This window comes from Weizmannia sp. WK01, from assembly GCF_025905465.1.
Lineage (GTDB): Bacteria > Bacillota > Bacilli > Bacillales > Bacillaceae_C > Weizmannia > Weizmannia faecalis.
The window spans coordinates 1,211,100-1,268,770 of record NZ_CP109616.1; the positions used below are offsets into that span (position 1 = coordinate 1,211,100).

Here is a 57,671-nt window from a genome sequence, read left to right on the forward strand (position 1 = left end):
GCCAGTAGTATGATAAATCTCCAAATACAATGCTTTTTGCTCCTGCAGATAATGTAGGCATATATGGAGAGGTAACTACAGGCTTTCCGAAGATGGTGTTATCTGAAGGATTCCACAGATAACTGCCATTTGTATTTTTAAGGGTTCTAAGAAGCATGGCAGTATTATCGTGCATGATAAACACAGCGTTATTTCGGTATTCATCTTTTAATGAAAAATACTGCGAAATAATCTCGTCAAAAGAGATAATAGCACTATCTGCTGTAGTTACATCTGCATCTGCCGTAAGTATACCTGTTGGCTGAGTTGTGCCATTTCCATTAAGCAATGCATTTTCCTCAGCCTTGCCAAAACGCTTCGCAAAATCACCAATCAGATATTTTTCAAGATTAAAGTTCATATCGGTGACGAATGAGCAGTTTAGCTTGACAAGAGATGCCAGCTTGTATGATTTCACCAGAAACTGTGTAAATGTATCGGTACTTTCGGGGATTGGATCTCCGTCTTCAACCCAATCTGCTGTACCCGTTGAGGATACAGCTTGAATTTTACCTTCTGCAGAAGATAGATTGATAACAGTAGCAAATCTGCGGAATATATTCTCCTTTGCCAAAGCAGTGTTAAAGCCTTCTCTGAACTCATCTGGTGCGACATAGGCTCCTGCATTATCAAAGCCCTCTCTTAGATTTTGATTATTTTCTTCTTTTCCTTTCATAACATTCCAAAACGCTCTATTATAAGTTGTTGATGTTGCCATAATCGTTTACCTCCTAAATTAAAATGGATTGTGGGGTATATACCCCGTTTGAAACCGCGTTTTTTTACGCGTTGCCCCACGCCCGTTATCCAGATGAAAAGGTGTGGAGATTTGACCTCCCCTAGGGCAGGTATTAACACATGAAGTTGTATCCAGTGGTTTTAGTGGTTTTAAGCTTTGTAGCAAGATGTAGCAGGTAAAAACTAAACTCTCTATACGAGAGCGATTTTTTAAATAACCTGTTTTTCTTGCTACAAGCTGCTACACTGTGTTTAAATAAGAAAAAATTCTTCTTCTGTCAGCTTATATCCGATAAGCATTGTGGTCATTCCACCACCAGAACGTGGTCGTTTCCGTTCTACACGGGCGATAGCTGTTAATGCTTGTTTGAAGTTTCTTGCATTCTCCGAATAACATCCATTGGCACTACACCAACGCTGATACCGGGCATACACTTCGGATGTCCGCACCTCACTGTTATGACTTTCCTCCAAGGCATCCTCGAAAAATAATGCTATTTTGTCGCTGTCACGCTTATAAGCTTCCGTTGCTGTCTTAACGGAATCAGGTAAAGTCAAGCCTTCCTTTTTTAACAGCTGATAGCCTTCAATTAGCCAGTTAAGGATAGCACTCTGATTCTTCGGTTTGGCGAATTCACGTTTTAGGTTTTTATCCTGCTCGCTTTCATCAAAGTGTCGTTCAAAAGGGATAATTACCACTCTGCCACTGGAAAACAGCGTCATATCCGTAATAACAGGCAGATAATTGGTGTTGATATACAGCTTAAACTTTGGCGAAAAGTCAAAAGAATTCTCATGTAGAAACCTTGCGTTGATGGTGTCACCACCCGTCATGCTTTTTACCTGTGCAGCATTTAGGACAAGTCCTCTGCTAGGTTCGGAGATATTCACAAAGCGTACTCCTGCAAGCCTGGCAATATCTTCACTTGGACTTGAACTGTTATTGTTCTTTTTCAGACTGATAGTCTCTGGCCTTGCGGTACAGCCATAACTGCCCAATACCTTAAGAACGCTCTCACATAGCGTCGTACCTTTACCGTTTCGAGTTGTAGCACCATAGAGAACAAACAGGCATTCATACTGAGTGTCTCCACTGATACTGCCAGATATCTTTGTAAGTCTGTCCTCGCTGTTGTGGGGACGAAAATCCATGGATGTTAAAAACAATGTTCCATTGGCACAGTTGAGCATAAGCAAGTCTTGGTCAAATTCAGCCATTGATATGGGATATACGCTCTGTGCATCCTTAAGCACCGTTTCCCTGTATCTTCTTGACTGCCACTTTCGGCAATAGTCAATGTACGCCTTTCTTTGATGTTCATCCTGAATATTCAAAGCATAGGTTAGCAGTTGGTTAGCCAATGATTTACACATTTCCATCACTTTGAGATTACCTACATCGGGAATCCAAATGCCATTCTCGTAGCAAAACCACATTTTTCTTTCGGGAACAAATCGGGCAAAAGATTTATAATAATCAGCAAACAGCCTGCTTGCCCCAATATCCGTCCAAGGGTAGCGATCGTTACTCTCAGGCTTAAAGCCAGTAAGAGAACATTCACCAAAATCCTCTGTAGCTGATGAACGCTTACCACCTGGTTTATATATTTCAGCAACATTTGCGATAGCTTTTTCTATGGTTATCATTCCATAAGTACTGCCGGACTGCGGTCTATTCCATTTATTCCGCATTAAGCCGCTTTTTCGGAATAGTCTGTCCATCTGTCCAATATCTCTGCCACACCAAAATGCCAGCATACCGCAAAGTGCCAAATCAGCTTCACTGGCAGAAGCATAGCCAGATTTATCACCCTCCCATAATGCTTTGAACCTTTCTCCGTTTACCGATTTTAAAGCCTTCTCAATAACAGACTTGTCAGACAGATAGGATTGACTTTCTGTATCCAGTAGTTGCCTCACAGGAGTAGGACGTAGCATATACTTGTCTAGTATCATCTGTAATTCATACGATTTCTCCGGTATATCACCATCTACAAATACATTGCCTGTTACGGTAACAAAGCGGTTTGTTGCTCCAGCCACATAGACCTCAACTCCCAGCTTTCTGTTGTTGATATAGTATTTTGTTTTGTCAAAGTCAAAGCCAGTGGCCTTAAAGAAAATATGAAGCCCTTTCCCAGATGGACTGTGTTCCATATAGCAACCACTAAAAGCCTCTACAACAATTTGGGCAACAGGCTTAAGCTTACCGCTGCTATCAAAGCAATCATCTAAGTCGATAACACATATGTCATTACCCACCAAAAATCCGATACCATCATAATTACTTACAGCAGCTACAGCCGAACTAAAATCTTTAAAAGTACCCTGTTTATCTGCTTTTGCCCTTTTTCCTGTTACTGGGTTATAGGGAACTTTGGTTTTTCTACCACTTCGTTCTTCATATTTCCAACAGCAAAACTGTGGCTTATCTTTAAGCTTCTGTGGCAAGTTATCATATTTTGTTTTCAGTTATTTCACCTCCTTGCCTTTTATAAATGACCCGAAACGCTACTGTTCCAGAGGGTTTGCCTTGTTTGACACAACCTCGTTATCTTACAAGGATTACGCTCGGAATTATCGTCATGGCATATTCTGCTTGAAATATCTCTTGCATTTCGGGGTATTCAGTTGTCAAGGAGCAGTGAGAGAAAAACTATGCTTTCATTGGAGGATTTTTTTCCTCTCACCTTATAGCCACGGTAGGGCACATTAGTTGAGGATTTTAGAAAAATAATTTTCTTCCTCATTCATAAGCGAAGAATTCTATTGATTCGAACCCCTTAAAATAAAAAAACAGCCTGTCTATTTGCCAGAAAAGACGGCTGTAATGCATATGCTTTTGCTCAAATTTGAGCGGAAGTGATATTTAGTTTAAGAAAGATTAATGTTATAACTTTGCCTTTGGTTTTACAAATAGACTTACAGACTTTTTTGTCTAAAAGTCTTGATTTGAACCCCTTTGATTAAATGCATAAATAGAAAATTGTGATTGAAATAGACGAAAAATAATGTGAGATTAAAAATTTATACTGTTTATAGCGTGTTTTTGTGATATAATTATTAATATTTGTGGGAGGTGCAAAAAATGGCAATACATTATAACAAGCTATGGAAGCTGCTAATTGATAAGAATATGAAAAAGAAAGATTTGCAACGCCTTTCCGGTGTTAGCTCGGCAACTATCACAAAGCTTGGCAGAAACGAAAATGTAAATACAGAAATACTTCAAAAAATATGCACAGCTTTAGAATGTGACATTTGTGATATTTTAGAGTTTGTACCTGATAAAATTGAGAAAGGCAAGGTGAATGATAACAATGATTAAGGATATTATGAATGCCAATGATAGTGCAACACCGAACAGTCGAGAAATGGCTGTATTAAAAGAAAATTTCCCCTCATGTTTTAAGGCAGATGGGTCCTTTGATATTGAGCGGTTTAAGGAATTTTTAAGTGATAAGATTGCTGTAACGGGAGAGGGTTATGAACTTAAGTTTTTGGGTAAAAACTATGCCCGATTGCTGGCTTCAATTGATACTACAACAGTTGTTGTGCCGGACGAGGAACATAACTCAAAACCAGAAAATATGAACAGTGAAAATATCTACATAAGTGGCGACAATCTTGATGGGTTAAAGCATCTCTTGAAGTCCTATTCACGTCAAGTTAAATGCATTTATATTGATCCACCTTATAACACTGGAACAGATGGATTTGTGTATAATGACCAGTTCAATTTTACTGTGGAAGAACTTTCGGAAAAACTAAGTATTAGCGAAGAACAGGCACAACGTATTTTAGACTTAACAAAACGTGGTTCGGCTTCTCATTCTGCTTGGTTGATGTTTATGTACCCGCGCCTTTTACTTGCTCGAGATTTACTTAAAGATAATGGTGTAATCTATATTAGTATTGATGACAATGAATGTCATAACTTAAAATTACTATGTGATGATGTTTTTGGCGAAGAAAATTTTGTTGGAAATTTTGTCATTAATTCAACACCAAATGCACGTGACTACGGACATATAGGTAAAATGCATGAATACTGTCTTTTCTATGTAAAGAATAATGAAGAAACAGAAACTAACATGTTACCGGATACAGATAAGAATTTTAAATACATAGATGACAAAGGGGGATTTAATATTCATCCTCTATATAATAGTAATGAAGCTTTTCATAAAGGAAACCGTCCTAACTTATTTTATCCATTTTATTTATACCTTGATGAACCTTGTGAGGATGGATTCTTTAAAATTGGATTAGAAGAAAGAGATAATTCTATTGAAATATATCCACCGAAGTCGTTAAGAAACAATGTTCAGTTTGTTTGGAGATGGGGAAAAGAAAAAGCAAGAAGGTATATGAATCAAGAGATTATCGGCTACCGAACAAATTCAGACGAATATCGCATAGTACAAAAGATGCGTCATAATGAAAAATTAATTCGTAGCATTTTATCTGACACAAAGTATTCCAGTAGACGTGGAACCGCTGAAGTCGAGGAGCTGTTGGGAGGTAAAATTTTCTCCTTTCCTAAGCCACTTTCATTAATTTCCGATTTAATTAAAGTTGGAATGAATGAGGATGATATAATTGTTGACTTTTTTTCAGGATCTGCTACAACAGCACATTCTGTAATGCAGTTAAATGCTGAGGATAGTGGCCGTAGGAAGTTTATTATGGTGCAAATCCCCGAACCTGTTCTTCCAAACAGTGATGCTGAAAAAGCTGGTTATAAAACTATCGATGAAATTGGCATGGAACGAATAAGACGTGCAGCAACTGAAATAAAGGAAGATTATCCAGATACAACAGCGGATCTTGGCTTTAAGCACTATACATTGGTTGAGCCTGAGCAAAACACTCTAGACAAGCTTGAAAAGTTTGACCCTACTGAAAATAAATTATTTGCTGACAAAGACATTCTTAGTGATTTTGGAAAACCTACCGTCCTTGCAACGTGGCTTGTTAGAGATGGATATGGACTTACAGCAGATGCTGAGGAGTTAAATTTTGCTGGATACAATGGCTATTATATAGGAAAACATCTTTACCTAATTGACCCGGAATTGTCTAATAAGGCGATTGAAGCCATTGTAGTAAAATATGAAACTGACGGCAGCTTTAATCCTGAGAACGTGGTGTTATTCGGTTATAGTTTTACATGGACGGAAATGGAAGCTTTAAAAATTAATTTGAAACGGTTGAAGGATACAGAGAAAAACTTGCGTATCAACTTCGATATCCGTTATTGATTGGAGGGTATGTTATGGAACTTATCCTACAACGAGGATTACCACACCAACAAAAAGCTGTAGATGCAATAAGTGCTGCTTTGAATGGGGTACAGATAACTCCTCCTGTGCAATTTTATGAAAACCCAAGTATTTCTCTTTCTGACCCTAAACTAGCTGAAAATATTAGAGAAATTCAAAAAAATATACCTGCAGAATATAGAAGCAGTATGCCTATTGGTGACTATTTGAATATTGATATTAAAATGGAAACTGGTACAGGAAAGACTTACGTTTATACTCATACTATATATGAACTTCATAAACGTTACGGACTTAATAAGTTTATTATCGCTGTACCTTCACTTGCGATTAAAGCAGGAACTGCACAGTTTTTGCGTGATGAATATGTAAAGCGACATTTTTCCGATGTTTGTGGTTATGGTACAGAAATTGAGGTTGGAGTACTAGAAGCACCAAAAAACAAGAAAAAGGGGCGCTCCTATTTCCCGAGTGTTGTGAGCGACTTTGTAAAAGGTTCTTGCCAGAACACGAAGAAGATTTATGTATTATTAGTTAATATGCAACTACTTGTTGTCCGATCAAATGGTATGCTTAGCCGTGACGACTATGATTATGGAGTAGAAGGTTTTTATAGACCACTTGATGCTATTCGTGCAACAAACCCTGTTGTTATTATTGATGAGCCACACAGATTTTCTCGTGACCAGAAGGCATTTAAGGTTATCGTTGATGAAATAAAACCACAGTGTATTATACGCTTTGGTGCTACCTTCCCTGAAACTACAAGTGGACGTGGAAAAAACAAAATAACCGTAAAAGACTACCAAAACCTGCTCTATGATTTAAATGCCTGTGAAGCCTTTAATCAGAATTTGATTAAGGGAGTAACGAAGGAACATTTTGAACCGGTATCTAAGCGTGAAGAAAAGGTGAAAATCACTTCCATCACAAGCAAGGATTCTGTTACCTTTCAGTATAAAAAGCGTGATGAATCGACTAAAACATTTACTCTTAAAACTGGAGATTCACTATCTATCATTAATGAAGCTTTTGAGGGAATTACGATTCATGCTATTGGCAAATCAACAGTTGAGTTTTCTAATGGCATTCAAAAGTCATCTGGTGAGGAATTGGATGTGGATATCTATATGACCTCTTATCAAGAGCAGATGATACGCCTTGCCCTCGAACGTCATTTTGAAACAGAAAAAGCAAACTTCTGTGGACGCAATTTCAAGATCAAGACATTGGCATTATTCTTTATCGATGATATATCATCATACAGACCAAACGAGGAAGGTAAAACCCCTTATCTATTACAAGCTTTTGAGAGATTGCTTAAGGAACGAATAGAATCGGTGCTATCTACCCTCAGTGAGCATGATACAGAATATCGGGCATATCTGGAGGCAAGTCTTGCAGATATTTCTGCTTGCCATGCTGGCTATTTTTCACAGGACAATAGCGATTCGGATGAAGATATAGCAAAAGAAGTAGAAACCATCCTTCATGGAAAGAAGCAGCTTCTCTCGTTTAAGAATAAAGACGGTAGCTACAATACTTTACGTTTTCTATTTTCAAAATGGACACTTAAAGAGGGCTGGGATAACCCTAATGTATTTACGATAGCTAAGCTTCGTTCTAGCGGAAGCGAAAATAGTAAACTGCAAGAGGTTGGACGAGGTTTACGACTACCTGTAGATGAGAATGGTAATCGAATCTCCAATGAAGAATTCCAGCTTAATTATATTGTCGACTTCACAGAGGCAGACTTTGCTAAACGATTAATAGACCAAATAAACGGAGAAATTCCACAAGCTTCTTCTATTAGCGAAGAAAGATTGGAACAAGTGGCCAAGAAGCTTGGCATGACTTCTGATGAGCTTTTTGATGCACTATATGATAAACATTACATAGACAGGCGATTAAATATAAAACCTGATACAAGGGACGCTTTCTTTGCAGAATACCCGGACTTTGCTACAGGATTGTCTTCAGGTAAGGTAAAAGACCGAAATGTAGCAAAACCAAGACCTGTAAAAATCCGCAAAGCTGTTTACAGTGAAATACGCGAATTATGGGAAGCAATCAATCAACGATACCTACTTTTCTATGATGATGATCTGGATGCTGATATGGCTAAAGTTGTTTTATCCTTGCTGGAAAAACCCGGTGTTTTTACAGACGTTGTCATGACTAGCTCCAGAGATATCGTTAAGAGCGATGGCTCACAGATGATGATTGTTTCAGATACAGGCGCCCAATATATAGTATCCAAACCTATTCCCTACAATGAATTTCTTAAGAGGATCACAAATGCTACAAACATTCCAATTAAAGTATTGCATGAGGCATTGTGTGAGTATGTTAAGAGGAATGGAACTATAAATCCAGAACGTATTAATGAAAATTCTGTCAGCATGTTTATCCAACAATTTCATGACTGGAGAAGCAATAATTTGCAAGGTCGATTCCATTATGCAAAAAGCAATACGCCTGTTGGTGCAACAGCACTTACCTATTCAGACGGTTCTCCACGTGAAGATATTGCACAGGGACGTATCGGCACAAAGATAGCTCCGGGAACACCAAGCGAGAAGTATTTATATGATGCTTTCGCTTATGACTCACCGTTGGAACAAAAGAATATTATGTCGGACATCGAAGAAGTCATTGTATATGGAAAAATTCCACGTAGCAGCATTGCCATACCGACTATTACCGGTGGAATGTACAGTCCAGACTTCATGTATGTTGTAAGAAAGGCTTCCGGTGAGAAAGAGCTTAACATTGTAGTCGAAACAAAAGACGTAGAAAATAAATCCGACTTACGTGGTACAGAAAAAGCAAAAATTGATTGTGCTCGTGTTTTCTTTGATATGCTCTCGAAAGATGGATACACTGTTTATTTCCGTGATCAGTTAAACAACAAACAGATGGCTCAGATTATTAAAGAAGTATTGGCAGAGTAATTTAATTTAGGGGGATGAAAGGTTGAGGTTAGAAGCAATTGTAATTAAACATTATCGATCGATAGAAAAAGTGGCTCTTAAACTTCCTCAAAATAAGCCACTTGTCCTATTTGGACCGAATAACGCAGGAAAATCTAATATATTATCAGCTATAAATAGATTACTTGGTGAAAGGTATCCAACAAATATTGAGATGTTGGAAAGTGATTACTTTAAACGTAATCAAAGTGAATATCCTACCGCACAGATAACTGCTAAATTTTCTGAGCCTTTACATTATGATAGTAGAGGGAATGGACATGATGTGATAACTATAAGTTATAATTATAATGGACAGGCTAATAATAATCTTTTTCACGATGTTAATGGAAATAGGTTATATATAAAAAATGAAGAGCGTTCCGCTTGTCAATCTTACTTGATTCATGCTGAAAGAAATATCCAGAGCGCTTTTAATTATAGTAGTAGCTACTCCCTGTTAAGCAAATTTTCAAAGAAAATACATGAAGCCTTAAGTACAGAACACAAAGATGAATTATCACAAGCCTTTAATCAAATTACAGCATCCTTTGAACAGACTGATGAATTCTCTGGTTTTTTTAATCGATTTTCTGAAGCTCTAAAGGGGGCAGTAAAAGGGTTTGTTCATTCATTGGCTGTGGATTTTTCAGCCTATGATCCAAACAATTATGCAAAGTCACTTCGGATCTATGCAAAAGAGGGAGATAATATTCGTGGATTTGAAGAATTCGGCACTGGTGAACAGCAAGTCTTATTAATGGCTTTTGTTAAAGCATATATGGAAGTATTCACAGGTGAAAATTTTGTGTTGATTATTGAAGAACCAGAAGCTCATCTCCATTCCTTAGCTCAAAGATGGTTAAAGGAATATGTTGTAGATATGTGTTCATGTGGTATTCAAGTAATCATTTCAACACATTCCACAGAATTCATAGATGCAGAATACTTAGACGGACTTGTTCGAGTACATAAAGAGGGTGGAGTTACTAAAGCAATACAACTATCCGCTCAACAACTTTGCGATTTTTGTATAGGGTCAGGTGTTCCAGAGAATTGTGTGTCACCAGAAAACATAGTTGATTTTTACTCAACAAAACTATTTTCAGACCAGTTAAAAGGAATGTTTGCCGAAACAATCATTTTAGTGGAGGGAGCTACTGAATATTTTGCTCTGCCAGTGTATTTAAAACGTAGTGGATATTCTTTAGCTGAACATGGAACCGAAATTGTTAATTGTCGCGGTAAGGATGCAATCCCCTTGTACTGGAGGTTATTTAAAGCATACGGTTACAATTGTTATGCCATATTTGATTGTGACAGGAATGCATCAAAGACTAGGGATGTGTTTAATGGCATCTTTTGCGAAGAAGAATGGGATACAGAAACTGAAAATTGTATTGTTAGAGCCGATTATGCATACTTCGGTAAAGACTTTGAATCCTATTTACGTATAGCAATAGATGATTATACTTCAATGGAACAAACCATATCTGAAAAATATCATATTTCTTCAAAACCAGGAAAAGCTAAAGCTATTGCACAACATATAGAGGAAATTCCTCATTTTATTAAGGATATTGCAGATAAACTATTGATTATAGAACTATTGGGACAAAATTAGCTGAATGTAAAAAAAAAGACCACACAGGAGTATAAAAACTCTTATGTGGTCTTTTTTGCCCCGCTTGAAGCTGTTCATTTAAGTTTTTCTTCAATCCCTAAGTGAACGCTTCTTTCCCGGCACTTTTTATTTTTTATTGTTTTGCGATCCGCCCGTCACATTGTTGACTGCATTTGAAGTTGCATCCACAGCGTTCATCGCCACATCTTCTGTCGTTTCCAGCCCTTTATGGACAGCATGAAAAGCGGCACCTGCCGTATTTTTTACATCTTCCGCAATATTATTTTTGTTTTGCTGGCTGTTGTTCTTTTGGTTGTTATTCTTCTGGTTTCCCACAAAATCACCTCCTCGTACAGCCAATAGCATATGTATCCGGGAAAGTTTTATACGGCCGCCTGCCCAAATGATGGTTCTGCAACGGAACTGGAGAAACATAACGGGACGAAAAAAGCGCCAAGAACATAGCTGCTATTTGACATTTTGTATGATCCAAGAAGAGGCAAGAAGCGTGCAGGGCCTTTCCCCATTTTCCATGAAACGCCTTTTCATTCGTTGACGAAATATTTCATGTCTTGGTAAAATAGTAAAAGACAACGCTTACAAAATATATCACGCAGATGGGGAGGAAACCGAGTGAAGGCGGTCACAGAAGGGGCATTATTATGGCAGCCGTCAGGGGAGCGGATTGAAAAAGCAGGGGTTACCCGTTACCGTAAATGGCTGGAAAAAGAATACGGCTTGGCATTTCAGCGCCACCAGGATCTTTGGAAATGGTCCGTGGATCAGCTGGAAACGTTTTGGAAAAGCATTTGGGAATACTGCGGTGTCATTTCCCATACGCCGTATGAACAAGTCCTGAAATCAAGGACAATGCCCGGTGCCGAATGGTTCGCCGGGTCCACGCTGAACTACGCCGAGCACGTTTTCCGAAACAGCAGAAAGCACAAGCCTGCGCTCATTTTCCAATCGGAAACCGTCCGGCAAAGGGAAGTCAGCTGGCAGGAACTGAAGGAAAAAACAGCAAAAACGGCACAGTACCTGAAAAATCTTGGCGTCCAAAAAGGAGACCGGGTAGTGGCCTATATGCCAAGCATGCCGGAAACGGTGATTGCTTTCCTGGCATGTGCCTCCATTGGCGCGGTCTGGTCGTCGTGTTCCCCGGACTTCGGCAACGAGAGCGTCATTGAGCGGTTTAAACAAATCGAACCGGCTGTTTTATTTGCTGTTGACGGCTATTCCTATAACGGCAGGATTTTTGACAAACGAAAAAACATCACGGAACTGCAGGCGTCACTTCCAACATTAAAGAAAACCATCGTGGTGCCTTATATGGATTTTGGAGAGATAAAACCGGACAGCAGCACGGTCTCCTTTAAGGAAGTGCTGAAAGAAGAAGCTAAACTCGCGTTTGAACCTGTACCGTTTGATCACCCGCTGTGGATTTTATTTTCATCCGGCACAACCGGCCTGCCGAAACCGATCGTCCAGGGACAGGGCGGCATCCTTTTGGAACACTTGAAAATTTTAAAAGTCGAACAAGGGGTGGAGCCGGATGATGTGTATTTTTGGTTCACCACAACCGGCTGGATGATGTGGAATCTTTTAATCGGCAACCTGCTGGCCGGGGCGACGGTCGTCCTGTACGATGGCAGCCCGGCATATCCGGATATGGATGCATTATGGGATTTGGCGGAAAAAACCGGCATGACCCACTTCGGCACAAGTGCGGGGTACATTAGTGGATGCATGAAATCCGGCGTCAAGCCGAAGGAAAAACATGATTTATCCCGTCTGAAAGCAATTTTGTCAACGGGATCCCCGCTTACGGCAGAAGGTTTCATTTGGTGTTACGAAAATGTCAAAGCGGATTTATGGGTGGTTTCGACAAGCGGGGGGACGGACCTTTGCACTGCATTTGTCGGCGGGTCGCCTGTTTTGCCGGTTCATGCCGGCGAAATCCAGACGCGCGGGCTGGGCGCAAATATTCAGGCATTTGACGAGGAAGGCAAGCCGGTTGTGAATGAAGTCGGGGAACTGGTAATTTGTGATCCGATGCCGTCAATGCCGCTGTATTTTTGGGGGGATGAAGGCAACAAACGTTACTTCGAAAATTATTTTGATGTCTATCCGGGGGTATGGCGGCACGGGGACTGGATCAAGATTGATGAAAAAGGCAGCTGTGTCATTTATGGCCGCTCCGATTCCACGATCAACCGCCAGGGCGTTCGCATGGGCACGAGCGAAATTTACCGGGCGGTCGAAGGCATTGATGAAATTATCGAGAGCCTTGTCATCGACCTTGAACATCTCGGCAGGCAATCGTTCATGCCGCTATTTGTCGCCCTGAAGCAAGGCCGGCATATGGATGAGACGTTAAAAAACCGCATCAAAACCGAAATCCGGGCGAAAGTTTCGCCACGCTTTGTCCCGGATGAAATTTATGAAGTTGAACAAATCCCAAAAACATTGAGCGGAAAGAAACTGGAAGTCCCGATCCGTAAAATTTTGCTCGGCTTTCCGGTTGATAAAGTCGTGAACAGGGGTTCAATGGCCAATCCGGAAGCACTTGACTTCTTTATTGAACTCGCCCAAACGCTAAACGATCAGAAAACTGAAACAGAGTAAAAAACCTGGATGCCTGCTTCATCAGGCATCCAGGTTTTTTGGTGCGCCGTGCATGGCGATTCGCTAGGCGGTGTAAGTCCGCTATGGGGGTAGATAGCGACCAACCATTAGCCAAGAGCAAGGGTGTCCATCGTGAGATGGAATCTGAAGGAAGCTGGAGGCAAAATTCTGACCCGAGGAACACGAACATCATTAGGCGTACTCTCACAGGGTAAGGCTGCTGAACAAGTCAAAGCCCAAAAGCTATCCGGATGTGGAAACGTAAATGGTGCGGGTACATGGAATGAAAGTGAATCACCTTACCACGGGAGGTCTCACGGACAGGTGGAAACAGAGTATGAAACCTGGTTGAAACAAGATTTGCCGTGAGAAGTCAGCAGAAGCCATAGTACGGAGATGCCTGGGGCATCGAAGGAAGGGCTGAACTAAAGGAAGTGGAAGTCAATGAAAGTTACCGAAGAAACGAACAAATGCAGAAAACAGGAAGAAACCTGCTGTCAAAAAGATACTGCGGAACAGGAAGGATATGACAGAGGGCATAGTTTCAAGAGGATAACCGAAAACAACACCACTAACACCAACAGACAGAACGAATGGATGCTCGAACGAATCCTTTCAAGTAATAACCTGCACCGTGCCTATAAAAAGGTAAAGAAAAACAAAGGTGCGGGCGGTGTCGATGGAATGAAAACAGGTGAACTTTTGGCATACCTAACTGAACACCAGAGGGAACTCGTCCTCTCCATTCGAAATGGGACATACAAGCCCCAACCCGTTAGAAGGGTAGAAATACCAAAAGACAACGGAAAAACAAGGAAACTTGGAATACCAACGGTAGTAGACCGAGTCATCCAACAAGCCATTTCGCAGGTCCTAATCCCTATATATGAAAGAAAGTTTTCAGACAATAGCTATGGTTTCCGACCACATAGAAGTACACATCAGGCACTTCTCAAGTGCCAAAAGAATGTAAATGAAGGATACCAGTATGTAGTAGATCTGGACTTAGAACAGTACTTTGACACAGTAAACCATAGTAAGCTTATCCAGATATTGAGTGAAACAATTCACGACGGACGTGTAATCTCCTTAATCCATAAATTCCTAAATGCAGGTGTTATGATCAAAGGGATAAGGACAACAAATGATTTCGGTGTTCCACAAGGAGGACCACTAAGCCCGCTTCTTGCCAATGTAATGTTAAACGAATTGGATAAAGAAATGGAAGCAAGAAATCACCGATTTGTCCGTTACGCTGATGATGTGATCATATTCTGTAAAAGCCGAAGAAGCTGTGAAAGAACATACCATAACATTCTCCCATTCATTGAGAAGAAATTGCGACTCAAAGTGAACCGAGAGAAGACGATGATCACACATATTAGGAACATCAAGTTCCTGAGTTATGGATTTTACCTTTATGAAGGAAAATGCAGATTCCGGGTACACCCGAAGGGTGTTCAAAAATTAAAGGAGAAAATTCGCAGAATCACAGGAAGAAGCAACGGATTAAGCGTAGAGGAAAGAAAGAAAAGGCTAAATGACACTGTCCGAGGATGGGTAAATTACTACAAGCTAGCGGACATGAAAAGTCTGGTAACCAGACTGGACCAGTGGACACGAAGAAGAATGCGAATGGTAACCTGGAAAAGATGGAAGAGAGTACGCACAAAATTTTATTGGCTCAAGAAATTAGGGATCAATAAAAGAAAGGCGTGGGAATGGGCTAACACAAGAAAAGGCTACTGGAGAATCTCCGGCAGCCATATCTTAGCCAGAACCCTTACAAACGAACTCTTCCGAAGAGCAAGGTATATAAGTTTTCTGGATTATTATCTGTCTGTACGGTCGTACGGTCGTAAACTTTAGAACCGCCGTGTACGGAACCGTACGCACGGTGGTGTGAGAGGTCGGCTAATCAAATAATGATTAGCCTCCTACTCGATTGGCGCATCTTCTCCTTATCCCGTTACACAATATGCTGAAGCACGATGCCACCATAGAGAAATGCCGCGCAAATCACAAGGGCGGGGTGGATCTTCCGGATATGCATGGCCCAGAAAGCGACGACGGCGATGCCAAGCGACTGCCAGATGCCGATCTGGCCGAAGGAACTTTTTGCCATCTGCCATGTCAGCACAACCATCATGATGGTAATGACCGGCTGCACAAGCAGAGACATCCCTTTCACAACCGGAGACTGGCGGTATTTGTGCAATACTTTCAGCAACACAATCAATGCAACGGCAGACGGCAATATCGTTCCGGCAAGAGCCGCTAACAGTCCTGTCCACCCGCCCGCTCCATAGCCGACGAATGCGGCAATTTTTGTCGCGATCGGGCCTGGGAGTGCATTGCCGAGTGCCAGCATATTGGAAAATTCGCTGTCGTTCAGCCATCCGTAATGCGTCACAATTTCATGGTACATCAATGGAATGGAGGAAGGCCCCCCGCCGTAGCCAAGGATATTTGCAATGAAAAAACCGAGCATCAATTGGAACCAGATCATCCCGCTTCATCCCTTTTCTTCTTTTTTTCATCTCTCCTCCATTTTGCAACGAGTCGAAAGTGGATGCTTCCGTACGCAAGAAAAATCAGAATGACAATAGCCGGATGGAGATGGATCGTTTCAAGCAGGAGAAAGGAAATAACAAACATCGCGATTCCGAAAACCTTCCCAAGGCCCTTGACCGTTTTTTCCCCGAAATCGTAAGCCATCTGGCCAAGCATAACGGCAACAACCGGCATGACCCCTGCGATCATTCCGGCCACAATCTTTGAATGGCTTAATACTGATACAAGCGACAGCAACGCAATCATGGCGATGCTGCTCGGAAGAATATGGAATAAAATGGCGAACACGGCGCCGGTTGTCTTTTTCAATTTGTAACCAAGGTAAGCAGCCATTTTTGTTGCAATCGGGCCCGGGAGCGCGTTTGCGATTGCCAATGTTTCCCCGAATTCGTCATCATCTAGCCATTTATACCTTGTCACCGCCTCATACCGGAAAAGCGGCATGACAGACGGGCCGCCGCCATAGCCGAGAATGCCGGTCCGCAGCATCGCCATGGCAAGCTGGGCATAAGCATTTTGCTGTTTTTCCACAATGCAACCCCCTTACAGTTTCATTCCTATCCGGCTTTTATAACGTTTGAGTAAAATCTGGCAATCGACGCTCATAATGCCGGGCAGCGGATATAACCGTTCTTTAAGAAACAGTTCCATTTCCTCGTTGTCTTTAAATAAGCCGTGCATATGAAGTTTGCTGGGGCCTGACATATGATAAAGGCTTGAAACCGCCGGATCTTTGGCCAATGTTTCGGCCACTTTCTGTAAATGTTTCGGTTCTACTTCAACATTAAAAAAAGCGGACTGGTGAAGGCCGATTTTTTCAGGGTTCACGACAGCGGTAAAACATTCAATCACACCATTTTCAACGAGGGAATGGACGCGTGATTGAACAGCCACACGGGAAAGTTTGATTTCCTTTGCCAAATCTGTAAACGATATTCTGCCATTTCCGTTTAAAAGCTGGATAATTTGGCGGTCAATTTCATCCAGCTGAACGGCGGCACCATCATATTGCCTGGGCATAGACCCCTCTCCTTTATTTCAAAATGTAAGCCATTCTTATCTATAAGTATCTATATGTATTAATATACTGAAACTGCGAACGAAATACAATCCATTTTACAAAATGAATGACAAAATGAAAAAAGCCGTTTTGAAAGGGAGAAAATGTTCACTACGGCACTCCGGCCAATCCTGTTCTGAAAGATCGTATTCCCGGAGGATCATCCAGCGGTTCCGCAGCCGCTGCAGCAGCCGGGTGCACAGATTTTGCAATTGGGACAGACACAGGCGGGTCTGTTCGGATTCCTTCCGCCTATTGCGGATCTTTGGTTTTCGCCCCTCTCATGGTGTGATTAAAATGGAAGGCATTATTCCGCTTGATGCCGGCCTGTTCGGCAAACTTGCCGAGCCGTTTTCGGAAGTGATCGCGTGTAATCTGCTCGCCATAATTTGCAAGAAAAACGTATTCGCTTTCGAAGTCCGTTTCGTTTTCGGCTATCAGCTCCTTAATCAGCCGGCATGTGCGATGTTCTAACGGAATGGTTCGGGTTTTCCGGTTCTTGGCAACGGATGCCCGAATGGTTACCGTTTGACCCTTGTAATCGAAGTCAGATTTCCGCAGGTTGATCGCCTCACTAATCCGCATCATACCGTCAATAAGCAAGACCATCAGTACATAGTCGCGGAAGTCTGTGAATCTCCTTTTATTCGGAACGTCAAACGCTTCATTTCTTCCGGTGTTAAGATTGTGATTTTTTCCTGCGGCTCCGGTACGTTAGTAACGCCGTGGGTCGGGTTGGTGTCGAGTAAACCTTCGCTGACAAGGCAGCGGAAGAACACTCGAAGCGTTTTCAACCGTGTGTTTATCGAGCTAGGCGAAAGCCCTGCTGTTTGTTGTGCTTCCGTCTTGAACCGGTGGCCTTCGTATTTAATGACTTCCGTTTGCATGTAACGGATATAGTCGCGTATGGTATTACGGGTGATATCGGTAATGTTACGAGGAATACCGCGTTTGTCCAAAAAAACAGCAAAATATTGGTAATTCTCGCGGTATTGTTTTAATGTGCCAGGCGCGCGGCCTTCCGCAGTTTTAATCGTGTAGAAAATTTCGAACAGGTTATCGAGGTTTGTTGCCATCTTGCGATCATCTGTTTTGCGGTTATTTTTACGCATCAAAAACACGCCTCCTAAATGAAGCGTGTAACATACCGGGTGACGGTAACCGTAACCGTTCGGACAAGTCACCGACTATGTCAGCGGTCATGAAAAAAGCGCCAAACCGTTGATACGTACGGATTGACGCTAGCAGGATGATTCCGACTGGTCTCGAACCAGCGACCTCCACCCTGTCAAGGTGGCGCTCTCCCAGCTGAGCTACGGAATCGTATTCATCTCTGTCGGACAATACTTAGTATATAAGGAACGGGGTGCCTTGTCAATCAGTTTTTTTTAAAAAAAGAATAGAAATCCTATCTCGAAAAAATGGGATTCTCCTTCATGCCGCGCACGGTCATCCTTTCTTACGGGACATCGCCCTGTAGCTGGTCGGGGTGGTTTGGTAATACCTTTTGAACACTTTACTGAAATAACTGATCTCCCGAAAACCCAGGCTGTGCGCAATATAAGAAACCGGCAAGTCATCGTTGGCAAGCATGTCTTTTGCCAGATTCATTTTTTGACGGTTGACAAAAGAAACAAAAGTTTCGCCGGTTTCCTTTTTGAAAAGTTTGCTGAAATAATATGGACTTAAATACACATGGCCGGCGGCTTCTTCCAAAGTGACAGGCTGGTGAATGTGTTTCTGAATATATTTAAGGGCTTGTTTTATTTCTTTTTTGGAGCTGGCATGTTTTTTCACTTGAGCGGTTGATTCCTTCGCCGGTTTTGCTTCTTCATTTAAAACGGAAGACAAATAGTATTCTGACAAAGTACCCAGCACTTCGGCAGAAGCAGATAATTTTTCTAAAGAAAAAACCGGAAGTTTGCTATAGGCGGCCGCAAAATCACGGTGGGAAGACAGATCAAGCGGTTCTTGCTGCAAAAAATCTTTCACTTGAGTTTCATCGTCTTCCAGGCGCACCTGCCCGCCAATGATAAAACCATAAAGCGTGTTTTCCCGGCTTTTTACCGGTACCGCAAAATCCGCGAGGCCAGCATGGCACCTGTAAATGCAGGGTTGCCCGTTTTTCATTGTTTCAAAACCGCCGAATTTCGCACATGCTTGGCAGTGTTTCCGGAGATGCGGAACTTGCCGGATGATTTGACAGACAGGCGGGAATTGATCATCATCAGAAAGTTCTTTTCCGTCAATATCCACATAAACCGCTGTGAGCCCGGTCGCAGAAGAAAACATTTCCATTACTTTTTCAATTTGCTGTTTGTTTTCCATTTCACAAAGCCCCCGTTTTCAAAAAGCAATCGTTAAAGCGATTACAAAATCTTGTTCAAAGCTGAACAAAAAAATACAAATGAATCTTTTACCATGCAAAAAGGCGGGAAAGCGCAAACATTGATTTCTAACCTCATTATAAATGAAAGTGCAACAAAAAAATATCATTTTCTCTATTTTTAGCTGAATTTGACGCCGGAATAGGCAAATTTGTTACAAAGCGTTTCTTTATACTTGTATTATAAGGAAATGCATATAATTATTTGTGAAAGAGATCACATAAATTGTTGCGGATAAGATTGTTATCTTTCGGAGGGATATAAAATGAAAAAAATAATGGCCATTAATGCAGGCAGTTCTTCATTAAAATTTAAAGTTTTCAATATGCCGGATGAAAGTATTTTAATTGGAGGGGTGTTTGAACGAATCGGATTCGACGCCCCTGAAGTTTCATATAAAATCAACGGTTTCCGCCAAAAAGAAAAACCGCCGATTCACGATCACCGTGACGCTGCGGATTATTTGATTGAAATTCTTTTAAAGAACCATATTGTCGATGATTTAAATGAAATTTCAGCTGTCGGACATCGGATCACACATGGGGGTTCAGACTTTTCGGATTCTGCCGTACTCGACCGTACAGTGATTCAAAAAATTGAAAATTTATGCGAATTGGCGCCTTTGCATAATCCGGCTGGGTTACTCGGAATCAGGACTTTTATGAAAAGGCTTCCTAAAGCATGTGCTGTAGCCGTGTTCGATACCTCTTTCCATCAAACACTTGCACCTGAAACATATTTGTATCCGGTGCCTTTGAAATTATACAACCAATATCATATCCGGAAATACGGCTTCCATGGAACCAATCATCAGTATGTTGCCAGTGAAGCGGCCCTGCTTCTTGAAAAACCATTGAAAGATTTGAAAATCATTTCCTGCCATTTAGGGAACGGTTCCAGCATTTGCGCAATTCAAGGCGGAAAGTCTGTCAATACTTCAATGGGCTTTACCCCGCTGGCCGGATTGATGATGGGAACGCGTTCCGGCACGGTTGATCCTTCCATCATTCCATTTATCATGAAAAAAACAGGGCACACCATTGATGAAATGATGGATATGTTCAATAAAGAGTCCGGCTTGCTCGGCATTTCCGAGATTTCAAATGATTTCCGCGACGTGGAGCTGGCAGCAAAAGCCCATAATGAGCAGGCGGAATTGGCAATCAAAATGTTTGTGAATCGTGTGACAGAATGTGTCGGCGGTTATGTTGCATTGATGGGCGGTGTGGATGCCATTGTGTTCACGGCAGGGATCGGGGAACATTCTGCCTCCGTCCGGCAAGCAGTGGTGTCCAATTTAGCCTATCTTGGGGCAAAATTGGATTTCCAGTCAAACGAAGAAAACGGGCCGTATATTCATACCCCTGATTCAAAAGTGTCTTTACTGGTCATTCCGGCAAACGAAGAATTGATGATTGCACGGGATACCTGGCGCTTAAGTGAAGGGCAAGCCGCGCGTTTGTCCGAAAAACAAACAGTGAGGGTCTGAAAAAGCGGCAATTTAAAAAAGGACGATGCGGTAAAACGATCGGCGCATCGTCCTTTTTTGCTGGAAAACAAACGGGACTTGCCCGGCTATCCCCAAACTTCCCCGGCAATCTTTACCACGTGTGATAGTTTTGCCCATTGTTCTTCCTCAGTAAGCAGATTGCCTTCTTCTGTGGAAGCGAAACCGCATTGCGGACTGAGGCAAAGCTGTTCAAGCGGGACATACTTGGAGGCTTCGTCAATTCTGCGCTTCACATCGTCCGCATTTTCGAGCTCGCCGAATTTGGAAGTGACAAGGCCGAGCACAATTTGCAGGTCTTTCCTTTGTACATGGCGCAAGGGTTCGAATCCGCCGGCGCGGTCGCTGTCATATTCCAGGAAAAAGCCGTCAATATTGAGGCCGTTAAATAGCGTTTCGGCGACCGGTTCATAGCCGCCGGAAGCAATCCATGTCGAACGGAAATTGCCCCGGCAAATGTGTATCGTAACTGTCAAATCATCGGGCCGTCCGCTGACTGCTTCATTTATGGTGCGGGCATAAAGTTTTTCCAGATGGCCCGGATTCACCCCGCGGGCTTTCAACTGTTCTTTTTGTTCATCGGAGCAAAGGTATGCCCATGCTGTATCATCGAGCTGCAAATAGCGGCAGCCGGCATCGTAAAAAGCGGCAATCGCTTTTTTATAAGCTTTTCCAAGATCGTGGAAAAACAAATCTTCATCCGCCTGGTAACGCCCGTATGCAATCTTGCCGCGGAAATGCAGCATGCTAGGACTTGGAATGGTCATTTTAGGCATGTGGTCCCCGGCAATGCTATGTAAAAATTTATAATCATCAATCATCGGATGGCCGGAAAAATCCAGATCTCCGATTATCCGGATGGAATGCGATTTAGTCTGCTTTTCTTTAAATTGGATGCCGCCCCCGGATTCGTATCCTTGCACACCAGTAAGATTTTCGAGAAAATCAAAATGCCAGTAAGCCCGTCGGAATTCTCCGTCTGTTACAGACTGCAGGCCGATTTCTTTCTGCTTTTCCACAATCCTTTTGATTTCCTCATTTTCTAATTCACGCAGCGCCTCTTTTGGGATTTCGCCTGATTCTTGCCGGCGGCGGGCTTGTTTCAACTTTTCCGGCCTGAGCATACTCCCGACATGATCGGCGCGGAATGGTGGTGTTGTCTTTCTTGCCAATTGCATCTTCTCCTTTTCTTGTAAATATTTAGAATGATAGCAAAAAAAGGAAGGAAAGTAAACCGCTTTTTGGCAAATGAATGTGCCAAGTGATGTACTGCAAGCAAAAGATCAAAAACAAAAACGGGCCAGGAGCCGACCAAAATGTCTTTTTACACCGGCTCAAAAAGACAAAACCGTCGCAGCTTTCCACTGAACTGTCTTTTACAACAGCTCAAAAAGACAAAATGATGGTGGCAGGACAAATTCGAATGACGCCTGAAGAACTCAAGGCAAAGGCACAGCGCTACGGCAATGCCGGGCAGCAAATTGAACAATTGTTGAGGGACCTTACCAATCTGCAAAATGAATTACGTGGGGAATGGGAGGGCCGTGCGTTCCAGGGCTTCGATGACCAGTTCAACCAGCTGAAGCCGAAAGTACAAAATTTTGCCCAGCTCATGCATGACATTAATACGCAGCTGAACAAAACGGCGGATGCAGTTGCGCAGCATGATGAAGAATTGTCCCGGAACTTCGGGCTTCAATAACACATCTGCAGTCTTTTTCCACAAAGAGCCACGCGACAGCCGTTGTGTGGCTTTTTCTCTATTGAAAATGCAAGACGGAAGCTATCTATCTTGAAAGACGCGCTTGTTCATTTTTATTCCTTTGATGGTGCTGCATTCATGCCGGCATGGGCAATGAACCTGAAATATGCACCTATTATAAATGAACTTAAGCTCAGCTGGGAGAGCGCCACCTTGGGGGGGGGAGGTTGCTGGTTCGAGATCAGTGGGAATCATCCTTGAAACCCTTAGTTTTTACATTGAGACAAGGTCATCCATTTGTAAGATGATTCCTTTTTGCAGCCGGCAACAAAGTAGCAATGGTTCATTCATTTTATAGTTTTGAAAGAAAAATTCAGCATAAAACGTGTATTGAACGAATGAAACTACGTTTTCTCGCCATATCTGAAACTTCCATATCGGTTTTCACGCGGCTTACAGCTATAGAAACATCCATTTTAATTCCAATCAAACAGGAACGAGGGGAGTGGAAAAGTTTTGAGAAGATGGTTAGCAGGGGGAGCCGCATTTCTTCTATTTATACTTGTCCTGACATCTGGCAGTTCTTATTTTGGGTTAGATGCGGCAAAGCAGGGAACCACGAGCGATGATGACAGGAAAATGGCAGTGGCGCTCGTCAATAAAGACGAAGGCGGCCAATTTAATGGAAAAAAATACACATTTGGAAATGAATTTGTCAAAAGTATCGAAAAAGACAACAGCCAGGACTGGTATGTTGTAAGCCGCGGGATGGCGAAAATGGACTGAATGACAATACATACAATATGATGATCGTCATCCCAAGCGATTTTACAAAAAGGGCATTATCCATTGATTCCAAAAATCCGCAAAATATTGTACTCAATTACAAAGTCAATGCATCGGACAGCTCTGCTTTAAAGGCAAAAGCTGAAAAAACGGCCGGCTCCATACTCGAAGATTTTAACCGGCGGATTATCGATGTTTATTTTGCCAGTGTCCTTGGCAATCTGCATGACGCGCAGGACAATGTATCCGCCCTTGTAAACGAAGAAAAAAAACATACATCAGATTACATTCAACATGTGAAGGCACCGATTGCCGGATACACCGGGCAATTTGCAACGGTCCAGGACCAGTCGCAGCTTTCAAAAGAGGTATTTAAAGGATTTCAGGATCTGCTGAAAAGCAACAGCAGTGTACTGGCAGATGGCAAAAAGGAAGGGGACTCACTCCAAAACGATTATTTGGATTATGTCAAAATGAAAAATATGACCGACTCCCTTGCCAAAAATTTCAGCGACCGTCTTCTTTCTTTAAATGACGCGCTAACGAGCGAAGCCGTCAAACAACAGCTTGATGGCCTTAACCTTGCAAACGAAGCGGTGCGCGCCCAGTTCAGCAATAAAACGGGTGAAAATGCGAATATCCGCTTCGAATCCGATACAATCCGGCAATATCTGGCTGATATGGCGAATGCGCTCCGTGCGCAGCAGAACGACCTTGAAACGACTCTCCAATCCGACCTGCAGCAGTCGATTAGTGGGCAACTGCAAAAAAATTTCAACGCGGGGGATCAGAAGGTCCCGTTAAACCGGTTTTTTGAAGGGCCTGATAAATCAATCCGGGCTGCTATTGAGCGCGAAATTGAAAAACTGCCGGCACTGAAATTAGAGGAAATTGAAAATGCCGGTTTGGATGAATCAGTATCTTCTGGCTTAAAAAACGTCATTTCCGTTACGAACCAATATGACGAAGAATTCGGATACACCCCTCTGGCAAAAATTGAGACGCTGCCGATTGTGGAACAAGTGGAGGATATCAAGAAAAATCTTGAAGAAAACGGGCTTGTCTTATCGGATGAAGTCGCAGACCTGCCGGAAATGAAGAAAGACGGGCAAATCTTTACGCTTCAAATCCCGGATGCTTTTACGTTGGAAAAATTGACCTTCGTTCTCCCTGGCGGCGAAGAGAAAACATATGGGGCGAACGATGTAAAAGATAACGGGGTCACGCTTCCAAAAACGGCTCAAGGACCTTTTTCAGTCAAAGCAAAAGTCATTTTGAAAAAGGATCGGGAAGACGTAAAACTTTTTGAGCCGGTTGCCTGGTCCTGGAAAATCAAACAGGAAGATGCGACAGACAGCAAAGGAAAAACCGGAGATGACGAAAGCGGCCAAAAGGAAAACGGAAAAATGGAAAAAAATAGCAAGACTGGTGACGCCCGCAAGGCAGCACATGCAAGTAAGGGCGAAACAACCGTTAGCGGCACCCCGAAGAGCACTGGCAGAAACGCAAACAGCGGGGCTGGCGATAAAGGAGACAGTGGTTCTAAAGGAAGCGGATCCAGCAATGGCGGTAGTCCGGCAAATAGCGGCACGGAGACCGGAAACAAGGCCGGCAATACACCGGGGAATGGCTCTGGGACTAGCACAACAAATGACAATCCGGGGAACGGCACAGCAAACGACAATCCGGGTAACGGCTCCGGTACCGGAAATGGGGCTGGCAACGCGCCGGGGAATGGCTCCGGAACCGGCACAGCAAACGACAATCCGGGGAATGGCACAACAAATGACAATCCGGATAATGGCACAGGAACCGGAAATGGAGCCGGCAATACGGATAACGGCACGGGGACCGGAACAGGCACGGATCCTCAAAATCCCGGAAATGGTGACGCCGGAAATGGGGGGACCGGGGACACAAGCGGAAACGCGGGCGGCACACAGCAGCCAGAACCGGTCACGATTGTCAACAATACGATTTCGCACCAAGCGATGACGATGCTCACGGATGATCCGGAAAACAAACTGATGAAGAGTTTAAATGAAACAATCCGGGAATATCAGAAGACCGCAATGTTGTATGAACTGTACTTTGGAAAAAATGCAGATGATTTGGCAGGTGCCGGCAGCTTAAAAGATGCTGCAACGGAAGACTCGCTGTACTACCTGTTTAACAAGCAGAATATCGCGGATGTGCTTGCCGCTTATATTGCCGGGCAGATTTCAGAAGATGTCCGCGCACAGACGGCAGCATTGAAAAACAAAACGGACGGCTGGCTCGAGCTTGTGGAAGAAACGCAAAGCCATGCCGACCAAATGGCATCGCAAATCCAGGCTGCCATGGCACAGGCGGAAAATATGAATACGGCCATTATGGCAACACTGCAGCAGCTGGATGACTGGCGGCAAACTTCGCTCGATCTTCAAAAAGACAACGGGCAAATGACTGAAAGCATGGGAAAAGAAGGAACAACGGTCGTTTACCTCGGGGACCGGCTGACAACGTTGCTTGCAACAAGCGAGTCATTAAAAGAAGTATCCGAGCATAACCTGCATGCTGCGGACACCGTTTTTACAACCTTTGATGAAATTGACAAGCAGGCCGGGGACATCAAAACGAGCGGGCAGATTTTGGTTAAACGAGCCAATTCACTTTCCGACAACTTGCTCAACAAGCTTTCGGGCGATGAGAAATTTGCGAAAAATTTCGTAGGTGTATTGGCAAAAAGCCGTATCGGCAACCGTCCGAATGAAGATTTGCTAAACTTTTTGTCCAATCCGGTGCAGACGAAAAACAGCGGGACGATCGCTGCAAAAGACAGTTTTGTGCCGTACTATCTCGTGCTGATTTTTTTCATTTCCGCACTGTTTACGGCTTATGTCCTATCAACCTTTGAAAAACGGCGCGCCTCCGGCAGTTCTTTCGAAGAAGAAAAGCCGTTGTATGCGACCATTATGCCGGCGGCTGTACTGACTGCCGGCACAGGAATTGTGGAAGGCCTGCTGATTGGCGCAATTTCAGCTGCCTATTTGCATATCGCAGAGGATAATATTTGCCATGGATCGGATTGTCCGTTGCCATCAGTTTTTCAATGGTGGCTGTTGCCGTATACTTGTTGCGGCAACTGAAGATGGTCGGCATGTTTCTTCTGTTGATGGTGCTTTGCCTGTATTTGTTTCTCACGGATACGCTCGGCATCCACTTTGATCCGGCCTCGGCAGCTGCAATGTGGCAGCGGGTTTCGCCTTTACAGTATATCCAGAACTTGCTTGCTGGGTTTGACAGTCACAATGTGGATTCCGTGCGCTACCTGATTGTACTCGTTTCTGTTGGCTTATTGGCAGAAATCGGCCAGCTGTTCGTTCTGAACCGCTTTACAAAAGCAGGGGAGGCGGAAGATGACGATGTCCATCAGGCACTTTAATGTGGCAATCGCGGCTTTGTTTGCCGCGTTTGCCCTTCATGCTATGCCGGCAAAACCCTCAATTAAATACCGTTATTTTCAACTAATTTAACAAAATTTATCAAATGGGATTTGTAGCTATGAATATTTCAGGTTGATTTGTCTCAGTAGTTGAAATACTGACTACTGAGTTTATAAGCATGTCATTATCTTGACCAAAATATTCGCAAAGCGGAAGAAAACCGTATAGAGGGGGGAGATGGCGATCATGACAATCATGATGATGAAGGAAACCATCCTTCTAACCCCGGTTTGGAAAGTCACAGTGAATCCGGTTCTACTGCAGAAAAGCAGAACAAAGGGAAACTGATCCTGGATGTCAATTGTGCGTCGGCTGACATTGCTTACCCTATGAATAAATAATTTAAAAATCATGTATTCAGTCTATGATTTCTATGAATAATTGCTTAAAATAAATCTATCTAAGAGCTCTGCATCGATCCGATTATTCAGTTATTTTTCCTGAAGAAAGGTGATTTAGATGACAACCATTCGGGATATTGCGAAAAAAGCAAATGTCTCCGTTTCGACTGCTTCACGGGCTTTGAATAATAATCCGCGCATCAGCGTAAAGACAAGACAGCGCATCCAAGACATCGCAGCCGCGGAAGGTTATATGCCGAACTATAATGCCAAAAATTTAACGCTTGGTGAGGCAAACGTCGTAGGGGTTATATTTCCGGCAGCTGAAAACAATGTACAGGGGAATCCTTTCTATATTGATATTTTACGGGGCATCAACAAACAGCTGGCCCCTCGCCACTACGTTCTGTCAGTTGCGATTGGTGATCACACAGAACAAGTTTTTGAGAACGTGAAATCTATGGTTGAACAGGCGAAAGTAAAGCGATTTATCTTACTGTATTCCTATGCAGGCGATCCGGTAACAGAATACTTGCGAAAAAAGGCATTGCGCTTTGTCATTATCGGCGAGCCGGTTGAAGATAAAAATGATTTTTATGTAGACAATAATAATTATCAAGCTGGTATTGCTGGAACAGAATACTTGCTTGGGCATTTAGGGGCGAAACACCCGGTTTTTATCGAATCTTCCCATGAATGGCCTTATGAGCGCAGCAGGCGGGAAGGCTTTCAGGCAGCCATTTTAAGACGTGGCGTTTCCCCACTGATTTACCGCCTTCAAAAGGAAAACAATGACGGCATAACGGAGGAGTTTATCCGGCAGCATCCGGAAATTGATAGTATCATGGCGACTGATGACATGATCGGTTTTGAATTTTACCATCATTGGCAGTGCGCCCATCCTGGCAAAAGCATACCGGCTGTAAGCTTTAATCATTCTTTTATTTTACAATTGGCAAATCATCAGTTTCATTCGATCAATTTATTTCCGGAAAATCTCGGTTCTGCAGCTGTCGAGCTGCTTTTTACAGATAAGGAAAATAAGGGGGGCGAAGAGCCACCGCGTAAAATCATTCTGCCATTTGAAATCAGTTAACGGCAGTGTTTTACATGCAGCAGATTCCAATCTTGCAACCGGTTTATGGATATTGTGTGAAACCGGTTGCGCTGATCCGGTAAAATTATATATAATAAAGATGTTCGATGCAGAAGACCCAAAATGATGAACATGTTCATTTTTTATTGCCTGTAATGCAACCGATTGCGCAATCCCCTGCCATGAGGTTTTAATAAGATTAAATCTATAACTACTAGCAGGAACTAAGAAATCTGGAAGAAAATTTGTTGGGGCTTCCAATAAATATGGAAAGCGATAGTACATTGGTGGCAAAAATGCAACCGGTTGCGCATTGAAAAGGGGGAATTACGATGAGGATTACCCAAAAATAAGGGAATAAAACTTATGCTGGAACGAACCAATATGGATCTTCAAAGTCTGTAATAAATATGGAAGGTGTCTCTGCGTTTACGGGGGAATGCAACCGGTTGTGAACGCAACCAGAAATATCCGGCCTGAGCGCAGGCTCTTAAATAGAATGGAGGAATGATCATGCGAGCAACGGTGAATACCGACGAAAAAAGTATTGGACGGGTAAAATCATCTGCAACTGTTAAAGACGGCAAGAAAATTGACAGCCACCAATTGCCGGCGCTGCCAATCAGCACGATTTGGATGATTAGTTTTGGTTTTTTAGGTGTGCAAATGGCCTTTTCACTGCAAAGTTCGAATATGGGGCGCATCTTTCAAACGATTGGCGCCGATCCGACAAAATTAGGTTTCTTCTTCATCCTGCCTCCGCTTGCTGGACTTGTTGTCCAGCCGTTGGTCGGTTATTTCTCTGACCGGACATGGATACCGAAACTGGGCCGCCGGATCCCTTATTTGTTGGTAGGGGCCGCTGTGGCTGTGATAGTTATGTGTTTGCTTCCGAATGCCGGAAGTTTTGGCTTTGGGTTCGGATCAATAACAGCGTTGACATTTGGAGCGGTGACTATCTTGTTTATGGATTTATCTTCCAATGTAGCCATGCAACCGTTTAAGATGATGGTCGGCGACATGGTAAATGAAGAACAAAAAGGTTTTGCTTATGCTGTCCAAAGTTTTCTCTCTAACAGCGGTGCAGTACTGGCATGTATTTTTCCGTTTGTTTTAACGGCATTGGGCGTTTCAAACAGTGCTCCAAAAGGCGTGGTGCCGCAATCGGTTGTGGTCTCGTTTTACAGCGGAGCCGTTATTTTAATTGTGTGCAGCCTGTTTACGGTTTTTAAAGTCAAAGAATATTCCCCGGATGAGTATGCCGTTTATCATGGCATCCAAAATCAAGCACAAAAAGAAAAAATGGGCATGTTTCAATTGCTCCTCAATGCGCCGAAAGAGTTCTGGACGATTACTGTCGTACAATTTTTCTGCTGGATGGGTTTTCAATATTTGTGGACGTATGGAGCGGGGGCAGTGGCCAAAAACGCTTGGAATGCAGTGGATCCGTCAAGCACGGCCTATCAGGAAGCAGCCAACTGGTTCGGCGTTTTATCAGGCGTGTATTCCCTTGCCGCGGTATTTTGGTCTCTTGTGTTAACAAAGGTACCGAAAAATAAACAGAAACCGGCTTATGCGTTCAGCCTAGTGCTTGGCGGGGTTGGTTTCGGTTCAGTTTTCTTTATCCACAACCCGGGCACATTACTTGTTTCGTTTATCCTGATCGGCATTGCATGGGCTGCGATGATGGCATTCCCGTTCACGATTCTGACCAATGCATTATCAGGAGAGAATATGGGAACCTATCTCGGGTTGTTTAACGGCAGCATCTGTTTGCCACAAATTGTGGCTTCCTGCTTAAGTTTTTTGATATTCCCGGCGCTCGGGTCCTCTATGCCGGCGATGATTTTGTTGTCAGGCGTGCTGCTGGTTATTGGGGCGGCTTCTGTTTCGCTGATTAAAACAACGCAAACAAAGTAAATTTTTATGGAAAAGGGGAATGAATATGAAACGTATTTTTGAAGTACAGCCATGGAATGTTGTCAGCCATGATTTTAACCGGGCAGAAAAAAGGCTGCAGGAATCCATGACCAGTTTAGGCAACGGCTATATGGGCATGCGCGGGTTTTTCGAGGAGAACTACAGCGGAGATACTTTGCCGGGTATTTATTTAGGCGGTGTATGGTTTCCGGACAGGACCCGTGTAGGGTGGTGGAAAATCGGTTATCCTGAATACTTCGGCAAGGTGATTAATGCCATCAATTTTATTAAAATCAATATTGCGTTAAACGGAGAATTTATTGATTTGGCTAAAGATGAGATTACCGGATTCGAACTGAATCTCGATATGAAAAACGCACGTCTTACCCGTTCTTTTACTGTGGAAAAGGGTACGGTAAAAGTTGTGGTTACCTTTGAACGTTTCTTGAGTGTTGCCCAAAAAGAATTGTCAGTCCAGCGGGTTCGCCTAAAAAATCTCGGATCAGATGATGTGGACGTTAAGATCATTTCAGCCATCGATGCGGACGTTAAAAATGAAGATGCAAACTACGGCGAACGCTTTTGGGAAGTATTGCAAACTGATCAAAAAGAACAATCCGGATCACTGGTTGCCATTACGAAAGCCAACCCGTTCGGAACCCCGCGCTTTACGGTCGGGGCGGAAATGCACCATCGGACAGCTTTGCAAGCGAAAGTAGCTGCACCGGCTCATGATAAAGAAGTTGTAAATGGATTTAGCGGTAAATTGGTAGCCGGTTCGGAAATCGATTTTGAAAAGCGCGTGATCGTGGTTACCTCTCGGGATTATCATACTCAAAATAATTTGGTTTCTGCGATGAACGCGATCAGCGAAAAAACTGACAATCTATCCTATGATGAATTATTCGATGCCCATCGTGCGATTTGGGCAGAGCGCTGGGAAAAGTCGGACGTCAAAATTGAAGGCGATGTTGCAGCACAGCAGGGGATCCGTTTTAACCTCTTCCAGATGTTTTCAACGTATTATGGTGAAGACGCCCGCCTTAACATTGGCCCGAAAGGATTTACAGGTGAAAAATACGGCGGTGCCACGTATTGGGATACTGAGGCTTTTGCCCTGCCGTTTTACTTGGGGGTGGCAGAACCAAAAATTTCCAAAAATCTGTTGAAGTACCGTTACCAGCAGCTCGATGGCGCTTATCATAATGCTAAAAAGCAAGGATTAAAGGGCGCTTTGTTCCCTATGGTCACTTTCGATGGCATTGAGTCCCACAATGAATGGGAAATTACGTTTGAAGAAATTCACCGGAACGGGGATATTGCCTTTGCCATTTATAACTACACCCGCTATACCGGAGACAAGTCCTATGTTTTAAACGAAGGCAGCAAAGTGTTGACAGAAATCTCCCGGTTCTGGGCTGACCGCGTGCATTTTTCCAAACGCAAACAAAAATATATGCTGCACGGCGTCACCGGTCCTGACGAATATGAGAATAATGTGGATAATAACTGGTATACCAACTACATGGCCCGATGGACTTTGGCATACACTTTGCAGGTCCTGGAGGAAGTTTCTCAGGAACAGGCAGCTGTTTTAAATGTGACAGAGGAAGAAAAACAGTTGTGGCAGGATATTGTAGACCGCATGTATCTTCCGGAAGATGAAGAACTCGGCATTTTTGTCCAGCATGACGGTTTCCTTGATAAAGATATTAAGCCTGTGAGCGAAATTCCGGCTGATGAATTGCCAATCAATCAGCACTGGTCATGGGATAAAATACTGCGTTCGGCGTATATCAAACAAGCGGATGTATTGCAAGGAATCTGGAATTTTATTGATGAATTTACACCGGAACAGAAAAAACGCAACTTTGATTTTTACGAACCTTTAACCGTGCATGAATCGAGCCTGTCTGCTTCTATCCATGCGATTCTGGCTTCCGATCTGCACGATGAAAACAAGGCGGTGGAAATGTATGAACGGACATCACGCCTTGACTTGGACAACTATAACAATGATACCGAAGACGGGCTGCATATCACTTCAATGACGGGGAGCTGGCTGGCTATAGTGCAGGGATTTGCCGGCATGCGTGTCCGGGATGGCAAGCTGCACTTTGCCCCGTTCCTGCCGAAAAAATGGGACAAATACCAATTCCGCCTGTTGTTCCGAGGCCGTCTGATTGAAGTAGGTGTGGATACAAATGGAGTGTCACTTGAATTGCTGGAAGGCGAACCCTTGACGGTCGGTTTGTATGGAAAAGACGTTGAACTGGTTGCACAATCTTCGGTTTTTGTTTAAATGATTCTCCTTTATGCGAAGATATCGGAGGCATTTTTCCAAAATATTTTCATCCTAATGCTCGGTTAAATGTTATTGTTGATGGCCGCGGGAGACTCCTGCGGGATACGCGGGACAGGCTGGCCCCCTCTTGCTGAGGTATCGGGCAAGAATTGGCAAACGGGCGGATATCGCGGCCATCAACATTGTACACTAACGTAAAAATAGAAAAAGTCTGGGAGATTCCAAATGAGAAGTTTTCATGATATTAAAGGATTTGCTTTTGACCTTGATGGTGTGTTGACGGATACCGCCCGTTTCCATGCACAGGCATGGAAGAAAACGGCAGAGGAAGTCGGCACGAAATGGACAGATGAACTGGCTGCGGGTTTAAAAGGAATCAGCCGGATGGATTCCCTGGAAATGATCCTGAAGGCCGGAAACTGTGAGCATTCTTATACACACGAACAGAAAGCACAATTGGCAGATGAAAAAAATGAGTATTATAAAAAGCTGATCGATACATTAACGCCGGAGGATATTTTGCCGGGAATGGCTGAATTTTTAATGGAGGTCAAGCATAAAGGGTACAAGCTTGCCGTCGCTTCGGCTTCCAAGAACGCACCCATCATTTTAGAGAGATTGGGCATCGCTGATATGTTTGATGCGGTTGTTGATCCGGCTGCTTTAAAATCCGGTAAGCCTGACCCTGAAATTTTTGTCCGCGCTGCAGAGTTGATGAATCTGCAACCTTGTGAAGTGATCGGCTTGGAAGACTCTATCGCGGGTATCAAGTCAATTAATGGTGCGGGGGAAGTATCGGTCGGGATCGGGGACAAAGATGAACTTTATGAAGCGGCTATCCACTTTGCCTCAACCGCGGAGGTCAGCCTTTCTACCATTCAAGGTGATCCATATTTTTCTAAATCAAATTTGTAAAATATCCATTGTTCATCTAAGAAAAAGAAATGGATATTTTTTCAGAAAAGGGGCAGTCCCAAAGTCCTTTTTAAACAAGAAAACCCGTTGAGATATTAATTTTTCTCGACGGGTTTTTTCATTTAAAGCAAAATTTCCCCTGTGGAAACGGTCCTGAGAAACTATGTCACGACCGTTAGAGCAAGGGTGTCTATCGTGTGATGGAATCTGAAGGAAGCTGGAGGCAAAATTCTGATCCGAGGAACGAACATCATTAGGCGTACTTTCACAGGGTGAGGCTGCTAAACAAGTCAAAGCCCAAAAGCTATTCGGACGTGAAAACGTAAATGGTGCGGATGCATGGGATGAAAGTGAATCACCTTACCACGGTAAGCGTAAAATAATACCCATCTACTAACATAGGCGGATATTATTTTACGCTTACATAATAAAGAAATACGAATTCCAATGTAGTCCAATTACACAACTGACCATGATGCACGCTGTTTTTCCAAGCTTTAGCCACATTGTAAATAGGGCTTGCTGAATAAGTGAAATTCCTAGATTTGGCAAGGCTGCTGACAGCTTTGGCCACCATTTAAATGCATGGGTTTTACAACAAATCCAGGGAAATGCCTGCACGTGAAATCCGATTCAACGTATGGAGAAGATCAAATCACCCCTTTTCGCAAAAGGATTCTTCTATATTTTGAGACAGAGGTTGTAGATAAATTGGGCACAAACTCAGCGTCGGATTCGTTCAGCAAGCCCTAAATAGGAATAATGACGTTGACAAACAATTGCCTCCGTCAAATTCATTACATTTTAAATGATACCAGAATACGTGACGAAATTTTTCACTTCACGCTAAACCCATTCACATGCTTTTTTTGAGCGGACAAGAAAGCATGAAAAAACAGGATGAGCCATTGAAAAAGAAGGCAACACGAAGAATCCGAACCGTCATTCAGAATATGATAACGATGGCTTCTAAGCTGGTTACGAGGGCCGGGAATGGTAATTTTAAGGTCACAGGGGACAACAAACGACTGCTGACTTTTGCTCACTTATATAATACCTTAATACTAGAAATCCTGGGTAATAAGCGATAAGAAGAAAACCGAAACAAACCAATAAGTATGCAAAAATAAAAATTTGAAGATCTACTTGTTATGATCTAAAATAAGTGAAAAAAGAGAAATATTTATCTATCAAAGCAACAAAAGTGCATTATCGAATAATCAGATAATATTAGAGTTTCACTCTTGGGAAACTGCTTACCACCAGTGTTTACTAGTTTTTCATCAGGGATTCAGGTCTATTTTATGAAAGAACTCGTATCGACTGCCCGTATCGGCCGGTCACTCGGCATCCATTTGATTTTGGCAACGCAAAAACCGAGCGGGGTTGTCGACGACCAAATCTGGTCCAACTCGAAATTCAAACTGTCGCTCAAAGTCCAAAACACAAGCGATTCCATGGAAATTTTAAAAACGCCGGATGCTGCAGAGATCACCTTGCCGGGCCGCGCCTACTTGCAGGTCGGCAACAATGAAATATACGAACTGTTCCAAAGCGCATGGAGCGGCGCCAACTACGTCCCGGACCAGGACGACCAGGACATGTTGGACACTACGATTTATGCGATCAACGACCTTGGCCAGTACGAACCTATTTCTGCAGACTTAAGCGGGCTTGCTAACCAGAAAGAAATTACCAAAGTCCCGACCGAACTCGAAGCCGTCGTCGATTGGATCCATGCCCGCGCCAAAAAACTCGGCATCGCCCAACTACCAAAACCGTGGCTGCCGCCGCTTGAAGAGCGGATCTATCTGCCGGAATTGCATGCGGTGGATTTTAGGGAAAGTTGGCAAAATGAAAAAACAGATCTTGAGCCGGTGATTGGTTTTGCGGATTTGCCTGAAATGCAAGAACAAAAGGTGCTGCAGCTCAATATGGCGAAAGATGGACACATCTTGATTTATTCAAGTCCGGGGTACGGAAAATCTACATTTCTCCAAACAACGGTAATGGATCTGGCCAGAGTGAACAACCCGGAAAACTTGCATGTGTATTTGCTTGATTTTGGTACAAACGGCTTGCTTCCGTTAAAGGAACTGCCGCATGTTGCTGATACGATAATGATTGATGAAACCGAAAAAATTTCAAAACTGATCCGGCTTACTTCATCGGAGATTAAAAAGCGGAAAAGGCGGCTTAGCCAGTACGGGGTTGCAAACTTGAAAATGTACGAGAAAGCAAGCAAAGAACATGTTCCTGACCTGCTTTTTGTCATAGATAATTACGATGCTGTCAGGGAAGCGGATAATTCGGATGCTTTTGAGAAAATGATTACACAAATTGCCAGGGAAGGAGCAAGTATCGGCCTGCATCTTGTTATCAGCGCCAGCCGGCAAAACGCAATGCGGATGCAAGTATTATCAAATATTAAAATACAAATTCCGTTGTATTTAATAGACCGTACAGATGTCCGTGCCATTGTAGGGAAAACAGATATTGAAATTGAGGAAATACCGGGAAGAGGGATCGTAAAGTTGGATAATCCGATATTGTTCCAAACCGCATTGCCAGCGAGCGGAACGGATACCCTTGCGATCATAGAAAATATTCAAAAAGAAGCAAAGGAAATGGACCGTTTCTGGAGCGGAAAGCGGCCAGCCCCAATTCCGGTGATGCCAGAAGTCCTTGAATTTCCACAGTTTGCAGCAAATCCTGCTGCAAAGGAATATGCTGAAAAAGGATGGATTCCAAGCTGGAGTTTGAAAATGTAACGCCCATTGCAATTGACACGAATGCCAGTGGGCTCTTTCTCTTGATGAGCGACCGGCTGGATGAATTAAGCCGATTGAGAGAATCGGTCACAAAAAATTTGTCACTTATAAAAAATAAGAAGCAAATTATGGTCATTGATTCGGGTGAACAATCTTTGTCACGGATAGCTTCACAGCTCCATGCCTATATTTCGGAGCAGGAAATCATCTCCAGGGTGAAAAATGATCTGCTGGTTGAAATAGAAAAAAGAATGAAAACCGGTTTACTTGATCCCAATTGGATAATCTTTATTTCCGATTTAAAAGACTTCTGCCGGCGGACAAATCTCACAGCAGAAGAAATGAATAAGCTGCTGAAGAATGGACCCAAAACAGCCATTCATTTTATCATCGGATCAGAATATGCTTATGTGGGCCAAAGTTTTGAAGAAGTGCCAAGACTTGTACGTGATTATGTGGAGACAGGGCTGATTAGTATGCGTCTAAGTGATCAGGATGTATTTAAACAATCCTATATTTCTAATGAAAAGTATCCAAAACCGTACGAGGGTTATTTTGTTCGTGACTATCAATATGAAAGAATTAAAATTCCTCAATAAAAGGATGGATGTATGATGGATGAAATGGTGCATACTTTGATGAATCAGAAGTCCAGGCTCTCAAGCCAAAAAATTCACATTCAGCAGGATCTGGCAGATATAAACGCAAAGATTAAGAGATTAAAAAGTGCTTTAGGAGAACTGGAAAAGGAAATTTCCAATTTACAGGACAAAGCAAAGCCAATTTTAAATTTTTGAAATCGACGGCAGCAAGTGGAAAGGTGAAAAAAAGGGGAAATTTGAGGAGGCTTATGATGTTTACCAGAAAAGTATAAATAACTATTTAAAAAAAGCGGAAAATAAAAAGGAGCAGTTGAGCGACGAAATCAGACGTGAAGAAAGCAAACGTTCCATGTACCAAGACAGCCTATCTAGTATTGCCGCACAGATTTCAAACGTGTCAAACCTCATTGAGACTGCGCAAAACAAAAAATAGAGGTGACTTTACATGGGAGAAATTAAACTGAATGTTGAATTGTTCAATTCAAATATTGAACAACTGCAGGCAGCCGTGTCAGACATGGAGACCAATCTCATCAAAACAACGTCTTTTGACCAGACGAACATTAACCCGTTTAAAGAAGAGCTAAAACAAGTGACAAAGGCGATGGAACTGCTCAGTAAATATAAATCGATTTTGGAAGCAGATATTCAGACCCTTAAGAACACCGGGGAAGCCATCAAGAAACTCGATGAACAAATTGAAAAATCCTATGTTAATTATCGAAAATTGCAACAGTAAAGGAGGCAAACCATGGGCAACAAAGTTGAGATGACTGAAGTCGTTTCTTTTTCGGATGAATTGAAATCGGCGGCAAGTTCGTTGAAAAGCCAGCTCGATGCTATTAAAAAAAGCGCAAATCAAATTGCAGAAATGGATTCCTTTACTGGATTACAGCAGATGCTGCGAAAGATTATCTCAAAGATTTTCATATGAAAACAACGGAAAACTTTATTTGAAAGCTTGAGTGTACAATTCTCCAGTCATATTTTATCGGTCCAGTCAGAAGTAGATTCAAGCAACGCAGTGCTTTTAGACAGCGACTATCTAGAACTTCCTGAATAAACAAAAATTACAAATTTGACAAGGATTTCTGCCGCTTTTGTCGAATAAAAAGTGTAGGGGTTTTATAGGAAACACGTAAAATCTTTGCTTTTGAAGCCGTTACGATGTATAAAAAGACCGGACGATCGTTCACTTTGGCAAAAATGAAATAGAAAGAATCGCTGATCCGTCTTGTTGGATTGGGCATGGGTATCTTGTCGCTGGCCTGGTAAAACCAGGCTTCTGGACACCGGAATCCAATTGGAGACATGGGGAGGAGATGGGTTTATTGCGGGCGTGGTTAATGAAGCCATGCGTAGTTTTTAGCATGATCAAAATGAATGGAAAGGAAGCTGTCGTATGAGAAAAGTTGTTGCCTATGAGACGAGGGCGGATGAATTCCCCTTATTTCAAAAGTTTGCGAGAAAATTTGATTTGGATATCAAGTATGTGGATGATGTGTTAACCCCTGAAACGGCAGTGGAAGCAAAAGGGGCTGAAGCGGTGACGATCCTTGGGAATTATCCGGTGGGCGCCGAAACTTTTATGGCTTTAAGAGATGCCGGTGTAAAATATATTGGCTTGAGGACTGCAGGGTATAATCATATCGATCAGGAAGCCGCCAAAGCATATGGCATTCGTTTTTCGAATGTGGCGTATTCGCCCTATTGTGTTGCCGATTTTGCAACGATGCTGATTTTGATGTGTGTAAGGAAAGCAAAACAGATCTTAAGCCGTGTGGAGGCACAAGATTTTTCTGTGGAAGGGATTCAGGGCAGGGAAATGCATAACTTAACGATCGGGATTATTGGCGCCGGCAGAATCGGCAGTATTGTTGCGAAAAATTTGTCCGGTTTTGGCTGCAACATCATTGCACACGATACCGTTGAAAGAGATGAATTGCGCGGCATTTTGAAATATGTATCTTTGGATGAACTGCTGAAGGAAAGCGATGTGATAACCATCCACACACCCTTATTTGATCGTACATACCATATGATTAACCAGGATCGGATTGCAAAAATGAAGGACGGCGTTTGCATCATCAATTGTTCCCGTGGTGCCGTAGTGGATACGGATGCGCTTATCGCAGGGATCGAGGCGGGGAAAGTCGGCGCTGCCGGGATTGATGTACTGGAAGATGAGGAAGGGATTTTTCATTATGACCGCCGCACGGATATTTTGGCCCACCACCAGCTGGCTATTCTGAGATCTTTTCCCAATGTGATCGTCACGCCGCACACTGCGTTTTACACCGATCAGGCGGTTAGCGATATGGTGGAAATGGCGCTAACATCGCTTGTATCCTTTATGGAGACGGGGAAGAGCAGGTGGGAGATAAAATCATGAAGAGGATAAGCAGCTTTTTTATCATTGCAGGACAAACATAGAGATATTTAAGCACAGATTGAATGACCATTTTACAGCATTGCTGTTGGCCTGATCCGTTGAAATAATGGGGTGGAAGCTGATTTTTTGCGTTAACACTTCGATTATGGTAAACTAATCAATGAACCGTTCAAAAAAGCTGTTGAGCGTTGTCCGATTGTTCATCTGTAATGCGTTCCGTCTTTAACGGCATATAACCCGCTTTCACTATTTGAGGTATAAAGAAGATAGGTGGGGAACCAGCTGCCCGTAAAAATCTTTAGAGGCGCCTTAAGCCTCCGTTTCCTGTCCGCCTCCGCCCATTTTAAGCCCTTTTTCACTTTGCTAACTTGCACTCTTGCCCGCTATCTTCGAGTAGTTGATCAATTCTTGCACTACATATGCCTGCCATCTATTCGGTGGTTTTTCTGGAAATATTAGCAGAAATGCTGAAGTATCAACGAGTGGTTTTTAATTTCAATGATTCCCATTTCCATTCGCCTGCGGGTTTTTGAAAAAGAAAGCCAAAACAAATGACGGCTGATGAAAAAATCTTTTATCAATGTAGGTATTAAAAATGAATCTTTATAGAAGGGAAGACAGGTGCCGAAAACTATCAAATAAGGAGTAGATTTGAAAAATGGTATTTAATAAGAAAAAAATTAACATCGTTAATATTCGACAAACGAAAAAAAGCGTGTTTGCTACAGGAGTAGGAAACGCGATGGAATGGTTTGATTTTGGCTTGTATTCTTATTTAGCTGTCATTATCAGCCGGAACTTTTTTAGTGCCGTGGAGAATGACGAGCTGAAATTAATGTTTACATTTGCCACATTTGCGATTGCCTTTTTAATGCGCCCTTTAGGCGGTGTTATATTCGGCAGAATCGGAGATAAATATGGGAGAAAAGTCGTTTTAACCATCACGATTATTTTAATGGCTTTTTCCACACTCCTAATCGGTTTATTACCTACGTATGACCAAATTGGAATATGGGCCCCGGTGCTCTTATTAGTAGCCAGAATTATTCAAGGATTTTCAACTGGCGGCGAATATGCCGGCGCCATGGTCTATATTGCAGAATCTTCCCCGGACAATAAGCGTAATGTGCTTGGAAGCGGACTGGAAATTGGTACGCTTGCCGGCTATATATTAGCTTCACTCCTTGCCAGTACGCTCTTCATCACGCTAACTGACCAGCAGATGGCCACATGGGGTTGGCGAATTCCATTTTTGCTTGGCTTGCCTTTAGGGCTGGTAGGGTTTTATTTAAGAGCCCATTTAGAGGAAACCCCCATTTTCGAAAATGAACTTTCTGTGGAGGGTGTCCAGGAGGAAAGCTTCCTTTCGATTTTAAAAAACCATAAAAAAGACATTCTAGTATGTTTCGTATCTGTCGCATTCTTTAATGTTACAAACTATATGTTATTATCCTACATGCCATCGTATTTGGATGAGGTGATTGGTTTATCCAGTACGGCAGGGACGGTATTAATTACGCTGATTATGGTGATTATGGTGCCGCTCGCTTTATTGTTTGGGAAGCTCAGCGACCAAATTGGAAACAAGACGGTTTTAATCATGGGTTTAGGCGGATTAACCTTATTATCTGTCCTTGCATTTTACTTCATCCATTTGAATACAATTGCATTCGTATTTTTAGGTATTCTCATTTTAGGTATTTTGCTTTCAACTTATGAAGGCACGATGCCTGGTACTTTGCCAACCATGTTTTACACGGATATTCGGTACAGAACACTGGCTGTGACTTTTAATGTTTCTGTTTCATTATTTGGCGGCACTACCCCGCTCATCTCAACATGGCTGGTTCACCAAACCGGGAATGCCCTGGCGCCTGCTTTTTATCTGACATTCTTCAGCCTTATTGGCTTTTTCGTCATCTTGTTCTTGTTCACCAGTACTTCCGGAAAGTCTCTAAAGGGTTCGTACCCAACAGTGGCGACGAAGACGGAGTATAAGGAAGCTATAGAAAATCCAAGACATTCATTATGGTGGCTGATGGAAAAACAAGAGGAAAATAAGCGTCTGTACAATTAAACGGCTGTGCAAAATTTGTGCCGGGGATGGCAGGCTTGCCGGCCTTTCCGGATCCCAGCTCAGCCTTTAAACAGAAAAAGCGCCAAAAGATTTGGCGCTTTTTCTGTTGATAAAGTGAAAGTTTCCGCTGCTTATGGTTTTGAAAATGCCTGCAGTGCCTGGTAGCAGGCAGCGACGGGATGGTAGTCGGTTTTCGGCGGGGAGCTTTTCGGGCCGGAAACACGTTCATTTTTCCGGTTGAGCAGTTTATACCAGCCGCCGTATTGGTGGTCGATCAAGTAGTTGGAAGCATAAGAAAACAGCTGATTGTACCGCTCGGAGTAGATACTTTTTCCGGTTTTTGCGGCAAGAAGCGCAGAGGCTGCGATCGCTTCCGATATCACCCAGTAGTTTTTATCCGTATCAATGACTTCGCCTTGTGGAGAGAGTGCAAAAAAGATGCCGCCGAATGTTTCATCAGCGCCTTTCTCCCAGGCTTTTCCGTAAAGTTCTTCAGCTGTCTCAACTATCCACGGTTCAGAGAGATGGCGGTCAAGCCACATCAGCAGTTTGCTTCATTCCAGCTGATGGCCGGGAATAAAGCCGTATGGGCGGAACTCATCTTTTGTTTGGTGAAGATGATAGGTCCAATCCGGCTGCCAGTCAGGTGTGTAGTTTTCCCAGATCATTCCGCCGGATCTCTCTTTTAATGTGCGGCAGACGCTTTCTGCTAGTTTATATGCCCGGTTTAAGTATTTCTTTTCGCCGGTTGCTTCGTATGCCGTAAGCATGGCTTCACACATATGCATATTTGCGTTTTGCCCGCGGTAGGAAGAAAGTGTTGACCAGGATGCATCCCATTCATCCCGGTAGAGCCCGTCGTCCGGATCCCAGAAATGCTGCTCTGTAACATGGTACAGATCCTCGATCAGTTCCTTCGCACCCCGGATGCCGGCTTGATCAGCAATGGCGGCTGCCAACAGGGCGAATGCATGGCCGTATGTCATTTTTGCGGGATCTTTTACACTCTGCCCTTTTAATTCAAAAAAGTAGCCGCCGTATTTTTTATCACGATGGCGATTTTTCAGAAATTCAATACCGTGGGCAGCGGCCTGTGCACACCACTCCGGCCCGCCAATCAGGGAGCCAATGCTGAAATTGTAAATAAACCGGCTTGTACCGACCAGATGCTTTGTTTCCCGGTCATTGATGGAGCCATTATCGAGAAAACCGTTTATATACCCGCCGTTTTCCGTATCTATGCAGGCAGGATAATAAAATTCAAGAATTTGAATGATTTGCTGTTTTAAAACGTGAGGGTCTTTAAAGTCCATATCATCGCATCCATTTGTTCATTTGGGTGGAAGAGTTAAAAAAACTGCAGAAAAGATTTTCTGCAGTTTTTTTCCATCAGATGACATTGCCATGCCGCCGTTAACATGGATGCACTGACCGGTAATATAAGCCCCTTCATCAGAAGCTAAAAGCACATATGCCCCTGCATGGTCGGCCGGCTGTCCCGGGCGTCCGAGCGGGGTTTTAAGCCCAAAGCTTTCCACTGTCTTTTCGTCAAAAGTGGAAGGAATAAGCGGTGTCCAAATCGGTCCTGGTGCTACCATATTGACGCGTATCCCTTTTGAGGCGAGATTTTGTGCAAGGCTGCGCGTAAATCCGACAATGGCCCCTTTTGTAGCAGTATAGTCTAGGAGTTTCGGATTGCCTACATAGGGATTAATAGATGCCGTTGAAATGATGGCACTGCCTTGTTTTAAGTGCGGGACGGCATATTTGCACATATAAAAGACGGAATAAATGTTGGTACGGAAGGTTTTGTCCCATTGTTCATGGGTAATATCTTCAATCTTTTCAGTAGGGAACTGCACGCCTGCATTATTGACCAAAATATCGAGTTTTCCAAACTCTGCTACCGTTTTTTCAACGAGCTGTTTACATGTTGCTTCTTGGGAGACATCCCCCGGTAGCAGCAGACATTGGACGCCTTCTGCTTCAACAAGGCTCTTCGTTTCTTCAGCATCGTTTTGTTCATTTAAATAGTTTATGGCTACGTTCGCGCCTTCTTTTGCATAAGCGATCGCAACAGCACGTCCGATACCGCTGTCTCCACCAGTAATGAGCGCCACCCGTCCTTTTAATTTTTCACTGCCTTTATAATTCAGCGGTTGGACAGGCCGCGGATTCATCAGCGATTCAATGCCCGGTTGTTCCGGCTGGGTTTGGGCAGGTTGTCCGTTTTTTTGCTGTTCGTAAATATTCATCGATGCATCCTCCTCCTTCATATTGCATACAGTATTTGTATAACCTGTAAAAAATCCAATAAACCTCAAAACAAAAACGGCAACGGTTTCAATTTTTGATGGCCAATGGGCGGCAACGGTTTCTGATTTGGCCCGTATTTTGTGCCACGGCCCGGTAGCGTGGTATTCTTTGCAAGATGCTGGCTTGCCGCGCCCGCAAAAAAACATGCCGGCAGCAAAAGAGAAGAATCACTGCTGCAATTATTTTCCAATCCAATAAAAATGACGGCAGTGGTTGCAACGGATGCGGGCAAGGCCATTACCGCCTCGGAATTGTTGACCTGCTTAGGACACTTAAATGCCGCCTTGAAAGAATGGCGGTATTTAGGTGAATGAAAACCAAGCAATAGGGCAAAAATTATTTTATCAATCAACCGGCTTGGGAGTGTTCGTGATGCACATCGAAGGGAATGTGATTAAAGGAGAATTTGATAAGAACCGGAATGAATTTTCACTGCAGCATGTCAAACAATTTGTTACATCATCGACCATCAATGCAAACCAGTTCAGATCCTTATATGATTATTTGAAGAAGCACCGGGATGACCATGAAGGCCAAATCTTGACCTTATATGATCAAATGCCGGTTCATTTATCCGCTGAAGATATCCATCTGTTCATTGAAGATCTTGAAAAACTGCAACCATTGTACCACCCGGAAGGAATGTAATGCCTCTTTCTGTAAAACCATGGATCAACTGGCCGACTATATGATCTCTTTTTACTCATTTTCATGCTTGTGCGGGTGTGGCATTGTGGATGTCTGGAAGGGAGGGATATCTGCAGCCGCGGTTCATTGTAAACAGGTGCCTGTATGTCCAAAAAAACATCTCCTGCTGGCATTTTCGGAGATGTTTTTTGCCGTGCATTTATTATATGGACGCTTCATTTCTATTCTGTGACCGTCAATTTCACAGTGCCTATTCCTTCAAATTTTCCGCTGTATGTTCCGGCTTCCAGCGGCTTTGGCAGGACAAATGTGCCGGATGAGACAAACATGCCCGGTTCAAGCGCTGCCTGATGTTCGCCTAGTTTTTTCAGCAGCCATTTTACGGCATGAACCGGATGCCCCATGACAGCTGAAGATTTGCCTTCATCGAGCACCTTGCCGTTAAGGAGCAATTGGCCATGGATATTATCAATATCGCCATATGTATAATCTTTGGCTTCCCCAAAAGCTACTTTTCCGCCGACAGCCCCGTCTGCGCAAACTTGTTCTTTTGGCATTTTAGGGAACCAGTCCTTAAATCGGGAATCAGGAATTTCCAATCCCGGTGCAACTTGTGTCTTTTGGATGATTTCTGCTTCAGACGCGTCTGCCGTAAGCCGTTCTTTTACAAGAAAAACCAATTCCAATTCGATCAATGGATTAAGCGTATCTTTGCTGAGGGATATATGATTTGTCACCTGCTGATCGGTCAACTCGCCGTACAATGGTTCACGCGCATCAAATAATGCCTGCGTTTCGGGGCTTGTCATGCTGATCTTATACCCATTTAACGTTTCGTGGTTTTCTTTTTTTGCCGCAGTAAAAGCATGCTGCATCCGATAAGCCTCATCTAAATCAATGCCTGCCGGAAAAACATCCTTATTCAGCGCTTTTCTATTTTTGTAAGCATCATATAAGGTATTTAAAAAAGCTTCCTTTAGCATCGCCAAACCACCTTCTCCAAAATTTTTATATTTATATAATTTATCTATCATTTTAACACTTTTCAGGAAGGTTGGAAAAAATTTTTTTGGAAAAGACGGCCTTTCTTCACGTAGAGGGCGTCTATGTTAAGGAAGCATGGAAAAACGACGGTCTTTCTTCACGTAGAGGTCGTCTACGTTAAGGAAGCGCGAAAAAACGAGTCTCTTCCTTAACATAGGGCGCGTTTCAAGTGCAAGCTTTTTCCTGCATTTTTATAACATACTTGCATTCAATTTTTATCAAAGCTGTCAGCATCCTTGCCAAACCTTTTGCTTATTCAGCAAACCCTAATTAGTCGAATAAATGATTTGCTTAAAATAAATTTAATTTAAAAAATGCTGAGTAAATAGCCTTTCTTATTGATATCAAATTCTGTATACTCACTTAAATCATATGAATAGAATTGCACTAAATGTTCAAGTACAGATTTATTTCCATATGTGACTTTTTTAATGTCTATGTTTATTTTGTTCACCTTATTTCATTTTTGGTTTTTCTTTACTTCTACCACTATTTTGATCTCGGGATGTGACGCTGCACCACTTAGTTTTATTTTACAAGCAGTTGCCTGTAGGATAAGGGATCTTTTACTAAATCTTCTAGTGTATATTTGTCGAGCACGCGGAGATAAGCGATGAGGGCTTCGTTTAAAACATGCTTTAATCCGCAAACGGGGGAGATGATACAGGCGGAAGCCCCGTCTTCCATACATTCGACTAATTTAAAATCATCTTCTGTTATGCGGATCAGTTTTCCGACATTAATTTCGCGGGGATGCTTGTTCAGGCATATGCCGCCTCCCCTTCCGCGCACTGTTTTGATCAGCCCGAGTTTGCTTAACTCGTATGTGATTTTCATTAAATGATTTTTTGAGATGTTGTAGGCATCCGCAATTTCTTTGATGCTGGCTAATTTTCCTTCTTCCAATGAAGCGAGATAGATTAATTCACGCAAAGCATAATCAGAGTAATGGGTTAAACGCATTTATATCACCTGCCAACCCCATTATACCCGTTCCCCTCGAAAATGGCGCTCATTTTTTCCTTTTCGGAAAATGTGATAACTTTATTAAAGATGTATTTAAAATATTGCTTTAAAAACAAAGGAGCACTATCTTAAAGATATATTTTAAATATTACTATTTGGAGAGTGGAAATCATGTTATCGCAGAAAACCATTGAGATCGTAAAATCAACTGTGCCCGTATTAAAAACACAAGGGACGGACATTACTACATACTTTTATAAAACCATGTTTGCAGCACATCCCGAGCTGCTGAATATTTTTAATCAAACGAATCAATCACGAGGAAGGCAGCAAACAGCACTCGCCAATGCCGTACTTGCGGCGGCTTCTTATATTGACCATTTGGAAACCATCTTGCCGGTTGTGGAACAAATTTCACAAAAACACCGTGGCCTGGGCGTTAAACCGGAGCATTATCCGATTGTCGGGGAATTTTTACTAAAAGCCATTAAAGAAGTATTAGGAGATGTGGCCACGGAAGAGGTTTTACAGGCTTGGGCTGAAGCATACGGGGCCATTGCTGATGTTTTCATTCAAGTCGAGAAAAAAATGTATCAAGAAGCTGAAACCCAAAGAGGGGGATGGGACGGTTTTAAACCGTTTAGAGTTGTAAAAAAGGTAAAAGAGAGCAATGTTATTACTTCCTTTTATTTAAAACCTACGGACGGGGGCCCGGTGCCATCCTATCTTCCGGGGCAGTACCTTACACTAAGAGTGAAAATTCCAGGCGAAACATATCTGTTTAACCGCCAGTACAGCCTTTCATGCGGGCCGGGGCATGAGTATTTCCGGATTTCGGTGAAACGGGAAGCAGATCATGAACCGAACGGGAAGGTGTCAACATATTTACATGATCAAGTAAAAGTGGGAGACGAGCTGGAGATCAGCGTACCGGCCGGCGTCTTCACACTTGACGATGAGGCTGCACCGATTGCCCTAATTAGTGGCGGGGTTGGCTTGACACCAATGATGAGTATGCTGGAAGCTTTAGCGGATGCCAGCTCTAAACGTGAAGTCCATTTTATTCATGCTGCCCGCAATGAAGAATTCCATGCTTTTAAAGAGGAAGCAAAGCACCATATTGAAAAGCTTGAAAACGGGCATTATTATTTTGGGTACGGGCATCCCCTTCACGAAAACAGCGGCTGCGATTTCACAGGCCATCTTTCCAAAGCATTTTTGGAAAAGATTGTAACCACGCAAACGGTTTGTTATATTTGCGGACCGGTTCCGTTTTTGAGAAATGCAGTGCAGATTTTAACGGAACTTGGCGTTGCCAAAGAAAATATCCGCTATGAATTTTTTGGGCCGGCAATGGAACTGGCGCCGGCTGCAGCCGTTTAACCGAGCGGGGGAAAGAAAACTCCGTGATGAAACGCTCATTTTTTCATGCCGGCACATCGTTTGCGACCTGAACCAGTCCCTTTTTCCCGCAATTTTAAAGCGGGAAGGGGCTGTCCCATTTTGGCTCATGCAATGAAGATCGCGAAATGCTTTTGGAAATAGTGACTGAATTTCACGATCAACCAACTGTTTCGTCCTTACAAAAATAAGGGGCTCCCATCAGCCGTCTAACGACTTTTGGGACAGCCCCTTTTTCATAAAATCAGCAGCAAGCTTGCGACAATTGGAACGGCAATCATCGAAGACTTTAGCAGCGAGACGGGGGCGCGGTTTGTAAATTTGGCACCGATGTATGCGCCGGACATTGTGCCGATGACGACTTCCACAAGGAGCCCAAGATCGAGTGTCCCTTGCTGGAAGCTGGCGAGTCCGCCGCCTATTGCAATTGGGATAATGACCATCATGGTTGTGCCGGCAGCCTGGCGGACGGATAAGCCGAGAAGGATCATTAAGCCAAGCTGGATAAATGGTGTCGAGCCGATCCCGAACATCCCTGAGAGCGCGCCGGTTACGATGCCGAGCAACAGCGAGCGGGTCACAAAACGGGGCCCGAACGGAAGGGTTTTTGCCTGGATGGATTGCTTTTGCAGCAAAAACATTCTGAGCCAGAGCAGAAAGGCTGAAAACATGAGCATGCCGGCTGTGAGCCATTTTAGTTCGCTACTCGCAATATGCGCGGAGACATGGGATCCGGCCCAGGCTCCGGCAGCGCCTATGATGCCGGTTGTAATGCCTGCTTTAATGGAGACATTGCCTTCCCGGTAATGGCTTACCGCCCCGGAAAATGAAGAAAAGATCATGGCTGTTAAAGCAGTCGCAAGCGCGGTATGGATCGAAACCCCGAATAAAATCGTCAGCAGGGAAATGATAAAGCCCGCGCCGCCTGCCCCGATAAAGCCTAAAATAAGTCCTGTTAAAAACATCGTAATCAAGATGGAAACATGCATGATGGAAAATCCTTCTTTCGCATTGTACTTCTTCCATTTTATCCGGAACCGCAGGCCTTGTCACGCTGCCGGTATTTGTGGCTCCATCTTAAAGAGGTGTGCCTGAGTTTCGCCCGCTGAATGCTTCTGATATGCAGCGTGAGAAGCGGCATGTGCGATGTAAAATGGCATGGTACGCGGTATGGAATGTCCTTTTGGGGGGGCAAAAGGAAAAAAGAGGCGACAACCATTTTGAAAATGTCTAATTAGGGTTTGCTAAATAAGCAAAATTCCTGGATTTGGCAAGGATGCTGACAGCTTTGGCATAAATGTAATGCAAGGGTTTTATAAAAAATGCAGGGAAAAGCTTGCACTTGAAACGCGCTCTATGTGAAGGAAGGTCATCGTTTTTGCTTGCTTTCTTAACGTAGACGGGCTCTATGTGAAGAAAGGCCATCGTTTTTCCGCGCTTTCTTAACGTAGACGTACTCTATGTGAAGGAAGGCCGTCAATTTTCCGCGCTTTCTTAACGTAGACGGGCTCTATGTGAAGGAAGGCCGTCAATTTTCCGCGCTTTCTTAACGTAGACGCACTCTATGTGAAGGAAGAGCCTCGTTTTTTCGTGCTTTCTTAACGTAAACGCGCCCTATGTGAAGAAAGGCCGTCAATTTTCCAGGCTTCCTTCACATAGGGCTTGCTAAAATAACCAAAATTCCTAGATTTGGCAAGGATTATGAAAGGATTATTCAGTTGGTTTTTGCACTTTCTTAATCTTGGTTTTATTTAAAGGTTGAGCCGGGGTCAAATCGGACTGTTGATGAATCAAGACGTAAAAAAGCGGCGCCTGTTTTGCAGCATGAAAAAAACGGCTCCATTCTTTTAGAACGGGGCCGTTTTGGCAGTTTATTGCGTAACCGGTACAGCGAGTAGCGCGCTCAGCATCCAGATGGTTTTTTCAACGCTTTCCACAAGCGTTGTTGCCATGTCAGCCGTGCCATAATCATGATTGTCTTCAGCAAGTGCGATCAATTTTTTCAGTTCGCCGGCGATTTGTTTGTAGTCTTTTACAAGGGATTCCACCATTTGTTCAGCGGTTAAGCCGGATTTTGCTTCTTCAATGGTTGCAATTTCGAGGTATTCTTTGAAAGAAGCAGCCGGTTTTCCGCCGATCGCAAGGATGCGTTCTGCAAAATCATCGACCACCGTGGCAGCTTCGTTGTACAGTTCTTCAAATTTTACGTGCAGCGTGAAGAACAGCGGGCCTTTTACATACCAGTGGTAGTGGTGCAATTTTGTGTATAGGACGCTCCAGTTTGCAACTTGTACGTTTAACGCTGTTTCAATATACATTTTCATTCCTCCCCGGGTTTTGGTCTTGCTATATTTTTATTATAATATATATCACTTAAAAGTCAATATTAAATTATAATAATTATAAACAAGGTGGGAATGTTGATAATTTGTCCGTCTCTATCTGGTTTAATAACAATACGCCCCAAATCATCATCCCCCAGCCGTCCCGGTTTTCTCTGGTATTAAACGCAAAGGCAGGGGACAAGCGAATGCGTTTATTGCACAATATGCTCCAATTAGCACTCCCCCGGCCGCTTCACCTTTCGCTGGTTTTAAAACGCAAAGGTAGGGCAAAGAAGCTCCGCTTGCCCTCGCTTTCTACACGGTACGCTTCTGAATAGGCATCCCCCGGCCGTCCCGGTTTTCTCTGGTATTAAACGCAAAGGCAGGGGACAAGGAAATCCCGCTTGCCCCCGTTTTCAAATGCAGGGACAAGGGATTCCCTTATTGCCCTTGCCATCCGTTTTCAAATTTCCCCCGGCCTGTTGCCCGGTTTTTGCGCTTAAACTGCACGGTACGATCCGGAATCAGATTTTCTCCTGGAACGGTTTTTAGTTTCTGTCGGTTTTAAAGACAATCCCGTTTTGTTTCCGCGATTTTTCAATAACCGAAAGGACTTCATAACTGGACTGGCGCAAGGTTTCATACGTTTTTCTATCATTTTGCGCGATGATATCGGCAAAATCATTGATTTCATACATCATATTTTGCGCTTCCTGCTTCCGCGAGAAGAGGACCGGCTCCTTTGTCCGCACATCGGCAAACTTCATCTTTTCCAATTCTGAGATGCCTTCAATAATAATGCTGCCTTTTTCGCCGTGGATTTCGCTCGGAATATAAGAATGGGAAATTTTTGAGCAGATCACGGTAATATTGAACCCTTCGTATTGCAGGACAAGGGTGCCAGCCCCGTCAATGCCGTTCCGCAAAAGGACCGGGAAGTACCGGCTGTCTTTCGGTGCGCCGAATAACCAGACCGCAAGCGAAAGCGGATAGACGCCAAGATCCATTAATGCCCCACCGGAGAAGTTCCGCGAGAATACGTTTGGCTCTTCACCGGCAAGGAATTTATCGTAGCGGGAAGAGTATTGTACATATTGGAAAATTCCGGTTCTGATTTGGCCAACATCCTTTAATTTTTCTTTTAAAAGGGCAGTATTCGGATAATGGATATTCCGGATTGCCTCAAATAAAAATACACCGTTCTGATCGGCAACACGAAAAGCTTCCTTAAATTCTTCCGTATTCGAAAAAATCGGTTTTTCGCAAATGACATGTTTTTTGTTTTTCAGAAAAACGAGCACTTGTTCAAAATGGAGCGCATTTGGTGACGCGATATAAATAGCATCAATGTTCTCGTTTTTTGCCATTTCTTCAAGATCCGTAAACATATTCGGTGCGCCATGTTTTTCCGCCATTTGTTCAGCGCTTTCTTTTTTGCGCGAGTAAACGGCTTCAAGGGTTAATTTTCCGGATAATTTTGCTGCTTCAATAAAAGCAGAGGTAATCCAGCTTGTTCCAACGGTTGCAAAACGCATAGCATCGCTTCCTTTTCTCATTTTATCTTGATACGTTCATTGTATCACATGTCGAAACGGTTGATAAACAGTGAGGATTCGACATAAAATTTTATAAATAAATGGATATTTTTGTTGAAAAAGATATATAGTTGAAATATATATACATAATCACAGGAATGCCCGGTCTTCATCAGACATATATTGAGCATGAAAGTTCATTTCAAAAAAAGCTTGAAATACGGATTGATAGAAAGATAGGCAGGTGCAAAAATATGGGTGTCGGAAAAATACATTATGAATTTATGGATCTCCCGCTCCGCTTTCATCTTTTTTCTGCTGTTGTCGGAATGGACGGTATTTTAAAAAGCATTTCCTCTGATATGCAGACTGTAACGGGTTTTGATGCCGGCGACTGGGTAGGAAGGCCTTTTTCTGCTTTGATGCACCACGATGACCGCAACAAATGGGTAGGCATTCTAAATGGAGAGAAAGAAGAAATGGGTCTTTTCATGTACAGGATGAAATCGAAAAACGGCGATTACAAATGGGTGGAGTCGACTTATGCCATCTTTAAAGATTTAAAGTATGGCGAAAAGCCTCATATCCATTTGCTGACGAAGGATATGACGGTTGTCAAGGAATTATACGATTATCTTGTTTCATCTGAACAGTTGTCCATGGTCGGACAACTTGCTGCAGGCATTGCACATGAAATCCGGAATCCGCTCACGTCAATTAAAGGCTTTTTGCAGCTGATGCAGGCTGGTGTAATTGATACAGGCAATTACCTCGATATTATGCAAAATGAAATTGAACGGATTGAAATGATTTCAAGCGAGCTGCTTTTTCTCGGCAGGCCGAAAGCATCGGATATGAAAGTTTGCTGCTTGCAAACATTGCTTGATGAAGTGCTTGTTTTAATGGAAACGCAATCGTACGGAAAAAACATCCAAATTGAAACGGTTTTTCCATCGCAGCCCATTTTTATTTCTTGTGACGATTCAAAAATGAAGCAGGTATTTGTGAATTTAATCAAAAACGGCCTGGAGGCGATGGAAGAAGGGGGAACGCTGACCGTTGAACTTTCGGTGGCCGAGGAACGTGCAGCCGTTGCGATCCGGGATGAGGGAATCGGGATCCCACCGGAAAAATTGGAAAAAATCGGCCAGCCTTTTTATACGACAAAAGAGCGCGGCAACGGGCTTGGTTTAATGGTTTGTTACCAGATTGTAAGAGAGCATAACGGAGACATTTCCATAGAGAGCAAACCCGGGGAAGGCACTGTTTTCACCGTGGTTCTGCCCTGGGCGGGGCCGGACGGGGAACAGGAGGCATCTGGCAGTTTTTGATGCGCGCCTCAAAGCATCCGGCAATCTGTGAAGCCAAGAAGAACCCGGCCTTTCCGGCAGATTTCTTCCATTGAGAATAAGGAAAAACTGTTGTATGCTTATGTACAGTCTCCAATGGCCGGATGATTTGTGCACTGTTTATTAGGAAGGTGAGGGCCGATGTAAAAAAACGATGCAAAAACAAGCCTACTCTACATGATTGAAAGGAACTGACATATGGCAGGATTTGAAGATGAAGTGTTATCAAGAAGGACTTTTGCGATTATTTCCCACCCGGACGCCGGGAAAACAACGTTGACGGAGAAGCTGCTTCTGTTTGGCGGGGCCATCCGCGCCGCCGGGACGGTCAAAGGCAAAAAAACCGGGAAATTTGCGACTTCCGACTGGATGGAAATCGAGAAGCAGCGGGGCATTTCCGTTACTTCTTCCGTTATGCAGTTTGAATATGCGGGAAAAAGGATCAATATTTTGGATACGCCCGGCCACCAGGATTTCAGTGAAGACACATACCGGACACTGATGGCCGTCGACAGCGCCGTCATGATCATTGATGCTGCTAAAGGGATTGAGGCACAGACGATTAAACTGTTTAAAGTGTGCCGGATGCGGGGGATTCCGATTTTTACGTTTATCAATAAACTGGACCGCCAAGGGAGGCCGCCGCTTGAGCTGCTGGCTGAACTGGAGGAAATCCTCGGCATTGAATCGTATCCGATGAACTGGCCGATTGGCATGGGAAAAGAATTTCTCGGCATTTATGACCGTTATCACCGCCGCATCGAGCAGTTCCGCGTGGAAGAAGGGGACCGGTTTCTCGCGTTAAATGAAGCGGGTGAAGTGGAAGGGGATGCCCCGATCAAAGAAAACGCGCTGTATGGCCAGGCGTTGGAAGAAATCATGCTGCTCGATGAAGCGGGCAATGAATTTTCGGAGAAGCGGATTGCAAACGGCACGCTGACGCCGGTCTTTTTCGGCAGTGCCCTGACAAATTTCGGCGTGCAGACATTTCTGGAAACGTATCTTCAATTTGCGCCGCCCCCTCAAGGAAGAAAGACGGACGAAGGGGTGGTGGATCCGTTAAGCGAACAATTTTCGGGTTTTGTGTTCAAAATCCAGGCGAATATGAATCCCGCCCACCGCGATCGGATTGCGTTTATCCGTATTTGTTCTGGAAAATTTGAACGCGGCATGTCCGTCACGCTTGCAAGAACCGGAAAACAAATGAAACTGTCCCAGTCAACCCAGTTTCTTGCGGATGACAGGAGCACGGTTGAAGAAGCGGTTAGCGGCGATATTCTCGGCCTGTATGATACCGGCACATACCAGATTGGCGACACAATCTTCTCCGGGAAACAGCCGGTCCAATTTGAAAAGCTGCCGCAATTTACACCGGAACTGTTTGTAAAAGTATCGGCGAAAAACGTGATGAAACAAAAAAGTTTCCATAAAGGGATCAACCAGCTCGTTCAGGAAGGCGCGATCCAGCTGTACCGCACATGGCATACGGAAGATTATATTTTAGGGGCGGTCGGGCAGCTGCAGTTTGAAGTGTTCGAACATCGCATGAAAAATGAGTATAACTCCGATGTCGTAATGGAATCGATCGGTTCCAAAATTCCGCGCTGGGTTGAGGGGGATACGGTGGACGAATCCCTTTCCAGTTCGCGCAGTCTGCTTGTGAAAGACCGTTTCGGAAAACCGTTGTTTTTATTTGAAAATGATTTTGCATTGCGCTGGTTCACGGACAAGCATCCCGACATTAAACTGTATAATCCGATGAATTAAAAAACACTGTGCGGCTTTGCCGTACAGTGTTTTTTGCAGTGCGCCGTGCATGGCGATTCGCTAGGCGGTGTAAGTCCGCTATGGGGGTAGGTAGCGACCAACCATTAGCCAAGAGCAAGGGTGTCCATCGTGAGATGGAATCTGAAGGAAGCTGGAGGCAAAATTCTGACCCGAGGAACACGAACATCATTAGGCGTACTCTCACAGGGTAAGGCTGCTGAACAAGTCAAAGCCCAAAAGCTATCCGGATGTGGAAACGTAAATGGTGCGGGTACATGGAATGAAAGTGAATCACCTTACCACGGGAGGTCTCACGGACAGGTGGAAACAGAGTATGAAACCTGGTTGAAACAAGATTTGCCGTGAGAAGTCAGCAGAGGCCATAGTACGGAGATGCCTGGAGCATCGAAGGAAGGGCTGAACTAAAGGAAGTGGAAGTCAATGAAAGTTACCGAAGAAACGAACAAATGCAGAAAACAGGAAGAAACCTGCTGTCAAAAAGATACTGCGGAACAGGAAGGATATGACAGAGGGCATAGTTTCAAGAGGATAACTGAAAACAACACCACTAACACCAACAGACAGAACGAATGGATGCTCGAACGAATCCTTTCAAGTAATAACCTGCACCGTGCCTATAAAAAGGTAAAGAAAAACAAAGGTGCGGGCGGTGTCGATGGAATGAAAACAGGTGAACTTTTGGCATACCTAACTGAACATCAGAGGGAGCTCGTCCTCTCCATTCGAAATGGGACATACAAGCCCCAACCCGTTAGAAGGGTAGAAATACCAAAAGACAACGGGAAAACAAGGAAACTTGGAATACCAACGGTAGTAGACCGAGTCATCCAACAAGCCATTTCGCAGGTCCTAGTCCCTATATATGAAAGAAAGTTCTCAGACAATAGCTATGGTTTCCGACCACATAGAAGTACAAATCAGGCACTTCTCAAGTGCCAAAAGAATGTAAATGAAGGATACCAGTATGTAGTAGACCTGGACTTAGAACAGTACTTTGACACGGTAAACCATAGTAAGCTTATCCAGATATTGAGTGAAACAATTCACGACGGACGTGTAATCTCCTTAATCCATAAATTCCTAAATGCAGGTGTTATGATCAAAGGAATAAGGACAACAAATGATTTCGGTGTTCCACAAGGAGGACCACTAAGTCCGCTTCTTGCCAATGTAATGTTAAACGAATTGGATAAAGAAATGGAAGCAAGAAATCACCGATTTGTCCGTTACGCTGATGATGTGATCATATTCTGTAAAAGCCGAAGAAGCTGCGAAAGAACATACCATAACATTCTCCCATTCATTGAGAGGAAATTGCGACTCAAAGTGAACCGAGAGAAGACGATGATCACACATATTAGAAACATCAAGTTCCTGAGTTATGGATTCTACCTTTATGAAGGAAAATGCAAATTCCGGGTACACCCGAAGGGTGTTCAAAAATTAAAGGAGAAAATTCGCAGAATCACAGGAAGAAGCAACGGATTAAGCGTAGAGGAAAGAAAGAAAAGGCTAAACGACACTGTCCGAGGATGGGTAAATTACTACAAGCTAGCGGATATGAAAAGTCTGGTAACCAGACTGGACCAATGGACACGAAGAAGAATGCGAATGGTAACTTGGAAAAGATGGAAGAGAGTACGCACAAGATTTTATTGGCTCAAGAAATTAGGGATCAATAAAAGAAAGGCGTGGGAATGGGCTAACACAAGAAAAGGCTACTGGAGAATCTCCGGCAGCCATATCTTAGCTAGAACCCTTACAAACGAACTCTTCCGAAGAGCAAGGTATATAAGTTTTCTGGATTACTATCTGTCTGTACGGTCGTAAACTTTAGAACCGCCGTGTACGGAACCGTACGCACGGTGGTGTGAGAGGTCGGCTAATCAAATAATGATTAGCCTCCTACTCGATTTTTTCCGGGGCATGATAAGAACACGTAAAAACGGGAGGATTATGACTAGCCAACTTCAGCTTTAAAGGGGCATGTGCATGAAAAAATTAGCACCGCTTGAGGCGATTGTTTGGAACATTGCCTTGCCAGGGTTTGCCCAGCTTTTGGCGGGCCGTTATGTGAAGGGCATCATGTTTCTTTTTATGGAGTTTCTGATTAATGTGAACAGCCGTTTTAATGAAGCGATCATGCTCAGTTTTCTCGGAAGAACAAGGGAAGCCGGCAACATTGTCGATTACGGATGGCTGATGTTTTATCCTTGTCTATACTTTTTTGCCATGTGGGATGCATATAAAATGGCCCGCGGCAATCTTCAGCCGTATAGTTATCTGCCTTTTGTGTTTGCTGCTTACTTTGTAACGCTCGGATTAATGCTCTCCCCTGCGGTTATCGTCCGGCAAAAGATGCCCGGGCCTGTTTTTTTCCCGATGCTTTGCACCATCCCTGGACTTTTGGCCGGCGGGCTGCTCCGCATAATTTTAACGCGAAAATCGCATAAAAATAGTTGACGGAAATGGATGGATCCCATATAATCAAAATAACAGAATACTTTTGACAATTGTCAAAGGGGAGTAGCGTTAAGTGTGCATGGCACACTTAAAACAAAGTCGTCATTACATGATCCGTTTCGGCGGTCATCGGCTTTGTTGGCACCATTTGGATGTCTAGCAAGACCTTTGCCTGTACTGGCAAAGGTCTTGCTTTTTGTCTTTACAGGAAATTGTCAAAAGTGGCACTTCACTGATCACGCCGGTACGCGTCTTGGACCGGAATGCCGCTTTTGATCTGTAAGGGCAATGGTTCCGGGTGCCGGCAAAGGAGGACTTTGTGGAATGGATTTATCAATGCTATTCGAATATGCATGGGTGTTATGCGTATTGGTCGGACTGGAAGGAATTTTAGCTGCGGATAATGCGGTCGTGATGGCGGTGATGGTCAAACATCTGCCGCACGCGCAGCAAAAAAAAGCGCTCTTTTACGGGCTTCTGGGCGCATTTGTATTCCGGTTCACTGCCCTGTTTCTCATTTCGTTTCTTGCAAACATATGGCAGATTCAGGCTGTCGGGGCCGCTTACTTGTTTTTTATTATGATCCACCATTTTGTAAAAAAGCACCGGGAAAATGGCCCAAAACTTGCCGAAG

At 43.4% G+C, this 57,671-nt stretch carries 43 protein-coding genes, 1 tRNA gene, 4 pseudogenes and 1 riboswitch (2 of these 49 cut by a window edge); of the genes and pseudogenes, 30 read left to right on the forward strand and 18 right to left on the reverse strand.

The genetic code is table 11. The annotated features are described in order from the left end of the window. Both OF158_RS05525 and OF158_RS05530 read right to left on the reverse strand, forming a co-directional pair. Positions 1 to 757 (reverse strand): annotated as a pseudogene (locus OF158_RS05525) (phage major capsid protein); its annotated part reaches 2 nt to the left of the window's first position; the annotation flags it as partial. Positions 758 to 1,029: 272 nt separating this feature from the next. Continuing rightward, positions 1,030 to 3,228 carry a phage/plasmid primase, P4 family gene (locus OF158_RS05530; RefSeq protein ID WP_035182010.1) on the reverse strand — a complete coding sequence of 733 codons (2,199 nt, stop codon included), beginning with the start codon at positions 3,226 to 3,228 and terminating at the stop codon, positions 1,030 to 1,032. A gap of 637 nt (positions 3,229 to 3,865) precedes the next feature. Between OF158_RS05530 and OF158_RS05535 the strand changes: the two genes are divergently transcribed. Genes OF158_RS05535 through OF158_RS05550 form a run of 4 tightly spaced genes read left to right on the forward strand, consistent with a single transcriptional unit; the run spans position 3,866 to position 10,658 of the window. Beyond that, on the forward strand, positions 3,866 to 4,105 hold the full coding sequence (locus tag OF158_RS05535; protein WP_012103576.1) for a helix-turn-helix domain-containing protein: 240 nt from the start codon (positions 3,866 to 3,868) through the stop codon (positions 4,103 to 4,105). Continuing rightward, on the forward strand, positions 4,098 to 6,041 hold the full coding sequence (locus OF158_RS05540) for a site-specific DNA-methyltransferase (protein WP_035182004.1): 1,944 nt from the start codon (positions 4,098 to 4,100) through the stop codon (positions 6,039 to 6,041). The genes OF158_RS05535 and OF158_RS05540 overlap by 8 nt, the downstream gene beginning before the upstream one ends. A 14-nt stretch (positions 6,042 to 6,055) precedes the next feature. After that, positions 6,056 to 9,016: a type III restriction-modification system endonuclease gene (locus tag OF158_RS05545; protein WP_035182002.1), complete on the forward strand. Its 2,961-nt coding sequence runs from the start codon at positions 6,056 to 6,058 to the stop codon at positions 9,014 to 9,016. Between the two features lie 22 nt (positions 9,017 to 9,038). Next, on the forward strand, positions 9,039 to 10,658 hold the full coding sequence (locus OF158_RS05550; RefSeq protein WP_035182000.1) for an ATP-dependent nuclease: 1,620 nt from the start codon (positions 9,039 to 9,041) through the stop codon (positions 10,656 to 10,658). A gap of 126 nt (positions 10,659 to 10,784) precedes the next feature. Here OF158_RS05550 and OF158_RS05555 read toward each other — a convergent pair whose 3' ends face one another. Further along, positions 10,785 to 10,994 carry a hypothetical protein gene (locus OF158_RS05555; protein WP_019721868.1) on the reverse strand — a complete coding sequence of 70 codons (210 nt, stop codon included), beginning with the start codon at positions 10,992 to 10,994 and terminating at the stop codon, positions 10,785 to 10,787. Positions 10,995 to 11,291: 297 nt separating this feature from the next. Here OF158_RS05555 and OF158_RS05560 point away from each other — a divergent pair, with 297 nt between their 5' ends. Both OF158_RS05560 and ltrA (OF158_RS05565) read left to right on the forward strand, forming a co-directional pair. Beyond that, complete coding sequence (locus OF158_RS05560) at positions 11,292 to 13,283, forward strand: acetoacetate--CoA ligase (RefSeq protein WP_035181998.1); 1,992 nt, start codon at positions 11,292 to 11,294, stop codon at positions 13,281 to 13,283. A 444-nt stretch (positions 13,284 to 13,727) separates the two neighbouring features. Beyond that, positions 13,728 to 15,152 (forward strand): group II intron reverse transcriptase/maturase, encoded by a 1,425-nt coding sequence (gene ltrA / locus OF158_RS05565; RefSeq protein WP_043052507.1) that lies wholly within the window; start codon positions 13,728 to 13,730, stop codon positions 15,150 to 15,152. A 100-nt stretch (positions 15,153 to 15,252) separates the two neighbouring features. Here ltrA (OF158_RS05565) and OF158_RS05570 read toward each other — a convergent pair whose 3' ends face one another. Genes OF158_RS05570 through OF158_RS05580 form a run of 3 tightly spaced genes read right to left on the reverse strand, consistent with a single transcriptional unit; the run spans position 15,253 to position 16,877 of the window. After that, positions 15,253 to 15,792, reverse strand: coding sequence for a chromate efflux transporter ChrA (locus OF158_RS05570; protein ID WP_014095679.1), 540 nt, complete (start codon positions 15,790 to 15,792; stop codon positions 15,253 to 15,255). Then, positions 15,789 to 16,388 carry a chromate efflux transporter ChrB gene (locus tag OF158_RS05575; protein WP_014095678.1) on the reverse strand — a complete coding sequence of 200 codons (600 nt, stop codon included), beginning with the start codon at positions 16,386 to 16,388 and terminating at the stop codon, positions 15,789 to 15,791. Before OF158_RS05575 ends, OF158_RS05570 begins: the two co-directional genes overlap by 4 nt. Before the next feature lie 12 nt (positions 16,389 to 16,400). After that, entirely contained in the window at positions 16,401 to 16,877 is a 477-nt protein-coding gene (locus OF158_RS05580) for a chromate efflux transcriptional regulator ChrS (protein WP_035181990.1), read from the reverse strand. Between the two features lie 137 nt (positions 16,878 to 17,014). On the opposite strand from OF158_RS05580, the pseudogene OF158_RS05585 reads away from it, so the two are divergent. Continuing rightward, a pseudogene (locus tag OF158_RS05585) lies at positions 17,015 to 17,235 on the forward strand (amidase family protein); the annotation flags it as partial. A gap of 21 nt (positions 17,236 to 17,256) precedes the next feature. Here the strand turns inward: OF158_RS05585 and OF158_RS17615 are convergent. From OF158_RS17615 to OF158_RS05605, 4 genes and pseudogenes are all read right to left on the reverse strand, one after another. Next, positions 17,257 to 17,526: pseudogene (locus tag OF158_RS17615) on the reverse strand (tyrosine-type recombinase/integrase); the annotation flags it as partial. Then, on the reverse strand, positions 17,526 to 18,029 hold the full coding sequence (locus OF158_RS05595; RefSeq protein ID WP_225621019.1) for a tyrosine-type recombinase/integrase: 504 nt from the start codon (positions 18,027 to 18,029) through the stop codon (positions 17,526 to 17,528). The pseudogene OF158_RS17615 and the gene OF158_RS05595, both read right to left, overlap by 1 nt. A gap of 138 nt (positions 18,030 to 18,167) precedes the next feature. After that, positions 18,168 to 18,240: transfer RNA gene (locus OF158_RS05600), tRNA-Val, on the reverse strand. Between the two features lie 126 nt (positions 18,241 to 18,366). Continuing rightward, positions 18,367 to 19,245, reverse strand: coding sequence for a PocR ligand-binding domain-containing protein (locus tag OF158_RS05605; protein ID WP_035181989.1), 879 nt, complete (start codon positions 19,243 to 19,245; stop codon positions 18,367 to 18,369). 324 nt (positions 19,246 to 19,569) lie between these two features. Here OF158_RS05605 and OF158_RS05610 point away from each other — a divergent pair, with 324 nt between their 5' ends. Further along, positions 19,570 to 20,793, forward strand: coding sequence for an acetate/propionate family kinase (locus tag OF158_RS05610; RefSeq protein WP_035181988.1), 1,224 nt, complete (start codon positions 19,570 to 19,572; stop codon positions 20,791 to 20,793). An 86-nt stretch (positions 20,794 to 20,879) separates the two neighbouring features. On the opposite strand, the gene OF158_RS05615 is transcribed toward OF158_RS05610, so the two are convergent. Beyond that, positions 20,880 to 21,989, reverse strand: a complete 1,110-nt coding sequence (locus OF158_RS05615; RefSeq protein WP_035181986.1) for a 5-methyltetrahydropteroyltriglutamate--homocysteine S-methyltransferase — start codon at positions 21,987 to 21,989, stop codon at positions 20,880 to 20,882. 227 nt (positions 21,990 to 22,216) lie between these two features. Here OF158_RS05615 and OF158_RS05620 point away from each other — a divergent pair, with 227 nt between their 5' ends. The 15 genes from OF158_RS05620 to OF158_RS05690 all read left to right on the forward strand — a co-directional run bounded on the left by OF158_RS05620 (position 22,217) and on the right by OF158_RS05690 (position 41,203). Further along, entirely contained in the window at positions 22,217 to 22,513 is a 297-nt protein-coding gene (locus OF158_RS05620; RefSeq protein ID WP_035181994.1) for a WXG100 family type VII secretion target, read from the forward strand. Positions 22,514 to 23,029: 516 nt separating this feature from the next. Further along, positions 23,030 to 23,299, forward strand: a complete 270-nt coding sequence (locus OF158_RS05625; RefSeq protein WP_225620960.1) for a YhgE/Pip domain-containing protein — start codon at positions 23,030 to 23,032, stop codon at positions 23,297 to 23,299. A 17-nt stretch (positions 23,300 to 23,316) separates the two neighbouring features. Continuing rightward, positions 23,317 to 26,427, forward strand: a complete 3,111-nt coding sequence (locus OF158_RS05630) for a type VII secretion protein EsaA (RefSeq protein ID WP_229035822.1) — start codon at positions 23,317 to 23,319, stop codon at positions 26,425 to 26,427. Beyond that, positions 26,352 to 26,723, forward strand: a complete 372-nt coding sequence (locus OF158_RS05635) for a hypothetical protein (protein ID WP_128890942.1) — start codon at positions 26,352 to 26,354, stop codon at positions 26,721 to 26,723. Before OF158_RS05630 ends, OF158_RS05635 begins: the two co-directional genes overlap by 76 nt. Positions 26,724 to 27,243: 520 nt before the next feature. Further along, entirely contained in the window at positions 27,244 to 28,221 is a 978-nt protein-coding gene (locus OF158_RS05640; protein ID WP_035181985.1) for a LacI family DNA-binding transcriptional regulator, read from the forward strand. 513 nt (positions 28,222 to 28,734) lie between these two features. Beyond that, positions 28,735 to 30,141, forward strand: coding sequence for an SLC45 family MFS transporter (locus OF158_RS05645; RefSeq protein WP_035181984.1), 1,407 nt, complete (start codon positions 28,735 to 28,737; stop codon positions 30,139 to 30,141). A gap of 19 nt (positions 30,142 to 30,160) precedes the next feature. After that, a complete protein-coding gene (locus OF158_RS05650; RefSeq protein WP_272864720.1) occupies positions 30,161 to 32,443 on the forward strand; it encodes a glycoside hydrolase family 65 protein in 2,283 nt (760 codons plus the stop codon). A 228-nt stretch (positions 32,444 to 32,671) separates the two neighbouring features. Then, the gene (gene pgmB, locus OF158_RS05655) at positions 32,672 to 33,361 is read left to right on the forward strand and encodes a beta-phosphoglucomutase (RefSeq protein ID WP_035181982.1); all 690 of its coding nucleotides are present in this window, start codon (positions 32,672 to 32,674) and stop codon (positions 33,359 to 33,361) included. A 1,304-nt stretch (positions 33,362 to 34,665) separates the two neighbouring features. After that, on the forward strand, positions 34,666 to 36,132 hold the full coding sequence (locus OF158_RS05660; RefSeq protein WP_052042099.1) for an FtsK/SpoIIIE domain-containing protein: 1,467 nt from the start codon (positions 34,666 to 34,668) through the stop codon (positions 36,130 to 36,132). Beyond that, on the forward strand, positions 36,102 to 36,731 hold the full coding sequence (locus OF158_RS05665) for a hypothetical protein (RefSeq protein ID WP_052042097.1): 630 nt from the start codon (positions 36,102 to 36,104) through the stop codon (positions 36,729 to 36,731). Before OF158_RS05660 ends, OF158_RS05665 begins: the two co-directional genes overlap by 31 nt. Before the next feature lie 15 nt (positions 36,732 to 36,746). Continuing rightward, positions 36,747 to 36,929: a hypothetical protein gene (locus tag OF158_RS05670; RefSeq protein ID WP_035181980.1), complete on the forward strand. Its 183-nt coding sequence runs from the start codon at positions 36,747 to 36,749 to the stop codon at positions 36,927 to 36,929. 250 nt (positions 36,930 to 37,179) lie between these two features. Further along, positions 37,180 to 37,473: a TIGR04197 family type VII secretion effector gene (locus OF158_RS05675; protein WP_035181979.1), complete on the forward strand. Its 294-nt coding sequence runs from the start codon at positions 37,180 to 37,182 to the stop codon at positions 37,471 to 37,473. Between the two features lie 12 nt (positions 37,474 to 37,485). Continuing rightward, complete coding sequence (locus OF158_RS05680) at positions 37,486 to 37,668, forward strand: hypothetical protein (RefSeq protein WP_014095659.1); 183 nt, start codon at positions 37,486 to 37,488, stop codon at positions 37,666 to 37,668. A gap of 468 nt (positions 37,669 to 38,136) precedes the next feature. Continuing rightward, positions 38,137 to 39,126, forward strand: a complete 990-nt coding sequence (locus OF158_RS05685; protein ID WP_035181978.1) for a D-isomer specific 2-hydroxyacid dehydrogenase family protein — start codon at positions 38,137 to 38,139, stop codon at positions 39,124 to 39,126. 658 nt (positions 39,127 to 39,784) lie between these two features. Continuing rightward, positions 39,785 to 41,203 (forward strand): MFS transporter, encoded by a 1,419-nt coding sequence (locus tag OF158_RS05690; protein ID WP_014095657.1) that lies wholly within the window; start codon positions 39,785 to 39,787, stop codon positions 41,201 to 41,203. A 131-nt stretch (positions 41,204 to 41,334) separates the two neighbouring features. On the opposite strand, the pseudogene OF158_RS05695 reads toward OF158_RS05690, so the two are convergent. Then, a pseudogene (locus tag OF158_RS05695) lies at positions 41,335 to 42,516 on the reverse strand (AGE family epimerase/isomerase). A gap of 18 nt (positions 42,517 to 42,534) precedes the next feature. After that, positions 42,535 to 43,458: an SDR family oxidoreductase gene (locus OF158_RS05700; protein ID WP_014095656.1), complete on the reverse strand. Its 924-nt coding sequence runs from the start codon at positions 43,456 to 43,458 to the stop codon at positions 42,535 to 42,537. Between the two features lie 433 nt (positions 43,459 to 43,891). Here OF158_RS05700 and OF158_RS05705 point away from each other — a divergent pair, with 433 nt between their 5' ends. Next, positions 43,892 to 44,167 carry a hypothetical protein gene (locus OF158_RS05705; protein ID WP_035181975.1) on the forward strand — a complete coding sequence of 92 codons (276 nt, stop codon included), beginning with the start codon at positions 43,892 to 43,894 and terminating at the stop codon, positions 44,165 to 44,167. Between the two features lie 221 nt (positions 44,168 to 44,388). On the opposite strand, the gene OF158_RS05710 is transcribed toward OF158_RS05705, so the two are convergent. Together OF158_RS05710 and OF158_RS05715 are read right to left on the reverse strand one after the other, a co-directional pair. Next, on the reverse strand, positions 44,389 to 45,150 hold the full coding sequence (locus OF158_RS05710; RefSeq protein WP_035181974.1) for a 2-keto-4-pentenoate hydratase: 762 nt from the start codon (positions 45,148 to 45,150) through the stop codon (positions 44,389 to 44,391). Between the two features lie 589 nt (positions 45,151 to 45,739). Continuing rightward, positions 45,740 to 46,174, reverse strand: coding sequence for an Rrf2 family transcriptional regulator (locus OF158_RS05715; RefSeq protein WP_026683812.1), 435 nt, complete (start codon positions 46,172 to 46,174; stop codon positions 45,740 to 45,742). A gap of 174 nt (positions 46,175 to 46,348) precedes the next feature. Here OF158_RS05715 and hmpA point away from each other — a divergent pair, with 174 nt between their 5' ends. Beyond that, positions 46,349 to 47,560 carry an NO-inducible flavohemoprotein gene (gene hmpA / locus OF158_RS05720; protein ID WP_026683813.1) on the forward strand — a complete coding sequence of 404 codons (1,212 nt, stop codon included), beginning with the start codon at positions 46,349 to 46,351 and terminating at the stop codon, positions 47,558 to 47,560. 254 nt (positions 47,561 to 47,814) lie between these two features. Here hmpA and OF158_RS05725 read toward each other — a convergent pair whose 3' ends face one another. The 3 genes from OF158_RS05725 to OF158_RS05735 all read right to left on the reverse strand — a co-directional run bounded on the left by OF158_RS05725 (position 47,815) and on the right by OF158_RS05735 (position 51,437). Next, the gene (locus OF158_RS05725) at positions 47,815 to 48,567 is read right to left on the reverse strand and encodes a sulfite exporter TauE/SafE family protein (RefSeq protein ID WP_017552138.1); all 753 of its coding nucleotides are present in this window, start codon (positions 48,565 to 48,567) and stop codon (positions 47,815 to 47,817) included. A gap of 882 nt (positions 48,568 to 49,449) precedes the next feature. Then, the gene (locus tag OF158_RS05730) at positions 49,450 to 49,896 is read right to left on the reverse strand and encodes a Dps family protein (RefSeq protein ID WP_080666392.1); all 447 of its coding nucleotides are present in this window, start codon (positions 49,894 to 49,896) and stop codon (positions 49,450 to 49,452) included. A gap of 554 nt (positions 49,897 to 50,450) precedes the next feature. Next, complete coding sequence (locus OF158_RS05735; RefSeq protein ID WP_014095646.1) at positions 50,451 to 51,437, reverse strand: Gfo/Idh/MocA family protein; 987 nt, start codon at positions 51,435 to 51,437, stop codon at positions 50,451 to 50,453. Between the two features lie 254 nt (positions 51,438 to 51,691). Here OF158_RS05735 and OF158_RS05740 point away from each other — a divergent pair, with 254 nt between their 5' ends. The 5 genes from OF158_RS05740 to OF158_RS05760 form a co-directional block, all read left to right on the forward strand. Further along, positions 51,692 to 52,768 carry an ATP-binding protein gene (locus tag OF158_RS05740; protein ID WP_017552144.1) on the forward strand — a complete coding sequence of 359 codons (1,077 nt, stop codon included), beginning with the start codon at positions 51,692 to 51,694 and terminating at the stop codon, positions 52,766 to 52,768. A gap of 216 nt (positions 52,769 to 52,984) precedes the next feature. Beyond that, entirely contained in the window at positions 52,985 to 54,553 is a 1,569-nt protein-coding gene (locus tag OF158_RS05745) for a peptide chain release factor 3 (protein WP_035181970.1), read from the forward strand. Positions 54,554 to 54,994: 441 nt separating this feature from the next. Then, positions 54,995 to 56,404, forward strand: coding sequence for a group II intron reverse transcriptase/maturase (gene ltrA, locus OF158_RS05750; protein ID WP_048339776.1), 1,410 nt, complete (start codon positions 54,995 to 54,997; stop codon positions 56,402 to 56,404). Positions 56,405 to 56,566: 162 nt separating this feature from the next. Continuing rightward, a complete protein-coding gene (locus OF158_RS05755) occupies positions 56,567 to 57,037 on the forward strand; it encodes a hypothetical protein (RefSeq protein ID WP_014095643.1) in 471 nt (156 codons plus the stop codon). A 46-nt stretch (positions 57,038 to 57,083) separates the two neighbouring features. Next, a riboswitch (yybP-ykoY riboswitch) is annotated at positions 57,084 to 57,228 on the forward strand. Positions 57,229 to 57,361: 133 nt separating this feature from the next. Next, positions 57,362 to 57,671 carry the 5' end (the start) of a TerC family protein gene (locus OF158_RS05760; RefSeq protein ID WP_014095642.1) on the forward strand. 494 nt of this gene lie beyond the right edge of the window, so only the first 310 of its 804 coding nucleotides appear in the window; it begins with the start codon at positions 57,362 to 57,364; the stop codon falls past the right edge of the window.

Excerpts from the sequence above, each read along its gene's own strand:
- OF158_RS05540 (WP_035182004.1), top strand. The coding sequence starts at position 4,098 with ATGATTAAGGATATTATGAATGCCAATGATAGTGCAACACCGAACAGT.
- OF158_RS05595 (WP_225621019.1), bottom strand. The coding sequence starts at position 18,029 with ATGCGTAAAAATAACCGCAAAACAGATGATCGCAAGATGGCAACAAAC.
- OF158_RS05675 (WP_035181979.1), top strand. The coding sequence starts at position 37,180 with ATGGGAGAAATTAAACTGAATGTTGAATTGTTCAATTCAAATATTGAA.
- ltrA (WP_043052507.1), top strand. The coding sequence starts at position 13,728 with ATGAAAGTTACCGAAGAAACGAACAAATGCAGAAAACAGGAAGAAACC.
- OF158_RS05605 (WP_035181989.1), bottom strand. The coding sequence starts at position 19,245 with ATGGAAAACAAACAGCAAATTGAAAAAGTAATGGAAATGTTTTCTTCT.
- OF158_RS05660 (WP_052042099.1), top strand. The coding sequence starts at position 34,666 with ATGAAAGAACTCGTATCGACTGCCCGTATCGGCCGGTCACTCGGCATC.
- OF158_RS05630 (WP_229035822.1), top strand. The coding sequence starts at position 23,317 with ATGATGATCGTCATCCCAAGCGATTTTACAAAAAGGGCATTATCCATT.
- OF158_RS05645 (WP_035181984.1), top strand. The coding sequence starts at position 28,735 with ATGCGAGCAACGGTGAATACCGACGAAAAAAGTATTGGACGGGTAAAA.
- OF158_RS05745 (WP_035181970.1), top strand. The coding sequence starts at position 52,985 with ATGGCAGGATTTGAAGATGAAGTGTTATCAAGAAGGACTTTTGCGATT.
- OF158_RS05725 (WP_017552138.1), bottom strand. The coding sequence starts at position 48,567 with ATGCATGTTTCCATCTTGATTACGATGTTTTTAACAGGACTTATTTTA.
- OF158_RS05640 (WP_035181985.1), top strand. The coding sequence starts at position 27,244 with ATGACAACCATTCGGGATATTGCGAAAAAAGCAAATGTCTCCGTTTCG.
- OF158_RS05715 (WP_026683812.1), bottom strand. The coding sequence starts at position 46,174 with ATGCGTTTAACCCATTACTCTGATTATGCTTTGCGTGAATTAATCTAT.
- ltrA (WP_048339776.1), top strand. The coding sequence starts at position 54,995 with ATGAAAGTTACCGAAGAAACGAACAAATGCAGAAAACAGGAAGAAACC.
- OF158_RS05730 (WP_080666392.1), bottom strand. The coding sequence starts at position 49,896 with ATGTATATTGAAACAGCGTTAAACGTACAAGTTGCAAACTGGAGCGTC.
- OF158_RS05545 (WP_035182002.1), top strand. The coding sequence starts at position 6,056 with ATGGAACTTATCCTACAACGAGGATTACCACACCAACAAAAAGCTGTA.
- OF158_RS05535 (WP_012103576.1), top strand. The coding sequence starts at position 3,866 with ATGGCAATACATTATAACAAGCTATGGAAGCTGCTAATTGATAAGAAT.
- hmpA (WP_026683813.1), top strand. The coding sequence starts at position 46,349 with ATGTTATCGCAGAAAACCATTGAGATCGTAAAATCAACTGTGCCCGTA.
- OF158_RS05735 (WP_014095646.1), bottom strand. The coding sequence starts at position 51,437 with ATGCGTTTTGCAACCGTTGGAACAAGCTGGATTACCTCTGCTTTTATT.
- OF158_RS05680 (WP_014095659.1), top strand. The coding sequence starts at position 37,486 with ATGGGCAACAAAGTTGAGATGACTGAAGTCGTTTCTTTTTCGGATGAA.
- OF158_RS05755 (WP_014095643.1), top strand. The coding sequence starts at position 56,567 with ATGAAAAAATTAGCACCGCTTGAGGCGATTGTTTGGAACATTGCCTTG.
- OF158_RS05685 (WP_035181978.1), top strand. The coding sequence starts at position 38,137 with ATGAGAAAAGTTGTTGCCTATGAGACGAGGGCGGATGAATTCCCCTTA.
- OF158_RS05670 (WP_035181980.1), top strand. The coding sequence starts at position 36,747 with ATGGATGAAATGGTGCATACTTTGATGAATCAGAAGTCCAGGCTCTCA.
- OF158_RS05700 (WP_014095656.1), bottom strand. The coding sequence starts at position 43,458 with ATGAATATTTACGAACAGCAAAAAAACGGACAACCTGCCCAAACCCAG.
- OF158_RS05740 (WP_017552144.1), top strand. The coding sequence starts at position 51,692 with ATGGGTGTCGGAAAAATACATTATGAATTTATGGATCTCCCGCTCCGC.
- OF158_RS05710 (WP_035181974.1), bottom strand. The coding sequence starts at position 45,150 with ATGCTAAAGGAAGCTTTTTTAAATACCTTATATGATGCTTACAAAAAT.
- OF158_RS05690 (WP_014095657.1), top strand. The coding sequence starts at position 39,785 with ATGGTATTTAATAAGAAAAAAATTAACATCGTTAATATTCGACAAACG.
- OF158_RS05580 (WP_035181990.1), bottom strand. The coding sequence starts at position 16,877 with ATGCCCAGGCAATATGATGGTGCCGCCGTTCAGCTGGATGAAATTGAC.
- pgmB (WP_035181982.1), top strand. The coding sequence starts at position 32,672 with ATGAGAAGTTTTCATGATATTAAAGGATTTGCTTTTGACCTTGATGGT.
- OF158_RS05650 (WP_272864720.1), top strand. The coding sequence starts at position 30,161 with ATGAATATGAAACGTATTTTTGAAGTACAGCCATGGAATGTTGTCAGC.
- OF158_RS05705 (WP_035181975.1), top strand. The coding sequence starts at position 43,892 with ATGCACATCGAAGGGAATGTGATTAAAGGAGAATTTGATAAGAACCGG.
- OF158_RS05570 (WP_014095679.1), bottom strand. The coding sequence starts at position 15,792 with ATGATCTGGTTCCAATTGATGCTCGGTTTTTTCATTGCAAATATCCTT.
- OF158_RS05610 (WP_035181988.1), top strand. The coding sequence starts at position 19,570 with ATGAAAAAAATAATGGCCATTAATGCAGGCAGTTCTTCATTAAAATTT.
- OF158_RS05615 (WP_035181986.1), bottom strand. The coding sequence starts at position 21,989 with ATGCAATTGGCAAGAAAGACAACACCACCATTCCGCGCCGATCATGTC.
- OF158_RS05665 (WP_052042097.1), top strand. The coding sequence starts at position 36,102 with ATGGATTCCAAGCTGGAGTTTGAAAATGTAACGCCCATTGCAATTGAC.